Source organism: Mycoplasmopsis ciconiae (assembly GCF_036350065.1).
Classification (GTDB): Bacteria; Bacillota_I; Bacilli_A; order Mycoplasmatales; family Metamycoplasmataceae; genus Mycoplasmopsis; species Mycoplasmopsis ciconiae.
The window spans coordinates 1-52109 of the sequence record NZ_JAZDWZ010000008.1 but is presented as its reverse complement, the minus strand read 5'-3'; the positions used below and the strand labels follow the sequence as shown (position 1 = coordinate 52109).

The following is a 52109-nucleotide window of genomic DNA, read 5'->3' as shown; positions in this document are numbered from 1 at the left end:
GTCAACACACTAAAAAACACAGCCACATTTAATTATTTATGTGCTGTGTTTTTTTATAACTATTTTGGTGATAATATTTGATAAATACTAATGTCTTAGTTTTAAAATATTCAACAAAATCAAAGTTTCAATGTGTTATAAACTTTCTAAACTATAAAACAAGGGTAATTAAAAGTTTTTATAATTTACACGTTCTAAAAATAATTTAGCCTGTGAAAAAGCAGCTTCATAGTTCGGTTTCTGTGAATTAACTAATGAATCTAATTCTTGAATTTTTCTTAACGCTTCATTTTGTAATGATTTATCATTTCATTTTTCAACATAAGCATATTCTAATATTCTGTCTCTGGCTACTTTGAATTTATTTTTATAATTTCATTTAAATTCATTATATGTATATAAAGTACCTTTTTGATCATTATCTCTGTTTCAATCACGACCATTTTCGTTTATTTTGACCGCTTTTGAGTATTGTCTTTGACCTCTTGTTAAATAATCATTAGCTACATTGTCTGGTGACTGTGGATTTTGTAACCACTGGATCGAATATTTAGAATTATTAGGAATTTTTAGTTTGTCGTTTATACCTACTAAAATTTTATATATTTCTATGATATCTCTAATATTTTCTGGATCACTAAAATCACTTAATTGATCAGGTATTATTTTTCAATCATTTCTAGATTGTCATCCATTTATATTAAAGTGATAAAAATTCTTGTTGACAAAGTCGACAGATTTTTCAAGTGTAATTATTGTTGAATATAAATCTTCATTTTTTTCTCTTTGAGATTTGGAACTTGTTTTTATCTGTTCATAAAAACTTTGAGTCTGTTTTATAACATTTTCAACATACTGTTTATTAGCTCTGTCATCAGCAGTATATTTGCTATTAACCCTATCTGCCGCTTCTTTTTTTAGGTCGTTATAATAAGCTTCTAAGATAAGCCCCATTCTTTTAGGATCTCTGCTTTTATCATATCTATACCTTGATTTAAAAGTGTTTTGGGTTATATTATTAATAACTTTATCGAATCTAGCTTTGGCATATGAAATAGTTTTCAATAACTGAATCTTATCATTTTCGTTGTCGATTTTTTTCATTCATTCATTTGTGTATTCATTAATAGAATTTATTATATCCACAACTTTTTCTGTATATTCGTAAGATTTTAAAATTGTTGGTATAAATCCATCAACAACAAAGAAAAATAAAACTGCTTGACTACTTTTTGAACCCTCCTCGCTTGCATAATAACCTTGGTATAAGTCAGCGGTGTCGATATTATAATTAATACCCAATAAATCACCAATTCCGTGAGCTTCTCACAAAATAGCGTCTGGTTTGGGGACTATAAGTATTCTTTTACCTACTTCTTTAGGGTAGAGACCATAATATCCATAGGCAAAGTTAGAATCATAATAACGCTTTCTAAATTTTTTAAAAACTGTAGTAGAAGTTTTGTCTCAATCTTGTATGTGATTTGTGCTAGTTCCAAAATTTTGAAGTAATACATTTTGGTAATTTAAAGTAGTTTCTGTAGATTTTAAAAATAACCTTGCTACCGTGTCATCCGGATTTACTTTTAATCTGTTTTTGTATTTTTCTCTATATTCACTCATTTTTTGGCGTAATAAATTTTGATAATATGTCATTACATTTCTGACTATTCCTGCGTCAAAACTGGGATGTGCATATAGTGCAGAATATTCATCTGATAATTTTTGAGATGATTGAGAAGCTTGTTTTGAGCTACTATCAATTTGTAATAAAACGTCATTATTTAGTGCGTTTAGGATTAGTTGTTGTTTTTTAATTGTGTTTTGTTGTAGCTTTTTCTTAGATTCTTCTATTTGTCTTTTAATATTTTCTATGTCTACGCCAGGTTCATTTTGTTTTTCTAATAGTTCTTGTAATTTGTTTAAGTATTCTAGTTCGTCTCCACCATTAAATAAAAAATCTTTTTGATTTTCAGAGAATGAATTGGACTCTTTAGAAATTTCATTTTTAATAATTTCTGGTTTGGCCTTATCGAAATTAATTGTGAATAAACCACTTAATGTACTTTGTGCTTGTTCTATTTGCTGTGGCGTGCTATTTACATTTTGATAAACGCTGTCAGCTTGATTTTTTGCTGCTTTTATAGCGTTTATTTCACTAGCGATAGAAGCAACATTTTCATATAATTTAATAAAGTTCTCTGCATCTTTAATAGTTACTAATAATGGCTTTTTAAGTTCTTGAATTTGTGAATCTATTGAATTCTTTAAGCTTTTAGAACTCTCTAATGATTGTTTTAATTTCTGTGTAAGCAAAATTATTTGATCAATATTTTTACCTACTTGATTTTTTGTTGTTGTTGAATTTTGAACAACTAAATTTAATTGATCTTTAATTGTTCTATAGTTTGGATTGTTACCTAAAGTGTTTGTTAAATATGTTTGAACCAATGATAAGGCACTATTATAATCGGAATTAACATTAGCTAAGTCACGTTCATTTTTAAGAGCATAGACTTTGTTAATTAATTCTTTAGCTTTTACGATAGCGTTTGTGTAACTTTGAGAATTAATTAAAGCTTGGTTGGTAAAAGTTGAATTGTATAAATTATCAATATCACTATAAATTTGACGCTTGTCAGCTTCATATATATTTGAAGCTAATTTTGAATTAGCTGTTTCTTTTGCTTTAGTGATTAATTTATTAAATTCGTCTCTTAATTGTCTAATATCCCTTATTGTTACATTTTCTAGTTGATTGTATCTTAAAATCATATCTTTGACAAGCGGATTTAGACTAGAATCATTAGAATCAAAATTGTGATTTAATAAAGAATCAATATATTGATTATATTTATTAATTTCTTTAGTTTGATTAGCATCAGCATTATTATTTGCAATTTTAGAGTTATTAATTAAGTTGCTAATTTTATCTCTCATCAGCTGTTGAGCTTTTTGATAGTAAGATACAACATTTTCAATATTAGTTTGTAACTGCGAAAGTGTATTTTGATATGAATCATTTTCTAGTGTTTTGGCTGTATTTAACCCACTTCTAGCAGAAGTAAGAGTTTGTTTTATTTGGTTGTATTGTTCACTAACAAAAGAAGTGTTGTTACCATTTGAAGAAATTGCTAATTGATATTTTTCATATTGGTTGATTTTACTCATTAAAGAATCATAAGCTTGATTCAATCTAATTCTTACACTTTTAGTTGATTCATATTCGTTGATGACTTTTTGAACTTCATCCACTAACGCTTGCGCTTTTTGAGGTGTCACTGGAGTTGTTAGAGATTTATTAATTTTTGTTAATTTATCTGTATAAATGTTTATATAAGGTGAAGAATTATCGTTAATTCGATCTTCTTTTAATTTATTTCTTAATAAATTATCTTTATTTAAATAATTATCTATTTGTTGTTTAATTGGTTCGAAAGTATTTTTTAAAACAGCTATTGAGTTAATAATTTGATTAACACTAGGTTGATAATTATCTGTATTTTGTTTTAGCTCGCTCACTTTTTGATTTAGTTGTGCTTCAACAAATGAATTAAAAGTCTTTGTTACAAAATTATCTTGTGTTTGTTGGTTGTTATATTTTAGTTCATTTATTTTATTTGAAAGAACTAAAAAAGATCTATTTTGTAAGTTTTTATATAAATTAGGAAAGTCACTTTTAACTTTCACTAATCTCTGTTCGTATCTTTGTTGATTATTTTGAGGGTTTTGATTCTCATTTTCAAAAGGCATTTTATTAGAACTTAATAAATCTTTTAAAACGTTTTGTGCCTCATTAAATTGTGGATTATCAAATTTAACTGATGCGTTTGCGTTGTAAATTTGTTCAAAATCACTAATTAAATTTAATAAATCTTGCTTTTTGTCAAGCATTTGGGTAATATTATACTTATTTTGCAGTGTTAAAATTGATTCTTCTACCTGCGCAAAACTTGGTGATGGGTTTTGTTTTTCTGCTACCCTAGCTGTAGAGTTTATTATTTCGTCTAAACTTCTAGCATAAACAGCGTGAGCTTCACCTTTTTTCTTCATAGTTTCAGCTAATTTTACTGATTTTGCTTTTAAATCCACATACGCACGTTGTGAGTCTCTTACATTGTTGTCTGAATTACGTTTTTGTGTTTTGGCTCTTTCTATAGCATTAGATATATTTTGATTTTTTAATAAAACACTATTTATCTGATCATTCGAACTAAAGGTATTATTGGTTATTTGTTGATTTAATTCATCAATAATATTTTTGTGTGAATTCTCGTTTAAATTAGTTCTAATATATTCATTAGCTTCAGCAATTAAGTCAATATTATCTTGTCTTACTCTAGATTTTTCCTTAAATTCATCTCTTAAAGCTCTAAGTGAATTAACCAAATTACTGTAATTGTTAGCTTGTGCTGGATTTGATAACTGATTTAAAATATTTTGTAATTTGTTATCAAACTGAGGTTCAATTTCTAAATAGTTATCATTTTTTAGTTTATTAACTTCAGCTAATCAACTATCAAAAATTTGCTTTTCGTTTTTTGTGTTAGCTATTTTATTATTAAATTCACTAACTAAGTTTTTTATTTGTGAGTAACTAATATCGAGTAAATTATTAATTTCTTTTTCTCTTAACAAATTATCTTTTGATAAATCTATAAAAGCATTTCATTTATTTGATTCATCACTATTATCATGTATTTTAGTTTGTGATATATGTGAATTAAAATTTGCTATTGCACTTTCTTTAGCTTTTGTGTATTGTTGTTGATTTGTTAATTTTAACTCATCTAACAATTTATTAATTTGTGAAACGAAATCCGCTTGTGAACGATCTAGTTGTGAACTTTTTTGTGATATTTCGTTTGCTTTTTGAAGAATTATTTGAGAATTAACATTTTCAGGATCGTTAATATCATTAACATATTGTTGAGATCTGTCAATTTCTTGATTTAATTGTTTTAAAGTATTTCTTAAATTGAAAGTATCGATTTCAATTTTTAATTTTTTAGCTTGTTCAAAATAACTTTGCGAATCTAATTGTAATAAAGGCGTTTCGTTTTGTATTTTTAAAACAAACTCTTTAAGTGTTTTATCATCGTGTTGTGTTGATAAAGAATCAGCTAAAGCTAAATTTTTATCGTAATAATTCTTAGCCTCATCAAATAATAAAACGTTAATTTCATTTTTTGCATCGAGATAATTTTGTTTGTTTTTATCTGTTTTATTGAGTCTTTGGTCAATTTCGTTTATTTTTTGTTTTATTGATTCTATTTTATTTGAATCATCTAGTAATTGAACATTTGACAATGAATTTTTCTTAATTTCTAAATATTCTCTAATTGGTAAATAAACAGAAAGAATATATTCATTTAAAGAATTAATCTCTTTGATAGCCTCAGCCACAACAGATATTTCTTCTGTTCCTTTTACTTTTGTTGTTAAGGAGTTAATTTTATTTTCTAAAGTAGAATTAAGTTCTTTTAGATCTGAAATATTTTCCTCAGCTCATGTTTTTAATTGATTTTTTCTTGTTTCAAAAAGTTGCTTATCATTCAGTAAGGTTTTAATTTTTTGGTCTAGGTTAAAGATTAATTCGTTTATTTGCTCAATAGCTTCATTAATTTCGTTAATATCTGAATCTTCGCTAATAGTTTCAATAAACGAATCTCTTTGAAATGCAGCTTGAGAAGTTGAGGTAGGATAGTTAGATTGATTATCTGAAATAATTGAATTCAACTTTTGAACTTGTTGATTTAAAAATTCTAATGCCTTGAGTCTTTGAGATAAATCATTTTCATAATTAACACGTCACTCTTCTAAATCATTAGCTTTTGATTTTATAACTTCTAAATTATCAGACTCTAAAAATGGTGTATATTCTTTAATTTTATTGTCCGCATCTTGTTGAACTGTAAAATTATCTGGATATTTATTTTTAAGCTCTTTAACTTTATTAATAACTCTTTCTAAAATAACTCTATTTTGTAAATTATTATCTTCTATATCTTTATATAAAGATAGTATTTCGTCTAAATTACTTGCAGCCAATAAGTAAGCTTGCTTAGTTTGCTGCTCTTGTGTGTATGCGTCATTTTTATCAAGTTCGTTGGCAATAATTATTTTTGTTTCGTTTCTGTTTTGTGTTAAGGAATTGTAAAAATCTAAAAGATTCTCTTTAGAATTTTCATATTGTTTTTGAGCTTCTAAAAGTTCTTTTGTCTCTTGTTTTAAGCTAGAAAAGTAATTATCAATTGATTTGTTTTTTTCTACTAATTGTTCATAAGATAATAAAAATAAATTATTTTCATCCAATTGCTTTAATTCGGTATTTTTTAGTTGTTTATACTTATTTAAATTTTCAGATAAGCTACTTATATAGGTTGTTATTTGTTCGATTAACGAGTCAATATTTTGTCTTTGAACATCTATTTTTGCCTTGTGTTCAGTCAAATCTAAAAGTAATGTATTTAACTTAAGTGTAGCGTCATTTAAAGCCTTTTCTCTTGATTTATTAGTTATAAGTGTTGTTATTTTATTTAATTCTTCATTAGCGAATACAATAAAATTTGGATAGTGATTCTGATCTAAAGAGTTAATAAAATCAACCAAGTTAGATAAAGCTAAATCATATTTTTGTTTTGCGCTTAAGTGCTTTGTTGAAGAGTATAACGCATCTTCTAAAATATTAGAAATTTGGTTTTTGAGTTGTACTAAAGTATCAGGAGTAACAACATCAGCCCCCAATATTCTTTTAGTGGTTTGAGTGATTTGATTATTTACTTTTTGCTGCTCTTCATCATTAAGTTGCTGTTTAATTTGTGCTTGAATTTGTTCTTTAAAAGCATCAAATTCTTTTTTAGCATTCTCGTTTTCTTTATTATATGTATTAATTTGTTGTGTTAAATTATCTAAATCTTCACTTGAATTTTTATATTTTTTTCAATCTCACTCTTGTTTGATAGCTTGTTCGTAGTCATTTATTTTTTCATTAGCATCGTTTTTTTGTTTTATTGTCAAAAAGATACTTTCATTTAAAGCTTGTTTAGCTTGTATTAAACTATTTGTAAAGTTTTGAGATCACTCACTTGTTAGTGATTGATATTTACGATCAACATCTTCAATAGATAATTTAATATTATTAACTAAATCTAATAAATTAGGAGTATTAACAGAAGCTTTTTTGGCTTCATCTGTATCTTTAGCTAAATTTTGATATTCTAAAGTTTCTGCCGGTACTCTTAATTCATTTAAATATTGTTCACCTTCTCTTTGATATGCTTGTAAAATTTTTAACAAATCAGCTGAATTATTTGCTGTTTTTGTTGTTAATAAAACCGGAACCATGGCGATGTTTGCTGTGGCAGCAACCGCAGCTGTAACAACTAATCCATTTCTTAGTTTTTTGTTCATAATCACCTCGCTTTGAACTTATAAATTTGCATAGTAAGCCTATCTTATATATATCAATGTTTAAATTTTATAAAATTGTATTTTTTTGTGTTCCTGTAACGTTTTTGTATTATTTTGTTTTAAATTTTTATTTTTTGGTAATTTACACAAAATAAAAATTTACTTTTTTTACTTTTTTATAGTGTTTTTGGGCTAAATAAAAAATTAATTGAAAATTTTATAAGCTTTTTAATACGTTTCACAAAGTTTATTTTTTATACGAAATAAATTTTTTTAAAAATAAAAAATCACAAAAATTAAAAAAACACGACTTTTGATCGTGTTTATTAAGCTTTTTTGCGAATGCTATTTTGTACCAAAAATTCTATCACCAGCATCCCCTAAACCTGGTTCAATATATTTGTTTGAATTAAGTTTTGAATCTAAAGAAGCAAGAAAAATTGGAAAATCATTGCCAAAGTTATTTAAAACGTTATTAACACCTTCATTAACACCTACTAAACAAATTAATTTTATGTTGTTAAATCCGTCTTTTTTAAGTCTGTTTATTGCGTCTACAGCACTATTGCCAGTGGCTAACATCGGATCAACCACTAAAACGAGTGAATCTTTTGAGATTTGCGGCATTTTATAAAAATATTCATGAACTTGTTTAGTTTCCTCATCACGGTATAAACCAATATGTCCAACTCTAGCTTCTGGAACCAAATTTAATATTCCGTCAATCATTCCTAATCCAGCACGTAAAATTGGAACTAAAATAATTTCTTTATCAAAATCGTAACCTTGATATTCTTTTTGTAATGGTGTGATTACTTCAGCGTTTTTAGGTTGATAATCTCTTAATATTTCATAAACCATTAATGAAGCAATTTCGTTTAAATTACTTCTAAATGTTTTATGATTTGCATCTTTATCACGCATGTTTGTTAGTTTAATTTTTATTAATGGGTGATCAATAACTTTTAGCATAATTCTCCTTTATTTAGGTCAAAAAAATAATAACATATAAATTTTAATTTTTTGAATTAAATTTTAAATATTACAAAAACATAATATAATTTGACTAATTATGAAAATATCACAATATAATGGTAAAAAAATATCTTTTAACAAAGAAAATGCACTTAAATATATCGACACATTAGTGGAGTTTTTGCAAACATCAGTAAAGCGCGCAAAAGCTAAAGGATTAATTGTAGGTATTAGCGGAGGAATCGACTCAGCTTTAGTTGTGGCTTTAGCCAAAAAAGCCTTCCCCACAAGTACTTACGGAGTAATTATGCCTATTAATAATATGGATTTTGATATGCCACATATTAAAAAATTAGAACAAAATTTAGGCATGAATTTTCTTGAAGTTAATCTAGAAAAAGTAAAAAAAGAATTTGATAATGTTTTAAATTTAACTAATAATTTAGCAATAGCAAACATTATGCCTCGCTTAAGAATGACTACTTTATATGCATTAGCGCAAGAAAATAATTTATTGGTTGCGGGAACTGATAATTTAGATGAATATTACATCGGTTACTTCACTAAACACGGAGATGGTGGTGTTGATTTATTACCTATTAGTCACTTAACAAAATCAGAAGTTAGATACTTAGCAAGTTTATTAAATGTACCTGAAGAAATAATTCTTAAAAAACCTAGTGCTGGTTTATGAGAAGGTCAAAGTGACGAAGATGAGTTGGGAATAACATACAACGATATTGATTTTTACTTATCTCACCTTGATAACAAAGAAGAAATTTCAAAAAACTTAAATTCAGATATAATTGAAAGAATTCAAAAATTACATACAAATTCACAGCATAAAAGAGATGGAGCTTATCGCCCTTTAAGCCCACAAGAAATTAAATAATTAATAAGGAGAATACAATGGCAGGACATTCACACGCGGCCAATATCGCTCACCGTAAAGGTGCACAAGATGCAGCTAGAGGTAAAATTTTTCAAAAATTATCTAAAGAAATTTTTGTTGCTGCTTCTTCAGCAGCAGGAGCTGATCCAGAAACTAACCCAGCCTTAAAATTAGCTATTTCAAAAGCAAAGGCTAAAAACATGCCTAAAGATAACATCGAAAGAGCTATCGCTAAAGCAAAAGGTGATAAAAACGCAGCAGCATATACAGAAATTATGTTTAATGCTACAGTTCCTGGAGGTGTTACTTTTATCGTTAACACTTTAAGTGATAATGTTAATCGTGTAACTTCAAATATTCAAGCTTACTTTAACAAACAAAATGGTTCACTAGGAAAAACAGGTCAAATTCCATATACATTTGATAAGTTAGGAATTATTGAATTTAAAAAAGATTTAATTGACGAAGAAACTTTAACAATGGCGATTTTAGAATTACCAGTTGAAAATTTAGAAACAAATGATCAAACATATGTGGTTGTTACTTTACCTGAGAACTTTACCGAAGTTAAAACTTTAATTGAAGATGGTTTAAATATTAATGAATTTATTCAAAACGAAGTTACTTATGTTCCTAATACTTATGTGGAATTAGATAAAGAAAAACAACAAAAACTTTTAGACTTTGTTGCTAAATTAGAGGATGATGACGATGTTCAAAGTGTATATCACAACATCGAAATTAACGAATAATACATGCAACAACTTATAAATAATTTTTCGATTCAAATTGGGATGAATGCCGCAAGAGCATTATTTGTATTTGTAGTTTTATTCATTTTATTAATAATCCCTATTTGCATAGCAATCATTTTACCTTTATTTAAAGATCGACTTACACCTAAATTAAAAGTTTACTTATACGCCTTTATTACAGGGTTTTTCATCGTTATGTCGCTTTTTGGATTTATGCGTGACGCTATTGAAAAAAGTTCGTTATTTGCCTTGCAAGTAGATGCAAACAACAAAAACATAACATATTTATATAACGTGATATTAGTTTTTGGTGGAGCGTTGGTTGGAATAATTTTTTCTTTTGTTGTTAAGTATGTTATTAGCTACAAATTAAACAAAAAACTAATGTCAATAAAGGGAAATAAAATAAATGCTTTTGTTCATGTTCATGATCATGATCAAAACAACATTCACAACCATGAACATCCTGATTACATTTTCAACAGAGATGACACAATTTCGGTTGCTGAGGACGCTATTAGCGAAAAAATCGCAGGTAAATTCAAAGTTATTGCTTTAGTTTTACTTTTAACACATAGAATTCCAGAAGGATTTATTTTAGGATATTTAATAAATCAATACATAAATAACGAAAATAGTTCATTGACTATTGCGTTTATGATTTCACTTGTGTTACATTTAATTCCTGAAGAAATTTTATTTTATTATCGCCTAAGAGATGCGGGTTATTCTAAATCTAAATCAATTTTAATTTCAGTTTCAGCTTTATGCTTATTCTTGCCATTTATGTTAATGGGCGCATATTTTGCTGATGCTATATCTAATTTAGATTGATTATTTGCCTTTCTTTTGGCTGCTATTGGTGGTATTTTCTTATTTACCAGTTTAGTCGAATTTTTCCCAGAATTTTATCACACACACTTTGACAAAAAAACTTGATTAAAAGTGATAATAATACTTTTATGTGGGGTTTTATTTGCGATATTTATTTTGAGTTTTCACTCACATCATTAAAAAGTTAGTTTTGCCTAACTTTTTTTATTTTTTAAACAATATAAGCATTCTTGATTTTTGAAAAAATTGAGGTTAATCTTGCTGGTAATTGTGGCAAAAAACACCATTTATTATTTTTTTAGTTTTAATAATTTATAATATTTATACATTTAATTTTTAAGAGGTATAAATGAATAAACTAGAAAAAAAATTAGTTTCTTCAATGCAAGCAATTGCGTTAGATTCTATTAATAAAGCTGGTCAAGGGCACATAGGAATGGCTATTGGTGCTGCCCCAATTACATGCACATTATTTACAAAATTTTTAACAATTAACGCGCAAGATCCAAAATGAATTAACCGTGATAGATTTGTTTTAAGTGCTGGACACGGATCTATGTCTATTTACTCAATTATGCATTTCATGGGTCTTTTATCAAAAGAAGATATGCAAGAACACAAACACTTGCACTCAAAAACTCCTTCTCACCCTGAAATTGACGCTAATGACTATATTGACGCTACAACAGGACCTTTAGGTCAAGGGATAGCTATGGCTGTAGGTATGGCTTTAAGTCAAAAATACTTACAAAGTCAATACAACAAAGAAAATTACAAAGTTTTTGATCACGATATTTACGCTTTACATGGTGATGGATGTATTCAAGAAGGTGTTGCCTTAGAAGCTATTCAACTTGCTGGAACATTAAAATTAGATCGTTTAATTTTAATTCATGACTATAACAATGTACAAATTGATTCAACTAGTGATGAAGTTAATGGCATTGATTTATTAAAATATTTTGAGGCTCAAAACTTTAGCGTTTTCACAGCTGATGTTAATGATTACGAATCAATCGAAAAAGCTATTGAATTAGCTAAAAAATCAAACTTACCTTCATATATCCAAGTAAAATCTATTATTGCTGCTAACACACCAGTTGCTAACCAACCTAAAGGTCACAATGGGACTTTAAAACCTGAAGCTACTATTGAATTTAAACAAAAAATCGGATTGCAAAATACAGTTGCTTTTGAATATGATCAAGACGTATATGACTACGCTCAAGAATCATGAGGACCAAAACAACAAAAATATGATGAATGAATGCAAATGTATGCAAAATATAAAAAACAATATCCAAATGAAGCTGCAACATTAGAAAAAATTACATCAAATCAACAAACATTCGATTTATCTAAAGTGGAATTTACTGAAACAAATGTTGCTACACGTAACTACATCGGTACAATTATGCAATACATCGACGCGCACTATCCAGGTGTTGTAGGTGGAAGTGCTGATTTATATGGCGCTACAAAGGTTGGGTTTGCAAAACAAATTAGTAAAAACGAAGGTGCTAACATTCGTTATGGAATTAGAGAATTTGCAATGGCTGCGATAAACAACGGAATTAATTTAGATTCACATTTAAAAACAATCGATAGTACTTTCTTGGCCTTTAGTGATTATATGAAAGCCGGAATTAGATTAGGGGCTTTAATGGAAATCCCTGCAATTCACGTCTTTACACACGATTCATACCAAGTTGGAGGAGATGGACCAACACACCAACCATTTGATCAAATTCCAATGCTTAGAGCTATGGCTAATGTTGAAGTTATTCGTCCATGTGATGAATCTGAAATGTTAGGGGCTTTCCAAAGGGCATTAGATTCAAAAACAAAACAAATGGCTATTATCGGATGTAGACAAAACTTAAAATCTCTTAATTTATTACCAAAAGCACAATTGCCAGCAGCTTATGTAGTAAAAAATCAAATTAATTATGATTTATCAATTTTAGCTAGCGGTAGTGAAGTTCAATTAGCAATTGAAACAGCTAAGATTTTAGAAGAAAAATACAGCATTAAAGCTCAAGTAATTTCAGTTCCTGTTTTACAAGAGTTAGTTGTTAATGATAAATTAGCTCAAAGCTTAGGTTTACACTTAAAACCAATTTACGCAATAGAAGCAACAAGCGATTCAATGTGATTCCGTTTAGCTAAGTTCAATAAATTTGATGCATTTTTAGCACAGGGTTACGGATGAAGTGAAGATGGTCAAAAAGTTTATGAACTTAAAGGTTTTGAACCTAATAAATTAAGCGAAAAAATTAGCGAATTTTTAAAGTAAGATAAAACTAAAACTCCTTGCACAAAGGAGTTTTTACAATATTTAAATAAATTGGGATCAAATTCATAAAAAATTTATGTTTTTTACTTTATTTAAGTGATAAAAATACAATAGTGTAAAATTTAAAATATACAAAAGGGGTGATATGTTTAAGATGTTTATGATGCTTCCTTGAAAAGTAAAAACCTCATTACTTCTTGGAGTATTTTTTATTTTAATTAACGTTTTGATTCAATTAACTATACCTATTTTTATTTCACAGTTTATCAAAATGATGACTGTAACATCTGAAAATAGCGAGACAAAAATTGTATTATTTAACACATTTACAGTATTAGAAGGTTCTACAGATGTTGTTTATAAACAATTACTTGTTTTATTAATAATCTTGATAATTAGTGCAGTTACCACAAGTATGGCCTCTGTTGTGGCCACAACTCACGGTTCAGAAAACTGTAGTGAATTTTTTAGAAATAAGTTTTTCTCAAAAGTTCAAAAACTTAGTTTAAGAGACATTAGTAAAATAACTGTCGAAAGTTTAATGACAAGAGTATCAAATGATATTGCTCAATACTGAGAATTTTTGGTTTTAGCTACAAGTTCGTTAGTTAGAGCTCCCTTGTTAATTGTTGGAGGTATTGTTTTTGCTTTACTTACAGATTTAACTTTAAGTACTTCAATTATCATTATCTTGCCACTTATGGTTATTGTGACCATTGCTATTTTGCACATGAGTAAACCACTTATGTACAAAAATCAAGTAATTTTGGACCAAATCACAAAAGAAGTTGATGAAAATATCTTAGGGGCTAGAATAATTAAAGCTTACAATTTACAAGAAATTCAACATAAAAAGTTTTTAGAAGTAAACCAAAAATGAATTAATAATCAGAAAAAAATTAATAATATCTTTTCTTTTGGTGATCCTTTTTTCTTTGCGCTAATAAACTTGGCTGTTGTTGTGGTTTATGGTATTAGTGGACATGCTTTAAGTAATAATTCACTAACTGCTGAAGACTTAGCTAATATTAATATTTTTATTGATTACGCTTTTCAAATTTCTTTTGGTGTTTTAATTTTTAGTCAGTTTTTAATCGTTGCTTTTAGAGCTAAAGTTTCAAGTAAAAGAATTTTAGAAGTGATTGAATATCCAGTTGAAGAGTTTGAGAATAAAAATGGTATTTATTTTGATTCTAACGACAAATTTTCTATTGAGTTTAAAGATTTCAATTTTAAATATTTTGAAAATAGCAAAGAATATGTTTTAAAAGATATTAACTTTAAAGTGGAACCTAATAGTGTTTTAGGAATTATAGGCCCTACAGGAAGCGGAAAAAGCACAATCGCCAATTTATTAATGAGTAATTACGAATATAAAGAAGGTTCAATTAAAATAGCTAACAAAGAAGTTAAAGAAATAAACACAGTAAATTTAAGAGATAATGTTAATATTGTCTATCAAGAAGCCTTACTTTATTCAGGAACAGTTAAAAGTAATATTATGTTTTCTAAACCAAATGCTACCGAAGAAGAATTTCAAAAAGCTGTAAAAAATAGTGCAGCTAGCGACATAATAAATACTTTCACTGAAAGAGAAAATAGAAAAGTTGAACAAAGAGGAAAAAACTTCAGCGGTGGTCAAAAACAAAGAATTTCAATCGCTAGAACACTTTTGATGGATCCTAAAGTTTTAATTTTAGATGATTCAACAAGTGCTTTAGATGAAATAACAGCTAAAAAAATAGTTCAAAATATAAAAAATAATTATTCGTGTACAACAATCATAATAAGCCAAAAAATTAGTTCAATAAAAAACGCAGACAAAATAATTATTATGGACAAAGGGCAAATAGCTTCAATAGGTACTCACCAAGAGTTGCTAGAAAGTAATATCTGATACAAAGAGCTTAATAAAAACCAATTAGAACAGTAACCAAAGGTAAATATGCACAGAAAAATAACTAACAACACACTTAAAAAATTATTTAAAAAACCAAAAAAGCAAAAAAATAATGTTAATGCATTTTTGGTTGTTAAAGAGTTCTTAAAATATATTAAACAAGAAAAAAGACGTTTTTTGGTTGGTTTTATTATTTCTTTTTTCAATGCTACTTTTTATATTATCGGGACTATTTTTATTGGTTATATCTTTAGAAAATATATTGAAACAGCTATAACCAATCACAATAATTACACTTTAGATATTAAAGGTTTTAGTATCGATATGTCAATTATGACAATTGCTTTTATTTTATATTGAATTTTTAGATATTGAGAAAAAAGAATTTATATAAAAATAACTTACGAATCTAGTGGAAGAATGCGTAAAGAAGTGATGGAGAAATTACTTAAAATGCCTATTTCATACTATGATTCGCAAAAAGCAGGTGATTTAATTTCGACTTTAATAAACGATATAAATAATGTTTCAAATACACTTTTTGGAGTATTGAATACAGCTATATTTAACTTTTTTAGCATTTTATTTTCAATAATTTTTATGTTTTTAACAAGCGCAAAATTAACTTTAATAGTTATACCTATGGCTGTTTTTATGTTCGGTTTAAGTTTGTTGGTGTTAAAAAAATCACAACCGTTATTTATTAAACAACAAGACGCCTGAGGTCAGTTGGGTGCAGTTGTAGAAGAAATGATTCACAACACTAAAGTAACAAATGCGTTTAATCAAAGAAAAACAGTAATGAATGAATTTAGCAAGATTGCTAGAAACATTAAAAAAACCGCTTTTAAAGGTGATCTAATCTCTAGAAGTATTGACCCGTGATTTGGATTAACTTTATATGTAATAAATTTAAGTGTCGCATTTATTGGTGTTTATTTTTATCTAACTAAAGTGCAAATATGAGGCATAAATGGTTTAGGTGTAGATTCACAAGGTCACGCAACAGCAGGTTTTATTATTACTTATATTGCTTTAAATTGAAATCTTTTAGGACCTGTTCAAGATTTATTATTACTTAATTTTAAAATCCAACTAGGAATAGCTTCAAGTAACAGAATCTTTAAATTATTAGAATTAAACGATAAAAGCGCAAATATAGAAAATATAACTTTTGAAAATGTTAGCGGTCAAGTTATATTTAAAAACGTGTGATTTAAATATAATAAAGATAGCGAGAATTACCAACTTAAAGATGCTTCATTTATAGCTAAAAAAGGTCAAAAAATTGCTATCGTTGGTCCTACGGGCGCTGGAAAAACTACGATAGTAAATCTCTTAAGTAAATTTTATGATTATGACAAAGGAAGTATTTTAATTGATAAATATGAACTTAAGAATATTTCCAAAAATAACTTAAGATCATTCATGAGTATTGTTTTACAAGATTCATTTTTCTTTAATGATACAATTATGAATAACTTAAAATTGGCTAATCCACAAGCTAAAGATGAAGATATAATTCAAATCGCAAAATTGATCGGCGCTCATCATTTTATTTTATCAATGGAAAAAGGTTACGATACATTGATTGAAAATAATGGTGCTAATTTATCTCACGGTCAAAGACAAATGTTTTCAATTATTCAAGCTATTTTAGCTGATAAACAGATTTTAATTTTAGATGAAGCAACCAGTAATGTAGATTCCTTTACTGAAGAAATTATTCAAAATGCATTAAATAAATTAATGGAAAATAAAACTAGTTTTATAATTGCTCACAGATTGAGTACAATAAAAAACGCTGATTTAATTTTGGTGGTTAAAGCCGGGGTAATTATCGAAAGAGGAACACATCAAGAATTAATGGATCAAAAAGGATTTTATTACTCACTTAATACAACTCATTATAATAATTAAATAAAGGAGAGTTATGAAAAAAATATTTAAATTTTTAAGTGTTTTTACAGCTACTCCTTTATTTTTTATTTTTAGTAGTTGCAACAACAATAGCACACAACTAAAAATAAAAAATTTTGAGGGAGAAAAAAAGTTAAACTCTCAACAGCTAGCTTTTATTTTAAATAATTTTGAATTCCAAAATTTAATTGACAAAAAAACAAATAACTTATTTGAACAAAACCAAAATGATTCTATTTTATACCCAAATTTTTCTTGGGAGCGAGCTTTTAAAAAACAAGAAAATTTTGAAAAGTTATCAAATAATCAAAAAAATAAAGTTATTGAAAAAGAATATTCAAATTTATTTTATTTAGATAATTTTGAATTTTTGCTTTATAAAATATATGATCAATATAATTTTTATAAAGATTTTATACCTAATTTAATTGACATTAAACAAATTAGACTTTTGGGCTTTTATTATAGTGATATACAACAAAAACTCTTATCAGATATTATGCTTTTAAATTTAAAAGCATATGCTAATTTTCCTAAAAACATTAAAAGTATTCGACTCCAAAATCTTACATATAATCTTGAAAACAACTATATTAAATTTAGTATTCATTTTTATGATCAAGATCATAAAAATATAACTCCATCACAATATAAAGACAATACATATACAATTAATAATTTCTTTAAATACAGTGATTTTAACCGTAATTATAAATTCATAAATCTTTCTGATAAATTACAATTTAATGAATTTATCCCTAATCCAACACTTAAAATAGATTATAAAAATTACTATAACCCTTTTAATTATCAAGAATATGATTCTTTAGTAGATGGATCTAATTTAATTACAAGTAAATACTTTAATTATTTATTAAATAAATATCCAGAATGATTTTATATTCCAATACCTGATTATTTAAAAGACGTTGTTCAAGAGTTTAAAATTTACCAAAATCACTCTCCGCAAGAACAATACGCAAATTTAACAAATCCTTTTGAACAAATTAGCAAAATTTATGTTCAAGTAATATATAAAAACACTGATAGCCAAACATATGAGTGAAATTCTATAGATTTTAATAGACATTACCACTTATTTAAAGGATATTTAAACCAAGAAAATAAAATTCAAACTTATTTAAATTCTGAAAATTTAGATAAAGGTCAAAATTTAGATGATTTTTTAGAAGAAAATATGCAAAATTTAATCGATAAAGCCATAAAACAACTCGAAAATAACTTAAGCATTTGAAACAACCAAAAAATGAACCAAATAGAGGCATATGAGGCTCTTAGGTTTGATTTTAAAGGATTTAGTTTTATTGAAGATTTATTAAATAATTACATGAGTGATTATTTAATAAATAACACTCAAAATAATTTTTATACCGGAATAAAATATTTAAAAATAAACAAACACACTACAAATAATCCTGGAGCGTTAAATATAAAAATTGATTTTTATGACTTTGATAATAATCTAATCAAAACATCAAAAAATCACTTTTTAATTAAGAATTTTAAAGGTTATTTATCGGATGTTTAAACGTAAAATTAAAAGAGTAACTTAAGTAGTTACTCTTTTAATTTACCTTGATATCATCAAAAATAGTATAGCCTAAATCATTTATAGGGTTGTTAAAATGTGGTTGAACTATTTTTTTGTTAAAATCTCCTATATCTAAAATGATAAATTCTGAAAAAGGAATTAAATAAATATTATTAATATCTTTTAAAATAAGACTTTGATTAAAAACACTATTTTGATTGAAGTTATTTATAAACTCTTTTTCTGAAGTAATATTATATTTTTTAATATACTCACTGATGTTAAAATAATCATATTTGTTTGCTAATTGTTTAATTTGATTAAAAGTAATTTTTTCAAAAAGTTTTTTTAAAAAACTTTCTAAAGTGTTATCAAAATAGCTTATTTCATATTTATTATAAATATAATTTTTGTCATTTAAATTAACGTCGTTGACAAATTCGAATGAAGCTTGAATACGCGAATCTAATGAATTAATTAAATTAATTCAATTTTGATAAATGAATTGTAAATAGAAATTACCTTGTGAAATAACCGGGATGTTAAATTGAATTTTTGTCGATATTAAATCTTTGTTATTTTCGTAAAATTTGTCTAATAGTTGTTTCATGTTTTGTTTAATAAAATCATACTGATAACTTTTAAATTGTTCAGCTAAATCTAAATTTTTAGATATTTGTGTGTATGATAATTTATTATCAACTATATTGATGTTATTTTTTATTTTATAATCACCAAAAGAGTTTAAATCAACGTTATTAATTCAAAATAAAGTATCAGAAACATTTAAATAATTACTTTTATTTGCTTGCGTACTCTCGAAAATACTAAAAGGATAAATTTGAGAATAAAAATAGTTTTGGAAATTTAAATAATTAAAAACAGCGTTAAAATTAAAAACATTATTAATGTATTTTAAGAATAAAAAAGCGAATGAATTATTAAGTATATCGTTATAACTTAAACTTGTGTTGATTAATTGTTGTTGATTTTGTTGATAAATTAACCTAGCGTAAGTGTTGTTGAAGTCAAACTTTTTATCAGTAAAATCAGTAGCAAACACAAATTTATTTAACGGTTTATTTGTTAGTGTTTTAGTGTAAAAAGTTAGCCCATAATTTTTAGAATTGTTAAGTATTTGCTGTTGTTGATATGTATTAAAAAGATCAAAGTCAGCTTCAGAAACTAACATTTGTCTGAAATTTTTAAATAATTGTAGTCTAAAAGTTTCTTCGTCTAATTTTATACTTTTGTAATTTAAAATTATTTCAGAAATAAATTCAGACGAATTACTAAAGTTAAAATCTACAAAATTACTGTTTTTCACATATTTTTGTTGCTCATAATCGTTTAAAACTAATAAATAATGGTTAAGACTTAAACGATCTTTAAGTGTTGGGTTATATTCACTAAATTTAATTTTTTGATCTTCTAAATATTTATTGCTTACAGGGTTAAAAATAAAATTATTGCTTAAAACCTTAAAGACAAAATCATAATTATATTTTTTTTGGTTTGATTCTAAAATTACTGAGTTGGATGTATTTTTAATCTTTATTTGGTATTCATCTAAAAGTTTTTTAATTTCGGGATTATCAATATTTACTAAAAAATCTTGTGCCTCAAGAGTATATGTGCTTTTTTGGTTATTAACAAAAACATAAGGTGCTTTCTTTATAAAAATCTCGATTTTATTAGCTGCGTTTAAATTATTTTTAAAATCTGGGTTGTTAATACTTGTGATGTTAGAACTATAAGCGTTAACAATTGATAAATTGTCATTGTATTTGTGATTTAAATCATAATCATCATTATCATAAGTGATTGTTAAATCATTATCAAAGTAAAGTTTAATAGCGCTAGCTAAATTTAATTTTGCGACCTTTTTTGTAGGTGTTTTAGTGTTTTTGTTAATAAAGTCATATTCTATTTTATCTACAAATTTATATTTGAACAAACCTTCGAAATTCAAGGAATCAAAATCGCTTTCTATAAATTTAAAGTAGTTGAATTTATAATTAGTATCTTGATAGAGATTGGCAGAATTATAACTTTTAATATAAGTGTTTTTGCTTAATAAATCACCAACATAAGTACAAGAAAGCGAAATTGGTAAAAATGAAATTGATGATATTAAACCTAAAAATTTTCAAATTCTTTTCATTTAAACCCTTTCTATTGTTAATGCGTTAAATAAAATAAAACTAATTAGCTTCAATAAAACTAAAAAACCTGAAAAAGTAAAAATAACAAAAAAGCTGTAATAGTAATTTTTAAAATTGTCAATAATGTCTTTAAAGAGATTGCCAATATTTAATGTTTTAAAAATACCTTCAATATCAAAAAAACTAAGCGAAGCCAAAATCATTAAAGCGATTGCGTTATTCTCGGGAATTAAAATTAAATTCTGCAACAAAACCCTTGGTAAATAAAATTTATAAATTAAGTTAAAATCACTAAAACCTAAGCTTATATAAGAATAATATAATTCCGTGTTTTTTAATTTTTTGCTAAAGATAAATGAATTTAAATAAAAGGGAATTATAAGCAAAAATGACATTATACAAATGAATTTATACAGTGTGTAACTATATAAATTAAAAAAGATAATAACAACAATTAAAGATGGTATAAGTGCAAAAAGACTTATTAAATGATAAGACAAACTGAAATTCCTTTTAGAAAAAGATGCATGGATCACGCCAAAAAATGTCCCAAAAAGTCATGAAATTACACATATAAAAAATGTTACTAAAGTGTTATTTACTAAAGTTTTATTATAAAGTGTTAAATTATCAATTCCAAAATTATTAGTGCCTAAAAAAGTATAAAAATTACTAGTATTAATGTTTTGCACTTTTTCAAAAGCGTTGATTAGTGAATAGGGATTATAAGTAACACTAATAAAACCATCCTTAAAAAAAACGCTGTCAAAACTAAAACCGTACTCATTTAATGAATTAAGTAAATTATATTTATTGATATCAGAAATATTAACACTAACTTTAGGTTCAAAAATTGAGGGTAAATTATACGCATAAATTGAATTAATTATACTTTTATTGGCAGAGTAAGGACTTATAAATAAGTAACATATGCTAAAAACCACAAAAAAAGAAAAAACCACTAATATTAGAATATTAGTTTTTTTGATGAATAAGCGCTCTAAAAAAGTTTTATAAAATTTCTTTGGAGCTGCATTAAAAGATATTTCGTTTTTTTGGTTTTTTACGAAATTAAATTGTTTTTTTTGCATTTAAGTCCTTTTTTATTTTTAAAAAATTAGAAAAATTAGATGCGTTTTTGTATTTAAGTGATTTAGAAGAATCTAGTAATTCGGAAATAAAAACTGATAAAGAGTTGAAAAACAAGAATAAAAAACAAATACTTAAAATAAAAAGTATAAGTAAATTAGATTCATTTATTTTTAGTGCGTTTAATAAAATAACACTCATTCCAGGTATTTGAAATATTCTTTCAATTATCAATGTATAAGCGACCAAAAGCATTAGTAAAGATGGTAAAAACGGAAAAATTAATATTAATGAATTTTTAAAAATTCCTTTAAAAATTATTTGCTTAAGGCTAAATCCGTTACATTTCATGTTGGTAATATAGTATTTTTTTAAAATAACTAAAACTTGCGATTTAGTTATATTGATTGTTATACTTGTACTTAAAATTATTATTAATACCATTGGTGCAACCATCGATGTAAAACTTACTCAATTGTTAATTAAATCAGCAGGAATGAATAAAGTTGGCGCATCTATAGATTCGTTAAAATCTATGAGTATTGGCGCTAAAATAAAAATTGGTACGCCACTGACAAAAAAAGTAATAATATTTACTAAAAAATCAAATCAACTATTAAGGTAAATTGCACTTAAAAGACCAATTATGTATCCTAAAATAAAACCTAACACTAAGGATACAGAAATTAAAATAACACTTAAATAAAAATAATTTAACATTAAAATGAAAGCGTTAGAATAATTTTCTTGCAGTGTGTTTGAATTAAGATGTAAAAATCATTTAAACGTTAAAATATCAAAATAGTTTTGTTTTAAATTACTTGCTGATTGCCCAAAATAAATGAATAAAATACTTAACAAGAAATAAATAATTAAAATAACGAGCAAAATAGATAATAAATTTTTTACTCAGTAAATTAAATATTTCATTATCAAAAATAAAAATAAAGCCTGATTAGGCTTATTATTAAATTAAATTATTTGCTTTTAAAGCTTTTTCGATAGCTTCGATAGCTTGTTCTTCGTCTTCTCCAGACACTTTAATTGTGATTGTTCCACCGTGTTTAACACCTAAAGCCATAACATTCATTATTGATTTTAAGTTACCTTCACGTCCGTTTGATACAATTTTACAATCTGATTTAAATTTACCAGCTGTTCCGACAATGATAGTTGCTGGTCTTGCGTGTAAACCAATAGGATCTGCGATTACGCATGAAAATTCTTTCATTTTAACTCCCTTTTAATGTATAAGTTATTAATGTGTGATTAAAAATATATAATATTTATTATTATACTATTTCATAAACACTTATATGTATAATTAATAAAATTGGTACATTTTATGGAAATTATCGAAAATAACAATTTCAATATAAATTGTTTTATATAATTTTTATTAATTTTATACTTCTTAAAAGTGTTTTTTTAATTTTACCATATTAATTTAAAAAACATAGAAATAAATAAATATTAATATTTGCGAATACCCCTTATTTATAGGCTTAAAAGTAAAATAAAACTACACTTGTTATAAAAGTGTAGTTTTATTTTTAAAAATTATTATTTAACGAATGACATAACTTCTTCAGCAAAGTTTGATTGAACTTTTTCAATTCCTTCACCTACTTCGAATCTTACTGCGCTTAATAATTTATCATTGTGTTGTGCTAAATATTTTTCAACACTTAAAGAATCTTCCATTACAAAACCTTGTTTTACTAAAACAATTTCTGATAATTGTTTGTTTAATCATCCAGAAACGATTGTTTCTTGAATTTTTTCTGGTTTAGAATCGAAGTTAGCAGGTTTTTCAAAACCAGCTTTAATAGCTTCCATTCTTTCTGTTGGAATGTCTTCTAATAAAATGAATTCTGGATTCATAGCTGAAAGGTGCATTGCAACGTTTTTAGCAGCTTCAGCATCTTTACCTTCAACTTTAACAATAGCAGCAATTTGCCCGTTAGCGTGAACGTATAATCCTAATTCTTGGTTATCTGATGCTTCAACTAATTGTGAACGACGGAATGAAATTTTTTCTCCGATTGTAGCTGTTGCGTTTGCACAACCTTGTTCTACTGTTGAACCATCTGATAATTTAGCAGCTAAAGCTTCTTCATATGTGTGAGCGTTAGCTTTTAGAACTGCTTCAGCAATTTCGTTTAATAATTTTACGAAGTTTTCGTTTTTAGCAACGAAATCAGTTTCTGAGTTTAATTCAACAATAACAGCTTTTTTGTTATCTCCTGCAATTGTAACTAAACCTTCAGCCGCAATTCTACCTGCTTTTTTAGCAGCTTTTGCAACACCATTTTCACGTAATCAGTCAATAGCAGCTTCTAAATTTCAATCTGTAGCTTCTAAAGCTTTTTTACAGTCAGCAAAACCAGCGTTTGTTCTTGCTCTTAATTCTTTAACTAAGTTTAAATCAGCCATGATTATTCCCCTTTGTTTTCACGTGTTTGTGGTTTTTTGAATTCTCTTTTTTGTGGTTGTTTAGCATTTTGGAATTCAGGTAAAACTACTTTGTCATCGCTTTGGTAAGCAAATAATTCTTGTCCACCTTGAGCTTTAACAATAGCGTCAGCTAAAATAGTCATAATTAATGAAATACATTTAGCAGAATCATCATTTGCTGGAATTCCAAAATCAACAAAGTCAGGGTCAGAGTTAGTGTCTAATAAAGCAATAACTTTGATTCCTTTTCTTTTAGCTTCTTTAACAGCTATGTTATCTTCATTTGGATCAGCCACAATCATAACTTGAGGTAAACGTTTCATGTTACGGATACCTTCTAAGTTTTTGTGTAATTTATCTAATTCTTTTTGTAATAAAATAGCTTCTTTTTTAGTGTAACCTTGGAAGTTATTTGCTGCTTTAGCTTCTAATTCTTCCATTTTTTTAACACGAGACATGATTGTCTGGTTGTTTGTTAATGTTCCACCTAATCATCTTTCTGTTACGTAGAATGAATTTGTTCTTTCTGCAGCTTCTTTAACAGCTGTTCTAGCTTGTTTTTTTGTACCAACAAAAATAAAACTTGTTTTCTTAGCAGCTAATTTGTTTACTAATGAGTAAGCGAATTCTAAGAATTTTTGTGTTTTTGTTATATCAATAATGTGTGAACCTTTATTTTTTTTGTTAGGTACGATGTATTCTTTCATTTTTGGGTTTCAAGCGTATGCTTTGTGTCCAAAATATGCACCAGCTTCTAATAATTTATCTTTAGAAACGATTGGATTTTTATTTGTTTTTTCAGCAACTTTTTCAGCAGGTGCTGCTACCACTTTTTCTTTTTTATCTGACATAATAATGTCCTCCATTTTTTAGTTTGTTAGTTAAGTCATTACTTCTAACGCCTAGCACTAAAATTAGCACACCCATGCGAATCCATAATGATATATAAATATAAAAAATTGAATTAGAATAATTCTTTTTTATTTTATCATATTAATTTTTTAAAAAACATATATTTAACAAAGGGTATTTTTACTTTTTAACCTATAAAAAAGCAAAATAAAAAGTTATATTGAAAATTATTTTTTTACAGTTTTTTTAAATAATAAAATAACGCCTAAAAAAGCGTTATTTTATTAATATGAGTAATCATTAATCCCTTTAAATGTTTGCTCTTCTGGATTGTTGATATTTCAGTATCTTGTTCTTATTCTTTTTTCAATACGTTTTTGTCTGAAATATTCTAATTTTGTTCAGAATCAAGAACAAATAAAAACTGAAGAGTAAGTTCCGATTGCAATACCAAATAAAATAGTTACATTAAAGACAAAGTCAGTTGCGTTTTTAAAGAATAATAAAATAATAACAGCAAACATTGTTGTTAATGTTGTGTAAATACTTCTTTTCATGGTTTGAGCTATCGCTTTATTAGCGATTTTATTTATGTCTTCTTTTGAAAGAATTGTTTTTGAAGAATATTCTAGATGAATAATTTCTTTTATTCTATCGAAGGTAACTATTGTATCGTTAATACTAAATCCAACTATTGATAGCATAGCTGCAACAATAATTGAAGAAACTTCTAAACGAGTTATTATTACAAATGCAACAACCATTAATAAATCATGAATAAGCCCTAAAATAGCGGCAATTGAGAATGTTCATCTCATTCTTAAAAGTGTATAAAGAACTATTCCGATAAAGCTTGCTCCTACAGCGAACATAGCATTCAATAATAAATCTCTTGCTTCTTTTGTAGAAACTGTGTAATTGATAAATGATAAGCTTGGGAATTGTGAAAGTAAGTCGCTTTGAATTGATGTAATTTTGTCTGATAAATCTTGTGATGTTCTTATTATGATTGAATATGCATTGCTTGAAGATTCATTTTTTTGAACACTTAAAATTTTATCTACATTTAATAAGCCTCATTTATCTGCATTTTTGAAAATATAATCTTTTATATTATTTGCATCTTCTTCGTTTAAAATAAAATGTTCTTGAACATTACCTTGAATTATAAGATTCAACCCACCTTTAAATTCAATCGCTCTTTCTACACCATCATAAATATTTCCATTACTTAAACCTACCGCAACAAAGACAATAGCACCTACTATAATAAAAATAAAACTTCCTAGTGCAAATCACTTAGCATTTTTGTTGTAATCAAATCTGTAAATTAATTTTTTAGATTGATCTTGTTTAATGTATTTTTTGTGAACTCCTAATAATCACAATTTGTTGTTAAACATTCCAGTACCTACTAACATAGTAGATAAGAATCTAGTAAAAATCAACATAACAATTAATGTGAAAATTATTGAAAGAATAAGCGAGATACTAAAACCTTTTACACTTTTTGTTCCAAAGTAAAATAATGTAAAGGCAACAATCATTGTTGTTAAGTTAGCATCAACAATAGACGATAAAGAAAGTGAATTGGAATTTTTAAAAGCTTTAGTTACTCCATCACCATTGTAAATTTCACGTTTAAGTCTTTCGAATGTAATAATATTAGCATCAACAGAAATACCTATACCTATGATTAATGCGGCGATAGTTGATGGTGAATACTCACCTCTTATAGCTGTAAATACTAACAAGGTTAAAAATACATATAAAGCTATTGAAATCGTGCTTAAAGCACCTAATAGACCATAATTTACTATCATGAAAATTGCAATTAATGAGAATACAACTATTCCAGCTAAAATAGCGGATTCGAAGGCAGAATTTTGTAATGTTTTATCTACATAAACACTAGATAAAACTTCTAATGAATAATCTGTTAAACCAAAATTAATCCCATCAGCTAATTCTCTGGCAGATTGCACTGTAAATGGAGAGTTACCACCACCACTAATAATAATTCTTGATGTATTTAGCGGTGTTTCGACACTCGCCACACTAATTAAATATTTAGATGCGTCAAAAACATTTTTCTTAAGTTGATTTCTAATAACTCTTGGTGTGTTTGTTTTTTCGTCAAAAGTTATAGTGGTTGGTTGGTTATTTATATACATGAAGTTATAAAGATTTTGACCACTTTCTTCTCAATCTTTAGGAAATTCTTCTTTAGCTATAGCTAATGCTTCTTGAATGTTAGATCAAATTAAAATAACATTTTTACCTTGATCTTTTAGTTCTGAAACATATTTTGTCGCTTCAGTTCACTGTAAAACAGCATCATCGTTTTTAAGTGTTATCTGTACTACGTTTTGAGATTCTTGCTGAGTAGCAATAGCACCATCTTCAGCAAAAGGAGGAATTCAATTATTTTCATTTCCAACACTTAAAGAACCATCTTTTGTAAATTTACCATTGAAAAACAACGGATTTACGTCAATATCAGTTATTGTTGTTATTGTTTTATCGGTTATTTTTGACTCAAAAGCTCTTCTTTGTGAATCGTTTAATTCACCACTTTGAGTTATTCTTATTTTACCATCACCCTCACTAGAGACTTTGGTACCTGTAAGACCTGTTCCTCCTGTTAACCTGTCAGATAAAGAATTTGAAACTTGTTCGGTTAAATTTTTGTCTGCGTTTTGACCATTTTTATCTTTAACTTGAACTAAAACTTCAATACCTCCACCATACTCAATTGATTTATTTGGGTTGTTGCTAATGTAAAAAGCACTACCAAAAAAAATCGCAATAATTGTACCTATTAAGGTAACACTTGTAATTGCTATTCTTTTTCAATTACTTAAGGTGAAAAATTTTTTAAAAATGTTTTTCATACTTATAAATGTTACCATATTCGTTTTAATTAATAAATATATTTATTAATGGTGCTTTTTTGAGCTTTTTAACAATTTTAAGAAATATTTAATTTAACGTTTTTGATTAAATAATCAATTCCTTGGGTGCTTATTCTTCTACCTCTACCACCTTTTTCAATTAGTCCATGCAATAACAAAAGTGGTTCAATTTCGTTTAAAATTATTTCCTTATGTTGCTTAGTTATAGAACTAATAGTATTTAAAGAAACTCATTTTTCGTTGAAACTCTCACGCAACAAATTAATATAATCAATTTGTTGCTTAGTTAAACCATATTCATAAATATCTAAATATTTAAGCGTTTTTAAAACAGTGTTTTTTGATAAAACGCTTTTGTTATCACTAACACAAAAATCATAGCAGCGCTTAAGTAAATTATTGGCGATTCTAGGTGTGCATTGTGAATGTTTAGAAATAATTTCTAAAGCATTTTCTTCTGCACTAATATTTAGTTTTTTGGCAGTATTGGTGATTATTTTTAAAATATCACTTTCTTCATATATTTCTAATCTTGCTACATACCCAAAACGATCTAAAAGCGGTTTTGCAATATTGTTTATTAGTGTTGTAGCACCAATTAAAGTGAATTTTTTTAACTTCATTCTAATGGTTTTGGCATTTTGATCAACACCTACTACTAAATCAAAAACAAAATATTCCATAGCTGAATAAAGTAATTCTTCAATTGTTTTATTTAGAGAGTGAATTTCATCAATAAATAAAATATCATTTTCGTTTATTACACTTAAAATACTTATTAAATCCGCCTTTTTCTCTAATGATATAGCTTGAATATAATGTATTTTTCGATTAGATTCTTTTGCTATTAAAGTTGCGAGTGTAGTTTTTCCACTTCCAGGGACTCCACTAAAAAGAATATGATCGATGTTTTTATTTTGAATTTTGGCACTTTTAATCATTGCTTTTAAGGTTGTTAAAAGCTTTTTTTGACCTATGAATTCACTAAAATTATTGAGTTTGAAGTCCTTTTTCATAGTGTGTTTTTGAAATTATATTTATGCATTCGTTTATCATATCGTCAAAATTTGCCTTTTTATTAACCTGTGTTAAAGCCATATTAATTTGCTTCTCTTTAAATCCCATGTTTTTTAAAAGATTAATTAAATCATCTATGTTGTTTTCAAAATCTAAATATGGAGATTCTTCTTCAGGTATTTTTTCATCAACGATATTATCATCACTTTTTTTAGTCAATATTTTAGTTCATTTGTTTTTTAGATTAGCAATAATTATTCTTGCTAATTTTTCATTTAGATAGCTAACTTTGCTAATAAATGAATAATTGTCTTCAACTATAGCCTTAACAACTTTTTGCCAACCTAAATTCATTATATTGATTGCACTTTTAGGACCTACTCCGGTAGTTGAAATTAAATCAATAAACAATACTCTTTCTAAAAAATCTTTGAATGCGTATGATTGAACAATATATTCATTTTTTAATTCGTAAATATATAGTTTTATTTTTTGGTTTTTTTCAAAACGCGAATGGTCTGCAACCCAATATTGAAAACCTTCGCCTTTTGACTCAAATATTATGCTTGAATTTTTTTATATACTATTTCACCTATTCTGTAGATAATCATTTTTACCTCTTTATTTTTGTTCTACTTACTTTTATAAAAAAATGAGAAAAAATACTAAAAATAAACTTTTTTAATACTTTTTTTGTAAAAACGGGTTTTTGAAAAAATTTTAAGTTTTCAAAAAATATCTATAAAATTAGTGTGTTATGAACAATAGATATGACAATCAATCAAATTCAAATAATAAATTTATACCAATTAACAACTCACAAGAAAGGATTTTTAAGTATTCTAGCAGTACATCTTTAGCTGGATTAAGCAGCATCATTGGTGGAACCTTAATGCTTTTATCTGTTGCAACTACCTTAATTCTAATTAGATTTTTCTTGTTGGATTTTATTAGATCAATAGGAAACAACTTTACCTTAAGATTGGTGATTTTAATAGCTGGACTTTTATTGATGATTTTAATCTCTGTTTTCCAAAATAAGTTTAAAAAAGCATCAATGGCTATAACAATACCTATAACTATTTTTACGTTTTTAGTTTTTACATTTATGCTTTTTTATGCTGCAGCTTTCTTTGTTATAAGCGATTCATATCAACAAGCTCTTAATGGTGATTTTGATTTAACTAAAAAAACACTAAAATTAGCAGCTATTTTACTAGCTCCTGCACTAGGAATAATTATTTTTGGAATTTTTGGATATTTTGAATTAATTAACGTTTCATTCTTTAATTTAATTTTAATTGTTTTAACTCCAGTTGTTTTTATCTTAGTTATAGTTAATATTTTCGTTAACTCAACAACTATATATAGCATTGTTACAATGGTTTTTGCAATTTATATTTTAATTTCAAGCGCAATTCAAAGTTATATGTTAAAAAATAATTATAGATACTTAACATATGCATCAGATAAAAATGAGTTTATCTCTACATCATTATTTTATGGGATAAATAGTTTCATAAACTATATTGTTTTAGTAGTTAGACTTTTACAGATGTTTAGCCAAAACAACTAAAAATAAAACAAATTCAAATTTTATTTTTATAGATAAAAGAAAAAATATCTACGTGTGTAGATATTTTTTTATAAATTAGTAAACTTTAGCTACTTTTGTGGTTTTTTCTGTAGCAACATCTGCTAACATTTTTACTTTTGTAATTGAGCTATCAGGTAATACACAAACCACTAAGTCAGATTTTAAGTTTTTAGACTTAACAAAATCTAAATCAACAGTCGCAATTAAATCACCTGCTTTAATTTTTTGATCTTGGCTTACGTGAGCTTCAAAACCTTGTCCATCTAAAGTAACTGTATCAATTCCTGAGTGTAATAAAATATTTAAACCATCTTCAGTACTAATTCCGTATGCATGTTTTGTCGGGAACACTAATGATACGAACCCATCAACAGGTGAGTAAATATGCGCTTTACCTTGTTCTGTGTGTTCAACAACAAATCCATCACCAGACATTTTTTCGCTAAATACACCATCTTCTAAAGTTGAAAGATCTTTGATAATTCCAACTGCTGGAGATGATAATTCCTCTGAATAGTTAGCTTTTACTTTTTTATCTTCTTGAGTTTGTACTTGAGGTTCAACTTTTTCCACTTTGTTATTTGATAAATATTCTCTAATCGCTTCTTTTTGTGATTTTATTAATGAGTTTAATTGTTCAGCTTGAGGACCGAAAATAGCTTGTACGTGGTTGTTTCCTTCAACTTTAACACCATTAGCACCAGCAGCTTTTAAAGCATCAATATCAACTTTAGAAGCATCAACAACGTCATAACGTAATCTTGAAGCACAATTGTTAAATGCTGTAATGTTATCTAAACCACCGTAAGCTACTACAACAGCTAAGGCTTTAGGGTCAACTTTTGATTGTTTAGATCCTTTAGTAATAAAGTCAGCTTTTGAGAATAATTTTGTATTTGATCCTCTACCTGGTGTTTCTAAATTAAATTTCTTAATAAAGAAGTAGAAAGCAAAGAAGTATAATGGTGCGTAGAATAATCCTACTACCAATACTCAGTAGAAGTTTGTTCCGTGGTTTACTGGAATAATTCCGTAGATTAATAAGTCTAATAACCCACCACTAAAGGCCATAGGAATGTGAACTCCTAAAAGATTTGCAGCCATGAATGATACCCCACAGAAGAATGCGTGGAATCCTCAGAATAATCATGGAGCTAACATTAAGAATGTAAATTCAATAGGTTCAGTAACCCCAGTTAACATACTTGTAAATCCAGCAGGTAAAACTGTACCAATAGCAATTTTTCTTGTTTCTTTAGGAGCTGCAAAAACCATAGCTAACGCAGCTGCTGGCAATCCAAAAATCATTACTGAAAATTTACCGTCTGTAAATCTACCAATTTTGTATCCAAATTTTGAAACAAAATCAAAAACAGGCATGCTAATTTTAGCTTCACCTGCTTTAGGTGTTCAATCAATAATTTGTGGAGCACTTAATAATGCAATAGCACCTGTACTATCACCTTTGAATTTATCAGCAAATTGTTGTGATAAATTCATTAATTTTTGTAATTGTGGACCAAGTATAGCTTCTGGATAGGTTTTTTGGAATTGTTCTAAAGCTTGTTGTAAGCTTCCTCCAGCTTCAGAATATCATAAAGGTGAGTAGAAAACATGGTGTAATCCAAATGGAATTAAAGATCTTTCGATGTATCCAAAGGCAAAAGATTCAAATCCATAAGGTATTTTACTTAATGATGAGCCGAATAAATTAAACGCAATTCCAACTCATGGTCAGAAAATTAAGAAAATAACCGCTAATAACGCCGCTGCAGGTATTACGATAATTGCAACAAAACGTTTTCCACCAAAGAAAGAAATGGCGCTTGGTAATTGAATTGTGTGGAATTTATTGTATAAGTATGAAACAAGTAGTCCAATTGTAATTCCACCGAATACAGAAGTTTGAAGTGTTTTAACACCTAAAGTTGTTCCCACAAGTGCTTTTAATTTTAATGGGTCTCTTCCTCCTGCTTCGAATAAAATTTTATAACCAGCTATGTTGTCGCTAAGTTCAAGTTTTGATCCATTTAATCCTTCTGCAGAATTAAAAGATTCATTTAATTTAGATATCTGTTCTTTTAAAGAATCTAAACTTTCTTTTTGTGTTGGGCTTAATAACTCATCAAATTTATAATCAGTAATAAAAACTGATTGAATTAATGAAAATGTCATATAAGCTATTATTGTTGAAAAAACAGCAACACCAGCATCGTCAGTAAAAGCAATAACAAACGAAGCTGCGAATAATAATGGTAATGCAGAGAAAACTGGTTGACCTAAGTTTTCAATGAATTTACCAAATAAAATTAAAGATTCATTTCTGGTTTCGCTAAGGTTGGCAGGATCAATTGTAATACCCGCGTTTTGAATTGTCGCACCAACACCCAAAAATAATCCAGCAATAGCCATAACAGCAATAGGTAACATAAAACTACCAGAAATTTTTGATAAAATTTTACGTGTTTTACCACTATTACTATTATCTTTTGCACGTTTTTCAGATTTTTTTAGTTTAAAATCTTGAAACTTTTGAGCTAATGTCTTCATATATCCTTTCTATTTTTTAGCCCTTTAAATAATAAAAGTACTATTTTATAGGCAAATAAAATCCATAACATAAAATTTTTTAAAAGGCGTAATATAATTATAAAAAATGCACCTAATTAAATAGATACATTAAAATCTTGTTATTAAAATACATGGAAATAATACTATAAAGTGCTTAAATTTGTTCCTATTAAGAAACTTATTCCTATAAAAATAAAAGTTAATCCTAATATAATTGGTAAATTTTTCTTAAACTGTTCATTTATTGGTAGATACATTCCTGTTTGTTCATATCTTGTAAATTTTGTTCTAGGATGATTATTTTTATACTCTTGCATCTGCAATTCTTTATACTCTTGAGCCTTCTTTTTTCGATACGGATACAAAAAAAACACCGCTATACCCATAATTATAAATAGAATACCAACAGAAATTAGAATCGTTTTAGGCAAATTTATTTGTTGGGTTTGTTGATTATAAAAAGGATTATTTAAAGCATTAATAGATATTGTTTGTAATAAATTCATATGTTAATTTTAATATAAAAAAATAAGTTTATTAAATTTTTATTAAAAGTTATAAAACAATATTTTATTTGATAAAAATATCCATATATATCTGTTTTACAGTAATAAAAATATCTTTTAAAAAAATTAGCAGATTAATAATTTGTTTGCTAAATTAATGTATAATTTATAACATGAATAGAATAAAAGCTGCGCATGAACAAATTTTAAAATGTGTTACAGAAATATATGTAGAAGAGGCTAAATCAGTTTCTAGTTCGTATATTTTAGAAAAATATAATTTAGATATGTCTAGCGCTAAGATTAGATATTTAATGAGCGACCTAGAAGATAATGGTTTATTAGAAAAAACTCATATTTCTTCAGGGAGAATTCCAACAATTAAGGGACTGGAATATTATGCTAAATTTTTAAGTAGCGAAAATTCTTTAAATGTACACAAACAGCTAAGAAAAATTTTCGACCAAAGAAGAGATAAAGTTGATAATACAATTGAACAGGCTGCAAAAATTATTTCTGAAGCCACTGGAATGACTGTTATTACAAAAATTGATCAATCAAATAAATTATTAAAATCAATTCAATTAGTGCCTATTTCTGACTTTAGCGCCACTATTGTTTTGGTAATAAGTTCAGGAGAAGTTTTTTCTAAGTTTATTAACATTAAAGACGCTCAAGAAAATGAAGATTTAAGAGTCGCAATAAGATTGTTTAAAGAAAGGCTAATCGATACACCTTTAAGTCAATTGAGTAATAAAGTTGTACAACTTAAAGATATATTAGCTTCAGCTATCAAAAATTATGAAGATATTCTAGAGAATTTCGTGACAAATATATTTAATATTAACTGCGAATCACAAAATAAAGTATACGGAAAAAACAATATTGTTTTATGTGAACAAATACCACGTAGTGATTTAAACCATATTTTATCTTTAATTGAAAATCAATCTATTTGAGAATTGATTGAAGAAAATGTTGAAGAAGAAGAAAATTTAAAAATAAGTATTAATAATACAGCCGCTTTTATTTCTAAGAGATTAAAAACAAACGATCAAATAAATGAAATTAGCATTGTAGCTGCAAATAACAGTGATTTTAAAAAAATGCGCGGAGCTATTATTTTATTGGAAAACTTACTTAAAGAAAAGGAAGGTAAAAAATAATGTTCAAAAAAGAAGTTATTAAATTTGAAAGAGGTGACAAGGTCGTTGCAGATTTCAAAGTTTTTATAGATGATAATGAAGCTAAAGAATATTCTAAAAGAAGCGAAATTATTTTAGGTAATGACGATTTACTGCCAAATTTTGATAATTTTTTAATTAACAGAAAATTTAAAAAAGAAACTAAAGTTACATTTTTAGCTTCAAAAAATTATCCACTAGAAGAATTAAGATCTAAAAAAATTGATGTTTTATTAAAAGGAATTTTTTTAACAAAAAAAGAAGGTAAAAAAACTAAAGAATCACACGAGTCAAATGATTGATTTGATGAAAAAATGATTAATAAAGTTATACACGAGTCAAATGAATTAGAAAAAAATGTTCTTGGTGAACAGTTAGATTCTGCCTTTAAATTAGTTAGAAACGATAACAATGATCAAATATCTGAATTAAAAAGTCAAATTAGCAAACTTGAAGATGAAAACAAAAATCTTATGGCTTTAATTAGTGAATTAAAAGCTACAAATTTAGCTAATGAATCTGCTTTCAAAGCAAAAGCTAATAATTTAAACGAAAAATTCAAAGAAGAAATTGCAAAAAAAGAGAATGAGTTATTTGAGTATAAAAATAAAATAAACGAAAACCTTCAACGCGAAAAAAGTGAATTAAAAGCGTTTGCTCTTGCTTCTTTTATGGAAGATTTTATTATTCCGTTCAATAACTTTAAACTAGCTATATGAGCCGGAGAAAAATCAAACAATGATTCTGTAAGAAATTATGTTATTGGTTTTGAAATGGTAGATAGACAATTTATGAACGTATTAAGTGATCATAATATAGAATTAATCATACCAAACATAGGTGAGGAATTTAATCCTGATTTACACCAGGTAATTGATATAGATTATAATGACAATTACATTAACAACTCTATAAAAAACGTTAGAAGTTATGGAATAAAAATTAACGATAGAGTTATAAAGCCTGCTAATGTTACTATATATCAGGCTCAAAAGTAAAAATAAAAATTTAGCAATTAAATTGCTTAACTGCTAAAAATGTGTTATAATTATTATATGAATTTGTTAAATAAAAATAATTACAACAACAAATTTATTAATTTATTTTAAATTTATATTGGAGGCAAAGATGGCTAAAGAAATTATTTTAGGAATTGACTTAGGAACTACAAACTCTGTTGTGGCTGTTATGGATGGCAAAAACTCAATGGTTTTAGAAAATCCTAATGGAAAAAGAACAACACCAAGTGTTGTAAGTTTTAAAAACAATGAAACAGTTGTAGGTGAAGTTGCCAAAAGACAAGTTGAAACAAACCCAAATACAATTGTATCTATTAAAAGATTAATGGGGTCTTCAAAAACTGTTCACGCTAATAATAAAGATTATAAACCTGAGGAAGTTTCAGCTATGATTCTTTCATACTTAAAAGAATATGCTGAAAAAAAATTAGGTCAAAAAGTGACAAAAGCTGTTATTACAGTTCCTGCTTACTTTGATAACGCTCAACGTGAAGCAACAAAAATTGCTGGTAAAATTGCTGGTTTAGATGTTTTAAGAATTATCAACGAACCTACCGCAGCTGCTCTTGCATTTGGTTTAGATAAAACTCAAAAATCAATGAAAGTTTTAGTTTATGACTTAGGTGGAGGTACTTTTGACGTTTCTGTTTTAGAATTAGAAAATGGTACTTTTGAGGTTCTTTCTACAAGTGGTGATAACCACCTTGGAGGAGATGACTGAGATCATGAAATTGTAAAATGAATGATCAATAAAATTAAAACTCAATATAACTATGATCCTTCTAATGATAAAATGGCTATGGCTCGTTTAAAAGAAACAGCTGAAAAAGCAAAAATTGATTTATCTAATCAATCAGTAGCTTCAATTAACTTACCATTCTTAGCTGTTACTTCAGATGGACCTGTTAATGTTGAATTAGAACTTAAACGTAGCGAATTTGAAGAAATGACAGCTTATTTAGTTGATAAAACCAGAAAACCTATCGAAGACGCTTTAAAAGAAGCTAAAATTACAGCTAATGACTTGAATGAAGTTTTATTAGTTGGAGGTTCAACAAGAATTCCTGCTGTTCAAGAAATGGTAAAAAGAACTTTAGGAAAAGAACCTAATCGTTCAATTAACCCTGACGAAGTTGTTGCTATTGGTGCAGCTATTCAAGGTGGAGTTTTAGCTGGTGATATTGAAGATATTTTATTATTAGATGTTACTCCATTGACATTAGGAATTGAAACTATGGGTGGTGTTGCTACACCTTTAATTCCAAGAAACACAACAATCCCAGTTGTTAAATCACAAATTTTCTCTACAGCAGCTGATAATCAAAGCGAAGTTACAATTAGCGTTGTTCAAGGTGAGAGACCTTTAGCGCGTGATAACAAAATGTTAGGACAATTTAATTTAAGTGGTATCGAACCAGCTCCTAGAGGTGTTCCACAAATTGAAGTAAGTTTTTCAATCGACGTTAATGGTATTACAAAAGTTACAGCTAAAGATTTAAAAACTAACAAAGAACAAACAATTACAATACAAAATTCATCAAAACTAAGCGATGAAGAAGTTCAAAGAATGGTTAAAGAAGCTGAAGAAAATCGTGAAGCGGACGCTAAACGTAAAGAAGAAATCGAAACAATAATTAGAGCTGAATCATTAGTTAGTCAAATTGAGAAAGCTAATGCTGAACAAGGTGACAAAATGGATGCTAAAACTAAAGAAGAAAGCGAAAAAATGCTTACTGAATTAAAAGATTTAATTGCTAAAAAAGATATCGCAACATTAAAAGAAAAATTAGATCAAATAGAAAATTTAGTAAGGGACTTTAGTAATTACGCAGCTCAACAATCTTCACAAAAATCTTCTAACGATGAAGATGTAGCTGAAATAGTCGAATAATAAAAACTACCTAATTAAAGGTAGTTTTTTTGTATCAATTGTTATATTTTTAAAAACTCTTCTAATCGAAAAACAAAATCATTATAATTTTCTAATCAAATTGAATGGCCGCTTTTTTCAATTTTATATAATTTAAAATTACTATAATCTTTGTAATAATTAGGAAATTCTTCAACAGGAACTATTCCGTCACTTTCGCCATAAAAAACTGCAACAGGTTTTTTAAAGTTTTTCATTCCTAACTCAATAGCATTCATGTTTTCTAGATTAGGCAATGAATGACCTAATTGATAAATATAATTAAGCTTCTCTTGATTATTATTAAAATAATTATCCATTTTTTCTTTTAAATGAGGTGTTTCCAAAAATTTTTGTGGATTGTAGTAACATAAATGAACAAGTTTTTTATATTCTTCAAAATTTCTAGGAAAAAAGCATTCTTCAAATTCTTCAACCTTTGATAATCCTGCCTTAGTCATTGGTCCAACTAAAACAATTTTTTCTATATAACTATTTAATTGATCAGCAACCATCATAGCCAATCCCCCGCCCATAGAATGCCCGATGATAGTTAAATTATCGTATTTTTGATTTTTTATAAAATTTTCAAGCACTTGCTTAAAATACAATAAATTAATTTTGTTTTTATGGAATTGGCTATTGCCGTGAATAGGCATGTTAATTCCTACAAAATTATAGTCATTAGCAAAATATTCAAATACTTTATCAAAGTAATTATAATCGCTTGAGAAGCCATGAACAAAAAGTAGTGTTTTATCTTTACTGTTGTTTTGTTCAAAATATCCAATATTTAGATCGTCGTATTTATAAATTTTATAATCGCGCATAACTAAAAGCCTGCAATAGTATCTTTTATTAAATAATCTAAACCAATTAAGGCTGAATCATCTCCATGTTGATCAAAATTAAAGTTAACTACTTCAAATTGTTTGATATCTGTGAAATTTTTAGCAAGATTAATCGCTTCTTTAACAAATCATAAATTATTATTTGTTACACTTCCACCAAAAGACATGATGCTTGGATTGTTAAAGGCAATAGATGTAGCGATCACCTTAGCTAAAGTTAATATCCCCTCATCAATAATTTTTGTGGCCAAAGGATCTTTTTTGTATAGATCGAAAATTTCTTTAGCTTTTAAATTTTTATTTGAATATAGTTTATATCTTAGTTCAATTCCAGTTCCACTTGCAAATAATTCTGCTGAATATGGTGGCAAGTGAAAACCTTCTTCATAAACATTACCTAACGGAATTTTTGCTATTTCTTGAGCTATGTAATTGTAGCCAGTAAAAATTTTATTTTTTATAACTAACCCCGCACCCAAACCGGTGCTGACTGTGAAAAATTGTGTTACATCGTTTTGAGTACCTAAATGTGTATAGTGATTACTTAAAGCCATAACATTTGCGTCATTTTCAAAAACAATAGCTTCAAGAAAGTGACGCTCTAATATGTATTGTTTAACATTTAAATTTTCCCATCCACTTAAATTTGGGCTTTTAAATATAATTCCGTTCTTATAATCAGCTGGACCTGGGATGCATAAAGCTAATGCATTTATCTCATACTCTTTAAGTAAAGAAATTAAATGATCTAAAGTTTGAGAGTAATTTTTTTGATTAGTTTCAAATTTTATTTTTTTTAAAATTTTACCTTCTTCAATCAAAGCAAATCTTGTATTTGTGCCACCTATATCTACACTAGCAAATTTATATTTAGACATATTAAATATACTCCTTTTTAATAGGGAATTTGCTTGTCATATACTCAACTTTATCTAAAAGTTTTCTTCTTAATTCAATAGATATATCTGTGTCTTCGTTTAAAAGTTCATAATTTCTTAAGATTGTGTCGATAATTTCCGCTAATTCTGATCACATTGTGAAACCTCTAGAAGTCATTGCGGCAGTTCCGACTCTTAAACCGCTTCCTAATGTTGGACTTAAAGTATCAAAAGGAATTGTGTTTTTATTAGTTGTTATGTTGAAAGTTTCTAAAATACTTTCAGCTTGTTTCCCGTTTAATTTGTAATTTTCTAAAACATTAATTGTAAAAAGGTGATTATCGGTACCATTAGAAACGATTTTTAAACCTCTGTCTAAAAATCATTGACAAAATTCTTTGGAATTTTTAACAACATCTTCACCATATTGTTTAAATGAAGGTTGCAACGCTTCAAAGAAAGCAACTGCTTTTCCGGCAATTGTGTGGAATAAAGGTCCACCTTGATATCCAGGGAATACTCAACGATTGATTTTTTTAGCCAATTCTTCATCGTTAGTCATAATTACACCCCCGCGAGCTCCTCTAAGTGTCTTGTGTGTTGTACTTGTTATAACATCTGCATAACCTACAGGTGAAGGATGTACTCCAGCAGCTACTAAGCCAGCAATGTGCGCTATATCAGCTAACAATTTAGCGCCACACTTATCAGCTATTTCTCTAAATTTTTTAAAGTCAATAAACCTTGAATAAGCGCTATATCCGCAAATAATTAAATCTGGTTTAACTTCCATAGCTAAATCCAAAATTTGATCATAATCAAGTAAAGCATCTTTAGACAAACTATAGGGGATAGATTCGTAAAAAATACCACTAAAACTAATTTTGTAACCGTGTGTTAAGTGACCTCCACAATCAAGTGACAAACCCATAATTTTTCCGCCACTTGGAACCAAAGAAGCTATAGCCGCAGCATTTGCAACACTTCCTGAGTAAGGTTGAACATTTGCGTATTTAACATTAAAAATTTCTTTTAATCTATCTATTGCCGCTTGTTCAATAACATCTACATTCTCGCAACTTCCGTAATATCTTTTACCTGGGTAACCTTCACCGTATTTGTTGGTTAAAACACTCCCTTGAGCTTTTAATACATCTTCAGATGTGTAATTCTCGCTAGCTATTAATTCAATGTGATTTTGTTGTCTTACTAATTCATTATTTATCGCGTCCTGAACTAATTTATCGTGTAATTTAATTTTGTCGTACATTAATCCCTCCTATTTTATTTATTAAAATGGTTATTAATTTTCTCTATTTCTTCTGAGTAACCATAAACTCTAAAAGTTAGGTTTTTAATATCATCTTTAACGAATTCATCAATCTGTTGAATTTGGTAGACATTAGCAATTGAATTGATCTCTTCAATAATATAATTAGAGTTTTGTTTTGTTTTTAAGCTAAATGTTAAATCTAAAGTCTTAAGTGGCTCTGGATTAATATTTTTAAAGTTAATTTTAGGATTAATATCTTTTTTAATAAATTCAGCATAATAAATTTGTGTTGTGTCATATTTAGGATTCAATTTTCCTAATCAACCTATAAACATGTCGTTTAAGTATATTTTGGCAGAAACGTTAGGGTGTATAAATTCATTATCACTAAAAGGTAAGAATTTTAAATTATCATTTTTATAGTAATTTAAAATTATTCTTTTAAGATCAACAAAATTTAAAGTACTTGAAGCTAAAGCAATATGAAAATGATTGTGATTAACCATACCTTCTTCAAAGATGTTAATATTGCTTATTTTACGTTTTTGATTATACTCAACCACTTCTTTAAAGCTTGTAATTAAACTATTTCTAATTTCTTCTCTTTCTTTGGAAACAAAAGTTTCTAACTTAACATTATTGTCAAAGTTAAATGGATTGAATTTATTTATTTGACTTGAAACAAGTGAAAAAGTTCTAATCTCGCTAAAATTATTATTAGCAAAAAACTCTTTAGTTAAATCTCTTTTAACTGTTTTAAGTGGCTTAATATTTGGTTGAATAGCTACAAAATTATCATATTTATAAAATCTAAATAACTCTTCAATAATGTCCTCGAAAAACTCTACATCATAACGATAATTTGGAACAATTATTTTATTGTCTTCAAAAACAAAACCAAGTGATTTTAATTTATTGATCGCTTCATCGAAAACACTAAGTTCTTCTAAACCTGAATAAATTTTTAATTTATCTGCGTTAAAATCGATTGATTTTGTAACTAATTGTGTTGGTAAATTTACAAAATTAGAAACTTGACAAAAATCTTGAACATTTTTATAAATAAATTCCATTCCCAAAATTAATGCCTCGGCTGTTATTACTCTAGAGGCTTGGTTAGAAGAGTTAGAATTTATTTTTATTTCTTTAGCCGCGTGTCTTACATCTTTATTATTAAAGTTACCTACTTCAAAAATAAAATGTGTTGTTTTATCAGTAACTTTAGAATTTTCTAACCCCATAACAGAGGCAATACTAATAGGTTTTAAAGCATCTTTAATTACTAAAACATCTTTTACTTCAACAACTTTGTTACCTAAAATTTCTAATTGTCCGCTATAGTAATCACATGTTATATTTTTAGATATCTTATTAGCGTCATAAACGTGAGCTGTTGCCCCTGTCATTAATAATGTTAAATTTGTTAAATTAACAAAATATCCTAAAGTAGCGTCTATTTCGTGTTTAGCTAAAAATAAACGAGTCTGAAAATCCTCATGAGGTTGCTTATCTAATTTAACTTCTAAGAAACTAAGCTCACTTGCTTTATTTTTATCTACTACAATTTGACTTTGAAAATCTGGTTTTCTTAAATTTAAATCTAAATTGACATCACATTGGTAATAAGCTGCTAGTTCTTTTGCAAAAATTATGTATGAGTTTGCATCATTTCTGTTTGCTGTTATGCTAATATCTAAAATATAATCATCTAAACCTAAAAAATCCATCGCATCAGTATCAATACTTACCAAATCTTTAGGCATTCTTAAAATATGATTACCTTGATTATTAACATATTTGTGGTTGTATCCTAACTCTTCTAAAGCAGCAAACATCCCTTGACTTTCAATTCCTTTTAATTTTTTGGCACTAAAAGTTAAATCACCTTTTTTAGCCCCCACAGGGAAAAATGGAACAATATCTCCCACTTGTAAAACTGTGTCAGTTGTTTGAATAATGTGCTCTCCATTTTTAGATAAAACTTTAGCAACTGTTAAATTATCTGAATTAGGGTTTTTATATAATTCAATAATTTCTCCAAATAAAACACCTTCAACATCAGAAAATTTAGTAAAAGATTCAACTTCGAAACCTAGTGTATTAATTACCTTTACTACAGATTCATCCAATTTAATGCTTGGTATTAATTTGTTTAATCATTTCAGAGATAGCAACATCTTCATCCTCCTTTTTTAAATCTCATACAATTGGTTTTAAATTATTTGATACTAATAAATTATTAATTTGTTTGAATAAATGTGAATCTTTAAAAGAATGTCTATAACTTAAGGGTGAAGGGTGTGATAAATAAATTACATTATCACTTTTAATATCACATTTTTCAAAAAAGCTTTGAGCCTGTTTTCCTAAAATAACAAAAACAGCTTTTTTATTTTTTTCGTAAACCGCTTGCAGGCAGGCTTTTGTGAAATTTTCTCATCCTAGATTTTTATGTTGCAGAGCACCTTTTGTTGTTGTGGTTAAATAAATATTTAAAAGTAAAACACCTTGTTTTGCTCAAGAATTTAGCGAATTTGTTTCTAAATTAACATCCGGATAGTCTTTTTTTAATTCTTCTAAAATATTAGCTAAAGTTTTTGGTGTTTTCTTACTTCTTGTACTATAGGCTAATCCATCAGCAACACCTTGTAAATAATAAGGATCTTGTCCTAAAAAAACAACTTTAGTATCTTGAATCTCAAAAAAATCTAAAGCCCTAAAAATATCAGCTGGCTCTTGAGGCATTATCTTTTGACCTAATTTTTCGGATTTTTGAAGTTCTTCAAAAATGTTTTGAAAATATGGTTTCTTACCTTCTTCACCTAACAAAGTGATTCAACTATTTTTCATATTTAAATTCTCCTAAAACCCTAAGATCATTTCTGTAAAAATCTCTTATATCTGTAACATTGTATTTGATCATAGCTAATCTTTCAATCCCAATTCCAGCAGCAAAACCATTTAACTTATCATCACTAAAACCAGCAAACTTAAATACATTTGGGTGTAACATACCAGCACCTAAAACTTCTATTCAACGATTATTGTAAAAAATATCTACTTCAACACTTGGTTCAGTAAAAGGAAAATAACTAGGTCTTAGTCTAATTTCTAATTCTTTTTCAAATACATAACTTAAAAGTGATTTCAATGTTCAAATTAAGTTACTAAAACTTACTTTTCCTACACTTACAAAATCTACTTGAGTAAATTGGTGTGAGTGTGTAGCATCATCTTCATCATTACGGTATACCTTACCAATAGCAAATGTAGAAAATTCTTTATTTGCGTTTTTTTCAAGTTCAATTGCTGTAATTCCTGTATTGTGAGTTCTCAATAGTGTAGTGGCGTTTAAATAAAGAGAATCTTGCATAGCTCTAGCTGGGTGTTCTTTAGCAATATTTAATTTTTCAAAGTTATATAAATCACTTTCGATTTCACCAGCATACTCTTGATAGTAACCATGTTGTATAAATCAATCTTTAAGTCTATTTTCAATTAAGGTTATTGGGTGAAGTGAGCCGCTAAAATAAACTGGTTCGCTTATGTCAACAAATTCACTATTAATTTTGTGTTGGATTCTTAAATTATCAAGCTTTAAATTAGCTTCTTTAAAAAAGTTTTCGTACTCATTTTTTAAAGAAGCTAATTTTTGGCCAAGTTGTTTTTTTTCTTGGACTGGCGCTTTTTTAATTTCTTGTTGAAGTAATGTAAATTCACTATCAGCTGCATATAATTTACTTTTAATTTGCTTTAAATCTTCTAATGAATTTATTAAATCTAAAGATAGTTTCATTCTAATCTCCTTTATTAAAATTTTTAATTAATTCTCAATACTTTTGATATTTTTTTTCGTTTCCGTTTTGTTGTGGTTGATAAAAATTCATATCAGCTATTTTTGTAGGTAAATACTGCTGTTGTACTCAATTATTTGGAAAATCATGCGGATATTTATAATTTATACCATCTCCTAATTTAGAAGCTGATTTATAATGAGCATCCCTAAGATGTTTGGGTATCTCGTATATATGACCACTTTCAATTAAAGAATTAGCCTTATTTCAAGCTAAATAAGTAGAATTACTTTTAGGTGATAAAGCTAAATCCACAATAATAAAAGCAATTGGTAAATTAGCTTCAGGAAAACCAAGTCTCTCAACTGAATTAAAAGCTGCTTCAACTCTTAAAACTATATCAGGATTAGCCATTCCTATATCTTCATACGCAACAGCATTAATCCTTCTAAATAAACCTAAATAATCCCCACTTTTAATAATTAATGCTCCATAATATAAGGCTGCATCTACATCACTCCCACGCAAAGATTTATGAAAAGCACTTAAATTATTGTAGTGAGCGCTTGAATTGGCATCGCTATAAAAATTAATATTGGGAATAATTAATTTTAAATCTTCTTTAGTTATTTTTTGATTTGGTTTAGAAAGCAAAGAAATTAATTGCAAATTATTCAAAGAATTACGATAATCGCTAGAACTAAAGTGTGCAAGTTCTTTGAGTGTTGCATAATCAATTAATAAATCCGGATATAAATCGTTTTTTATTTTTTGAAGACTATCGGTTATTTCGTCAATATCTATTTTTTTAAATTCTAAAATTTGCATTCTACTTCTTAATGCTGGATTAACCTTAAAATAAGGGTTTTCAGTTGTTGTTGCATAAATTATTATTTGATCAAATTCTAAATAAGAAAGTAGAATATCTTGCTTATCTTTGTTCAATCGATGTATTTCATCGATTATTAAAATATCATTATTTTCAATCTTATTTACTAAATCACTTTTAGAGTGTATTGTGGCATTAAAATATGCGTATTTTTTTTGAATGTCGTTAGCTAAGGCAAATGCACAACTACTTTTACCAATTCCACTTTCTCCAAAAAAGATAAAACTAGTATTTAATTGCTCTTTAGCAATTTCTTTTAGTAGTGGAATTATGTGTTGTTGACCTATTACTTGTTCAAGTGTTTTTGGCCTTAGTTGATTAGCTAAATTATTCATATTTAAATTTTAATTAAAATATATTTATTTTGATGTAAAAAAATAATATTTTGAAGGAACAATTTTGTTTTTTGTTATTGTTTTTAAGCACTTTTATAAAAGTGATTTTGGTGTAACAGCCCCTTTTTAAGAGTTGATTAAAGTGATAAAATTTTAATTAAGTTTTATAACGGAGAAAAAATGAAAAAGATTACGAAAATATTAACCTCTTTGGCTATATTTGCGACTTTAAGTGCTGCATATTTAAGTGTTTCATGTCAAAAGCAAGAATCTGAGAATTATAATAATTCTAAATATGTTTATGATTCATCAAATAACTATTACGCTGACGCTGATGGCTTAAGCGGAAAACAACTTTTTGATAAGTTAAGCGAAATTCAACAAAGACATTTAGATCAAATAAATTCATATAATGATTTAAAAAACTTATACATAAACACAAATGCTTTTAGAGATGATATTTATGAAAAAGATAACTCTCTTTTAGATATTTACAGTGAAAACCCAGATGGGGTTGATCCATATGTTTATAAAAATTATCAAGGCGGAAATGGTGTTAATGAAGGAAGCGGAACAAATAGAGAACATTTAATTCCTCAATCGTGATTTAATAGAAAAGAACCAATGAGAAATGACGCGCATCATGTTTGACCTACTGATATTCTGGTTAATAGACAAAGAGGTAATTTGCCGCACGATGATGTAATTCACTTAGAAAGCGAAACTAAAAACAAATCTAAATTAGGTAAAAACAAAAATCAAGAAGATGTATTTGAACCAGTAAATGCTTTTAAAGGTGATATAGCTAGAGCTTATTTATATTTTGCCTTAACATACAATAATCAAGACATATATCAAAATAAAAATAACGTTTTTAAAAATAAGTTCCCTTATATTAAAAAAGATTATTTACAAACGTATTTAAAGTGAAACAACAATGATTCTTTAGATTATTTTGACGTTAAAAGAAACAATGAAATTTATAAGAATCACTCAATTGGTCTTAGAAACCCTTTTAGCGACTATCCTGATTTAGCTGAAAATTTATTTGGAGAAAATCCTAAACCATTTATAGACAAGGGTGTTTTAGTTGAAATCAAATAATTTTTATGAGGATTTAACTGAAAATAAATCCAAATATATAATCGGTTGCGACGAAGTGGGCAGAGGAACATGAGCAGGACCGCTTGTGGCCGCATGTGTAATGTTACCTCCAAATATAAATAATGAACTTATAAAAGATAGTAAAAAGGTTGCAAAAAATAAACATCAAAATCTATATGAATGAATTACTCAAAATTCCTTAGAATACTATATACAAGTGATTGAAGTAGAAACTATAGAAAAAATAGGTCCTAAAAAAGCATCAATTTTAGCAATGCAAATGTGTCTTGATAAATTTAAAAATAAGGCAGATTTAACTATTATAGACTTTGAAAAAATAGATCAAAAATACATGCCTTTTTTAAGTGTTAAAAAAGGTGAAGAATTTTCTAAAAATGTATCTGCAGCTAGTTTAGTGGCAAAATTTTATCGTGATCAACTAATGAAACAATTAGCACTAATATATCCACACTATGGGTTTGAAACCAATAGTGGATACGGAACTAAAAAACATATTAATGCTCTAGAAAAATACGGGATTATTAAAGGTGTTCACCGTCAAACATATAAGCCCATACAAAAAATTATTCAAAAACATAAAAAATAATGAATTGTCATTATTTTTTTATTTTTCCACATTTGCGTTAAAAAATCTCACATTTTTATCTGTTTCATTACATTAATTTGTGAAGTGATAAAATAAAAGTTAATAGTAAAAAAGGAAAACTATGAATAGAAACAAAAAAATATTAACAATATTTGCATCAGCTTCTTTTTTAAGTTCTGTTATTTTGGGAGTTTCGTGCTCTCCTACAGCAAAAAAAGATGATACAAGAACAAAAGAAAATACACAAAAAGACACTAACAATAAAGAAGATCAAGTAAATCAAAATGTTAAAACACAAGATTCTGATCAAAGTTCTAATAATCAAAACACACAAACACAACAACAGGATCAAGATACAACAAACACAATTAATGATCATTTAAAAAGCAATTCAAATACAAGTGATACTCCAACAAAAGAAACAAATGTTTCCACTACTCCAGAAATTACAGATAACTCTGAAAAAAACTCACAAACAGATAAAGATGAGGCTGAAGACAATTCAGTACCACAAACAGCAGAACCAACATCTACAAATGATAGTTCATCAAATAAAAATTTAGCACCGGCAACCGGTAATGAAAATTCAAAACCTGATTCAGCAGATAAAACATCTACAACTGACCAAACTTCGACTGCAAAAGAAGAAACACCAAAAACTAACACACAACAAACAAATATCGATGAATCTTCAACTCAAGCTGGAGATACTCAACAACAAAATAATCCTGAATCTTCAGATGCTAATGCTCTTTCATCTACTGATGAGTCTAAAAAAACATCAGAGTTAACTCAATCACAAAATGAAGAAAGTCAAAAACCTGAAGAAAATAGCGACCAAATTCAAAACATTAATCCTGAAAACACAAATAAAGATAATTTAAATAACATTGAAAACTCTAATGAACAAACAAGTGTACATGAAAGTTCAAATGTTGTTTTGGCAGAGGATACGCAAACAGATGTTCAAGATTCAGCAAACAAAGAGGTTAATAACCAAGAAAATACTGATGCACAACAACAAGCAAGTGAAATTGACACACCTTTAAAACTTTATAATCCAAAAGAACTTGTAAAATTTGCAAAGTATTCACAATCCAAAAATTATAAACGCATCAGATTAACATACAAAAAAGATGGATTATACTCTTATTACAAGGAACAAAAGCAAGAAAATAAAATATTCCAAAATTCTGATGAAAGTAAATCTTCTGATTTTGATTCAGTGAAGAACTATATTAAAAATAAAAAAATATTATTTCAATACATGGATTTTGAGTTTGATATTGAAGAGGGTATTTTAAGTGTTGATATAGAATTTGGTTATAAAAATAAAAAAATTGAGTATAAGATAAAAGTCAACATAGATACAAATGAAGTTAGTTTTATTGAAGGCTCTACAAATAACGACCAAACAGAACAAACAAACGACTCATCTAACTTATCTAAACCAACAACATCAGCAACTAATAATACAACAAGAGTGGAAGAATCTAAGTTAATTTACGATACAAGTAACGACTATTATAAAGAAGCTGATGGTCTTAGTGGTCAAGAATTATTTAATAAACTTAATGAAATTCAAAACAAACACAACAAGAGTGTAAAAACATACTCGGCTTTAACTGGATTTTATGATAATTATTCTGCGTTTAAGGACAATTATTTCGAAAAGGACGGTACTATTTTAGATATTTATAGCGAGAACCCTAATGGTGCGGATCCATATGTTTATGCTGCATATGGCGGCAATAACGGAGCAATTGAAGGTGGAGGAACTAATAGAGAACATTTAATTCCTCAATCGTGATTTAATAAAAATGATCCAATGAGAAGCGACGCACATCACGTTTGACCTACAGATATTAAGGTTAATAATATTAGAAGTAACTATCCTCATGATAATGTGGTTAGAGCAACTCAAACTACACAAAATAATTCCAAATTAGGGTATAACGTAAACAATGTAACTGTTTTTGAACCTGTGGATGCTTTCAAAGGAGATATCGCTAGAGCTTATTTATATTTTGTTTTAAGTTATAAAAACAAAGACATATATAATGTGAAAACAAATATATTTTTAAAACAATTCCCTTATATTAAAAATCATTTCTTTAATACTTACTTGAATTGATCTAAAAATGATCCAATCGATTTGTTCGATGTAAAACGTAACAATGAAATAGCTAAATATCATTCAATTGGACTTAGAAATCCTTTTAGTGATTACCCAAATTTAATTGAAAATCTTTTTGGAGAAAATCCTAAACCATTTATAAACAAGGGTGTTTTAGTAGATATCAAACAATAAAAAAATATTGGACCTTGGTCCGATATTTTTTATTATTTCATTAATTTTAGTTCTGAGGTTTAGCAATAATATATTTAAATTCTTGACTTTGCTTTTGGTTGGATAAATCCTGAGTTAATTGTCCTTCAATTTCATAAACTTTAAATTTAAATGATAAACTACCATCTTCTTCTAAATTAAAGTCAAATGTTGGTCTAAAGTAATCGCTAATTCTACCAATTGGATAAACACCTGGTTTTTTATTATTTAAATCTTCGTAACTAAATATTTCTAACGCTTGTGGAGTAAAAATAAAATTATCAAATCTACGAACTGGATTTGTAATACCGAATTTTGAATCTTTAGAATAATAAGTAACAACAGATCTTTTTGGAGTTGATTTACTTTTCTCAATTTTTCCAATTATGTCATTATATTCATCTTGATTAACACTGAAGTTAAAAATCATATTTTGTTTTGCAAGTTCCACTAATTTTTCATATTTTGTTAAATTAGAATCTTGAGGAGTTTGGCTTTCGTTGCTGTTCGCTGTGGCTGATTCTGCTTGTTGTTGTGTGTTTTGAGTTGATTCTTGGTTTGGTGTGGTTGTTTGACTTTCACTTGAGTTAGTTGAATCAGCTTGTTGTTGTGTATTTTGATTTGATTCTTGGTTTGGTGTGGTTGCTTGACTTTCACTTGAGTTAGTTGAATCAGCTTGTTGTGTGTTTTGAGTTGATTCTTGGTTAGATGTATTAGTGTTTTGACTTTCGTTTGAAGATGATGAATTATCAGGGTTATTATTTATATCTTTTGAACATGATACAACTGTTGTTGCTAAAGCTGTTGAACCTAAAATTAAAGTACTATTTAATAGTAAAAATTTAAATCTTTTTCTTGTCATAGGTTCGAATTATATAGGTAATTGACTTTAAAAACAAGAAAAAAATTATGAAAATTCTTTTCAAAATATACTTAAAAAAATATATTTTTTCATTATTTTGAGTTAAATTCTATCTAAAATGATGATCCGGAAATGTGGAAATTACATATACTCCTGTTATCATTGTTTATTCGCTTATGTATGAAAAGAACTAAATAAATAATTAGTTTTGTTTAAACATATTTTTCAAAAAATGTATAAAAAAATATTGGAATAAAATTCCAATATTTTTTATTATTGTTCAACTCCTTCGGTGTTAAATCTTACTGTTATTCTTGATCCTTCATGTACGTATCTAAACTCTATCTGGTCGTCTCTGAATGCTATGTCATATTTTGGGCCTAATTCAGTAATTCTTGCCCCTTTTTTTGTTGATAACAATACTGCTCCGTCATGAGTCACGTTTATGTTGCCGTTATCATTTGTATATTGTAATTTAACACGTTGACCCCCACCTGATTTGGCGACTTCAAGCGCTTTTTTAACGTCGACAACAAAAAAAGCTTTTCTCATTGTTTCTAGAGTAGGTCTATCATTTGCTTCTTGTTTTTGTTCTTGTTGTGGTAATGTAAATGATTCGGTTACATTATTTTTATTATAACCAAATGATATGGTAATAACACTAGGATTATCTTTAGTGAATGATGCGTTTACAAATTTATTTTCACCTTCGCCACTTAAAGATAAAGTATTTAGGTCGTAATCAGACGCTTTTGTAAATACAACTAAATCATTTTCTAGATTTCCGCTTCTAATTTTTAAAACCAAATTATTATCTTTTACTAGTAAAAATGCATTAGTGCTAGCTGATTTGTTAATATAATCTTGCAATTCAGGATAAATTGATTCGTTTATTTGGAAAAATTGTGAAATTTTTGGTAATTCAGGAGCTTTTACGGATGATAAATCAATATCAAAGGTAATTCAGAATTCTTTATTTTGCACTAATTCTTCATAATAAATAGTATATCTTAACTTTATTAAACCTTTATTATCTTTACCTGAGTCGAATTGATAAACTATAGCAGGTTTTCTATGTTCGTTTAATAATTTTTGGAAAGCTGCTGAATCTTCTATAACATCTTTATTTATATTAAAAAGAAGTGTTCCATCTTCAGAAAATAATTGTAGTTCATTGTTTTGAAGTTTTGCTGTTAAAAAGATTAATGTTTTTGAATTATCTTGTGCAGCTTTAACTAATTCTAATATTTTAGCATTAGTGTTTTCATCATTATTTATAACAAAAGCGTTTTCTAATGATTCAGGAGATTTATTTGTTGTTTCAGCTGGTTGTGTTGTTTCAGCTGGTTGTGTTGTTTCAGCTGGTTGT

At 27.2% G+C, this 52109-nt stretch carries 36 protein-coding genes; 14 read left to right on the top strand and 22 right to left on the bottom strand.

Features of this window, described 5'->3' with window-relative positions:
• Nucleotides 1-168 precede the first annotated feature (168 nt).
• Nucleotides 169-7413: a hypothetical protein gene (locus tag V2E24_RS02895; RefSeq protein WP_330500924.1), complete on the bottom strand. Its 7245-nt coding sequence runs from the start codon at nucleotides 7411-7413 to the stop codon at nucleotides 169-171.
• Nucleotides 7414-7758: 345 nt separating this feature from the next.
• Nucleotides 7759-8385: a uracil phosphoribosyltransferase gene (gene upp / locus V2E24_RS02890; protein WP_330500923.1), complete on the bottom strand. Its 627-nt coding sequence runs from the start codon at nucleotides 8383-8385 to the stop codon at nucleotides 7759-7761.
• 100 nt (nucleotides 8386-8485) lie between these two features.
• Between upp and nadE the strand changes: the two genes are divergently transcribed.
• The 7 genes from nadE to V2E24_RS02855 all read left to right on the top strand — a co-directional run bounded on the left by nadE (nucleotide 8486) and on the right by V2E24_RS02855 (nucleotide 18534).
• Complete coding sequence (gene nadE / locus V2E24_RS02885; RefSeq protein WP_330500922.1) at nucleotides 8486-9280, top strand: NAD(+) synthase; 795 nt, start codon at nucleotides 8486-8488, stop codon at nucleotides 9278-9280.
• A 17-nt stretch (nucleotides 9281-9297) separates the two neighbouring features.
• Nucleotides 9298-10032 (top strand): YebC/PmpR family DNA-binding transcriptional regulator, encoded by a 735-nt coding sequence (locus V2E24_RS02880; protein WP_330500921.1) that lies wholly within the window; start codon nucleotides 9298-9300, stop codon nucleotides 10030-10032.
• Nucleotides 10033-10035: 3 nt separating this feature from the next.
• Entirely contained in the window at nucleotides 10036-11049 is a 1014-nt protein-coding gene (locus tag V2E24_RS02875; protein ID WP_330500920.1) for a ZIP family metal transporter, read from the top strand.
• Between the two features lie 169 nt (nucleotides 11050-11218).
• The gene (locus tag V2E24_RS02870; RefSeq protein WP_330500919.1) at nucleotides 11219-13165 is read left to right on the top strand and encodes a transketolase; all 1947 of its coding nucleotides are present in this window, start codon (nucleotides 11219-11221) and stop codon (nucleotides 13163-13165) included.
• Between the two features lie 145 nt (nucleotides 13166-13310).
• The gene (locus tag V2E24_RS02865; RefSeq protein ID WP_330500918.1) at nucleotides 13311-15098 is read left to right on the top strand and encodes an ABC transporter ATP-binding protein; all 1788 of its coding nucleotides are present in this window, start codon (nucleotides 13311-13313) and stop codon (nucleotides 15096-15098) included.
• A gap of 12 nt (nucleotides 15099-15110) precedes the next feature.
• A complete protein-coding gene (locus V2E24_RS02860) occupies nucleotides 15111-16985 on the top strand; it encodes an ABC transporter ATP-binding protein (protein WP_330500917.1) in 1875 nt (624 codons plus the stop codon).
• A gap of 13 nt (nucleotides 16986-16998) precedes the next feature.
• Nucleotides 16999-18534 carry an MAG3240 family lipoprotein gene (locus tag V2E24_RS02855; RefSeq protein WP_330500916.1) on the top strand — a complete coding sequence of 512 codons (1536 nt, stop codon included), beginning with the start codon at nucleotides 16999-17001 and terminating at the stop codon, nucleotides 18532-18534.
• Between the two features lie 37 nt (nucleotides 18535-18571).
• On the opposite strand, the gene V2E24_RS02850 is transcribed toward V2E24_RS02855, so the two are convergent.
• From V2E24_RS02850 to ruvA, 9 genes are all read right to left on the bottom strand, one after another.
• Nucleotides 18572-20701, bottom strand: a complete 2130-nt coding sequence (locus tag V2E24_RS02850; RefSeq protein WP_330500915.1) for an OppA family ABC transporter substrate-binding lipoprotein — start codon at nucleotides 20699-20701, stop codon at nucleotides 18572-18574.
• Complete coding sequence (locus V2E24_RS02845; protein ID WP_330500914.1) at nucleotides 20702-21793, bottom strand: hypothetical protein; 1092 nt, start codon at nucleotides 21791-21793, stop codon at nucleotides 20702-20704.
• Entirely contained in the window at nucleotides 21774-22652 is an 879-nt protein-coding gene (locus V2E24_RS02840; RefSeq protein WP_330500913.1) for an ABC transporter permease, read from the bottom strand. The genes V2E24_RS02845 and V2E24_RS02840 overlap by 20 nt, the downstream gene beginning before the upstream one ends.
• 106 nt (nucleotides 22653-22758) lie before the next feature.
• Nucleotides 22759-23022 carry an HPr family phosphocarrier protein gene (locus tag V2E24_RS02835; RefSeq protein ID WP_330500912.1) on the bottom strand — a complete coding sequence of 88 codons (264 nt, stop codon included), beginning with the start codon at nucleotides 23020-23022 and terminating at the stop codon, nucleotides 22759-22761.
• Between the two features lie 332 nt (nucleotides 23023-23354).
• Nucleotides 23355-24227, bottom strand: coding sequence for a translation elongation factor Ts (gene tsf / locus V2E24_RS02830; protein ID WP_330500911.1), 873 nt, complete (start codon nucleotides 24225-24227; stop codon nucleotides 23355-23357).
• Nucleotides 24228-24229: 2 nt separating this feature from the next.
• Nucleotides 24230-25099: a 30S ribosomal protein S2 gene (gene rpsB / locus V2E24_RS02825; protein ID WP_330500910.1), complete on the bottom strand. Its 870-nt coding sequence runs from the start codon at nucleotides 25097-25099 to the stop codon at nucleotides 24230-24232.
• A gap of 285 nt (nucleotides 25100-25384) precedes the next feature.
• Entirely contained in the window at nucleotides 25385-27994 is a 2610-nt protein-coding gene (gene secDF / locus V2E24_RS02820; RefSeq protein WP_330500909.1) for a protein translocase subunit SecDF, read from the bottom strand.
• Between the two features lie 77 nt (nucleotides 27995-28071).
• Entirely contained in the window at nucleotides 28072-29031 is a 960-nt protein-coding gene (gene ruvB, locus V2E24_RS02815) for a Holliday junction branch migration DNA helicase RuvB (RefSeq protein WP_330500908.1), read from the bottom strand.
• A complete protein-coding gene (gene ruvA, locus V2E24_RS02810) occupies nucleotides 29006-29593 on the bottom strand; it encodes a Holliday junction branch migration protein RuvA (RefSeq protein ID WP_330500925.1) in 588 nt (195 codons plus the stop codon). The genes ruvB and ruvA overlap by 26 nt, the downstream gene beginning before the upstream one ends.
• 196 nt (nucleotides 29594-29789) lie before the next feature.
• On the opposite strand from ruvA, the gene V2E24_RS02805 reads away from it, so the two are divergent.
• A complete protein-coding gene (locus V2E24_RS02805; RefSeq protein WP_330500907.1) occupies nucleotides 29790-30608 on the top strand; it encodes an MAG0110 family membrane protein in 819 nt (272 codons plus the stop codon).
• A 75-nt stretch (nucleotides 30609-30683) separates the two neighbouring features.
• Here the strand turns inward: V2E24_RS02805 and V2E24_RS02800 are convergent, their stop codons facing one another.
• Together V2E24_RS02800 and V2E24_RS02795 are read right to left on the bottom strand one after the other, a co-directional pair.
• On the bottom strand, nucleotides 30684-33179 hold the full coding sequence (locus tag V2E24_RS02800) for a PTS transporter subunit IIABC (protein ID WP_330500906.1): 2496 nt from the start codon (nucleotides 33177-33179) through the stop codon (nucleotides 30684-30686).
• A 164-nt stretch (nucleotides 33180-33343) separates the two neighbouring features.
• Entirely contained in the window at nucleotides 33344-33706 is a 363-nt protein-coding gene (locus V2E24_RS02795; protein ID WP_330500905.1) for a hypothetical protein, read from the bottom strand.
• Between the two features lie 173 nt (nucleotides 33707-33879).
• On the opposite strand from V2E24_RS02795, the gene hrcA reads away from it, so the two are divergent.
• From hrcA to dnaK, 3 genes are all read left to right on the top strand, one after another.
• The gene (hrcA, locus tag V2E24_RS02790) at nucleotides 33880-34872 is read left to right on the top strand and encodes a heat-inducible transcriptional repressor HrcA (RefSeq protein ID WP_330500904.1); all 993 of its coding nucleotides are present in this window, start codon (nucleotides 33880-33882) and stop codon (nucleotides 34870-34872) included.
• A complete protein-coding gene (gene grpE / locus V2E24_RS02785; protein WP_330500903.1) occupies nucleotides 34872-35888 on the top strand; it encodes a nucleotide exchange factor GrpE in 1017 nt (338 codons plus the stop codon). Before hrcA ends, grpE begins: the two co-directional genes overlap by 1 nt.
• A 130-nt stretch (nucleotides 35889-36018) precedes the next feature.
• The gene (dnaK, locus tag V2E24_RS02780) at nucleotides 36019-37800 is read left to right on the top strand and encodes a molecular chaperone DnaK (RefSeq protein ID WP_330500902.1); all 1782 of its coding nucleotides are present in this window, start codon (nucleotides 36019-36021) and stop codon (nucleotides 37798-37800) included.
• Nucleotides 37801-37841: 41 nt separating this feature from the next.
• On the opposite strand, the gene V2E24_RS02775 is transcribed toward dnaK, so the two are convergent.
• From V2E24_RS02775 to V2E24_RS02745, 7 genes are read right to left on the bottom strand one after another with little or no spacing between them, the layout of a single operon-like run.
• Nucleotides 37842-38648, bottom strand: a complete 807-nt coding sequence (locus V2E24_RS02775; RefSeq protein WP_330500901.1) for an alpha/beta fold hydrolase — start codon at nucleotides 38646-38648, stop codon at nucleotides 37842-37844.
• Between the two features lie 2 nt (nucleotides 38649-38650).
• Complete coding sequence (locus V2E24_RS02770; RefSeq protein ID WP_330500900.1) at nucleotides 38651-39547, bottom strand: ROK family protein; 897 nt, start codon at nucleotides 39545-39547, stop codon at nucleotides 38651-38653.
• Between the two features lies 1 nt (nucleotide 39548).
• Nucleotides 39549-40817, bottom strand: coding sequence for a serine hydroxymethyltransferase (glyA, locus tag V2E24_RS02765; protein WP_330500899.1), 1269 nt, complete (start codon nucleotides 40815-40817; stop codon nucleotides 39549-39551).
• A 14-nt stretch (nucleotides 40818-40831) separates the two neighbouring features.
• Nucleotides 40832-42997 carry a phenylalanine--tRNA ligase subunit beta gene (locus V2E24_RS02760; RefSeq protein WP_330500898.1) on the bottom strand — a complete coding sequence of 722 codons (2166 nt, stop codon included), beginning with the start codon at nucleotides 42995-42997 and terminating at the stop codon, nucleotides 40832-40834.
• Nucleotides 42951-43670 carry a uracil-DNA glycosylase gene (locus V2E24_RS02755; protein ID WP_330500897.1) on the bottom strand — a complete coding sequence of 240 codons (720 nt, stop codon included), beginning with the start codon at nucleotides 43668-43670 and terminating at the stop codon, nucleotides 42951-42953. Before V2E24_RS02755 ends, V2E24_RS02760 begins: the two co-directional genes overlap by 47 nt.
• Nucleotides 43660-44616: a phenylalanine--tRNA ligase subunit alpha gene (gene pheS / locus V2E24_RS02750; RefSeq protein WP_330500896.1), complete on the bottom strand. Its 957-nt coding sequence runs from the start codon at nucleotides 44614-44616 to the stop codon at nucleotides 43660-43662. Before pheS ends, V2E24_RS02755 begins: the two co-directional genes overlap by 11 nt.
• A 1-nt stretch (nucleotide 44617) precedes the next feature.
• Complete coding sequence (locus V2E24_RS02745; protein ID WP_330500895.1) at nucleotides 44618-45838, bottom strand: replication-associated recombination protein A; 1221 nt, start codon at nucleotides 45836-45838, stop codon at nucleotides 44618-44620.
• A gap of 180 nt (nucleotides 45839-46018) precedes the next feature.
• On the opposite strand from V2E24_RS02745, the gene V2E24_RS02740 reads away from it, so the two are divergent.
• The 3 genes from V2E24_RS02740 (at nucleotide 46019) to V2E24_RS02730 (ending at nucleotide 49860) form a co-directional block, all read left to right on the top strand.
• Nucleotides 46019-46942, top strand: coding sequence for an endonuclease (locus V2E24_RS02740; protein WP_330500894.1), 924 nt, complete (start codon nucleotides 46019-46021; stop codon nucleotides 46940-46942).
• Nucleotides 46929-47549 carry a ribonuclease HII gene (locus V2E24_RS02735; RefSeq protein ID WP_330500893.1) on the top strand — a complete coding sequence of 207 codons (621 nt, stop codon included), beginning with the start codon at nucleotides 46929-46931 and terminating at the stop codon, nucleotides 47547-47549. Before V2E24_RS02740 ends, V2E24_RS02735 begins: the two co-directional genes overlap by 14 nt.
• Before the next feature lie 121 nt (nucleotides 47550-47670).
• Nucleotides 47671-49860 carry an endonuclease gene (locus V2E24_RS02730; protein ID WP_330500892.1) on the top strand — a complete coding sequence of 730 codons (2190 nt, stop codon included), beginning with the start codon at nucleotides 47671-47673 and terminating at the stop codon, nucleotides 49858-49860.
• 46 nt (nucleotides 49861-49906) lie between these two features.
• Here V2E24_RS02730 and V2E24_RS02725 read toward each other — a convergent pair whose 3' ends face one another.
• Both V2E24_RS02725 and V2E24_RS02720 read right to left on the bottom strand, forming a co-directional pair.
• Nucleotides 49907-50740, bottom strand: a complete 834-nt coding sequence (locus V2E24_RS02725; RefSeq protein ID WP_330500891.1) for a hypothetical protein — start codon at nucleotides 50738-50740, stop codon at nucleotides 49907-49909.
• A gap of 273 nt (nucleotides 50741-51013) precedes the next feature.
• Nucleotides 51014-52109 (bottom strand): hypothetical protein (locus V2E24_RS02720; protein WP_330500890.1); only part of this gene is annotated, 1096 nt, incomplete at its 5' end.